Genomic DNA, 56,362 nt, shown 5'->3' with positions numbered 1-56,362 from the left:
AGCATGAGATAGACCAGCGCGCAGACGGTCGCGGTCAGCCAGCCATCGTGCAGTTCGAACGAATAGGCCTCGATCCAGACCACCACGGTTGAAACGACGACATTGGCCGCCAGCAGCCTGCCGGTGCCCTTTGTGCCCGCCTCGAACTGCCGCCCCAGAATGCCGACGGCGAAAAAGCTGAGATAGGGCGCGATGGCGAGGAATTTGAGCATGGATTGCGGCGTGATCGGCCCGCTGCCCAGGTGCGAAAACAGCGTCGACACCGCCCAGATCGGCGCCATCACCAGCGCCAGCCAGGCAAAGACCCGCGTGAACCGCACCCGGTCGTGAAAGACCCCGGCGAGCAACGCAACCAGCAGGTAAAACTTCACCTCGACCGCAATCGACCAGAACGAGCCATCGACCCATTCCCCGATCTCGCCGACGAAGAAGAGGTTCATCACCACGTCGAGCAGATTGGGCGGAATGACGTGGAATTTCGCCTCCGGCACAGAGGGGATATAGGCGACGAGGCCGAAGACGAAGAGGATCAGTACGGCGGCGACAAAGGCGGGATAGATGCGCGAAATGCGTCGCGCGAGGAAAACGCCGACCGTCGCCGAGCGCTCCAGCGTCATGAAGATGCAGTAGCCCGAGATGATGAAAAAGAAATAGACCCCGACCCAGCCGAAAAACACTGGAAGTGGGGCGCCTTCGGTGATGTTGAGCGCGTAAGCGGGCAGGCGCGCGGTAAAATGGAACAGCACGACGAGCAGGATGGCGATCCCGCGAAACATGTCGATGGTCTGGTCGCGCCCGGCACTCATTTGAGGGTTCCTGCCACGGCCGTAATGTAGCCCATCCGCGGCACATACAGACATTAATGCCATGGCAGCGGTTAATAACCTTGGTTTTGCGCGGCGCAATTTGCATTCCGGGGGCAGCGTGATAAACGTGCCCCGGATTTGCTTGAGACCCAGAGACCGAGATGGCCGAGGACAATATTTTCCGTGAAGTTGACGAGGAGCTGCGCTCCGACCGCATGCGCGCGCTTTGGCGCCGTATTGCGCCTTTCGTCATCGGCGCGGCCGTGGCCATCGTTGCCGTCGTGGCAGTGAATGAAGGCTGGTCCTGGTACACCAACAGCCAGTCGGCCCGCTCGTCCGAGGAGCTCTATGCGGCCCTCGATAGCGCCAGCAAGGACGACCTTGCCGCCGCCCAGGCCGAGCTCGATGCGCTCGCCGCCAATGGTTCGGGCGGCTATCCGGTCCTCGCCGAATTCGCCAAGGCTTCGCTGCTCGCAAAATCGGGCGATACCGCCGGTGCCGTGGCCGCCTATGATGCCCTCGCCAATGCCCAGTCGAACGTGCGCCTGCGCGAACTGGCCTTGCTGCAGGCCGCAACGCTGCTCGTCGATACCGGCACCCTGGCCGATGTCGAAGCCCGCGTCGGCACCATTGCCACGGACGACAATCCGATGCGCCGCGTCGCCCGCGAACTGATCGGCCTCGCCCAGTTCAAGGCCGGTGATGCCGCAGCCGCCAAGACGACCTTCGAAGCCGTGCTCAACGATCCCCTGGCCCAGGAAGGCATTCGCAATCGCGTCGCCTATTACATCGCGCAGATGACCTCGGCCGGCCTCATCGCCGAAGAAACCGCTTCGGATGCCGAAGTCGCCGCCGATGCCATCGAAACCATCGTCGATGGTGACGAGGCTGCGCCCGCGCCTGCGGCTCAGTAAGATAGAACCAGCTCGGGAGCGGCCAATGACGGTCACAGTAGCCATTGTCGGTCGCCCCAATGTCGGCAAGTCGACCCTGTTCAACCGCCTCGTCGGCCGCAAGATCGCGCTGGTCGACGATACGCCGGGCGTGACCCGCGATCGCCGCGAGGCTGAGGGGCACATTGCCGACCTCACCTTCCGCGTGCTCGACACGGCCGGCTATGAGGACGTCAAGGACGGCTCCCTCGAAGACCGCATGCGCCAGCAGACCGAGCTCGCCATCCGCGAAGCGGACGTCATCCTCTTCATGATCGACGCCCGCGCCGGTGTCGTGCCGCTCGATCAGCGCTTTGCCCAGGTCTTGCGAAAAGCCGGCAAGGACGTGCACCTCGTCGGCAACAAGGCCGAAAGCAAGTCCGCCGAGCATGGCCTCGTGGAAGCCTTCAAGCTCGGCTTCGGCGAGCCCATCGCGCTCTCGGCCGAACATGGCTTGGGCCTTTCCGAACTCTATTCCATCGTTTCCGCCGCCATCGACACAGCAGCCGAAAAGAAGGCCGCCGAAGAGGCAGCCGGCACGGTTGATGATCTCGATCATCTCCCCGAAGTCGACGTCGATATCACCCCTGACATGCTCGAAGGCGAAGGCGACGACGCGACCCTGCGCTGGAACCCGCGCCGCTATCTCAACGTCGCCATTGTCGGCCGCCCTAATGCCGGCAAGTCGACCCTAGTCAATCGCATGGTCGGCGAAGACCGCGTGCTTGTCGGCCCCGAGGCCGGCATCACCCGCGATTCCATTCTCGTGCCCTGGGAATGGGAAGGCCGCACCATCAATCTCGTCGACACGGCCGGCATTCGCCGCCGCTCCCGCGTCACCGAAAAGCTCGAAAAGCTGGCCGTGGGCGATAGCCTGCGCTCCATCCAATATGCCGAAGTCGTGGTGTTGCTGCTCGATGCCACCATCCCCTTCGAAAAGCAGGATCTTGCCCTCGCCGATCTCGTCGAGCGCGAAGGCCGCGCCATGGTCATCGCCCTCAACAAGTGGGACCTGATCGAGGACAAGAACGCCAAGCTTGCCGAGCTGCGCGAAGAGTGCGAGCGCCTGTTGCCGCAGCTTCGCGGCATTCCGCTCGTCACCCTGTCGGGCCTGACCGGCCGCAATATCGACAAGCTGATGCAGGCTATCTTCGAGATCGAGCGCACCTGGAATTCTCACGTCTCGACGTCCCGCCTCAATCGCTGGCTGGCCGCCATGACCGAGAGCCATCCGCCTCCGGCCGTCTCCGGGCGCCGCCTCAAGATGCGTTACATGACGCAGGCCAAGACCCGGCCGCCGAGCTTCATCATCTTCGCGTCCCGCCCCGAAGTCGTGCCCATGTCCTACCAGCGCTACCTGATCAACGGGCTGCGCGAGAGTTTTGACATGCCCGGCACGCCGATCCGCCTCTGGCTGCGCGGCGGCAAAAATCCGTACGCCGACAAGAAATAGGCCGGAAAGCCTGCTTTTCCGGCTTTTTCGATCGTGACAATGGGTTGGGGACAATTCCGTCCCCACCAATTCAGCCCATTGGCCTATTCACATCGGCCGGCCTTGCCCTATAGTGCTGATGTCGTAGCACCCCGCCATTGGTAGCGGCGTGTCAACTTTGCACTTTGTTGCTTCAAGAAATCATCATCGTCGTCGTTCTGATTCTCGTGAACGGCGCCTTGGCAATGTCCGAACTGGCCGTTGTTTCGTCCCGCTCCGCTCGCCTCAAGGTCATGGCAGACCAAGGAAATAAAGGCGCAGCCACGGCCATGAGACTGGCCGACGATCCCGGCAAGTTCCTCTCCTCCGTTCAGATCGGTATCACCCTCGTCGGTATTCTGTCGGGTGCGTTTTCCGGCGCCACGCTCGGCTCGCGCCTGAGCATCTTTCTCGCCGAAGTCGGCGTGCCCGCCAATATCGCCGATGTCGGCGGCGTAGGCCTCGTCGTGGTCCTGATCACCTATGGCTCGCTCATTCTCGGCGAGCTCGTGCCCAAGCAGATTGCCCTGCGCAATCCCGAAATGGTGGCCTCCTATGTGGCCCAGCCCATGGCTATCATTGCGCTTGTCGGCTCGCCCATCGTCTGGCTGCTCGACGTCTCGGGCAAGCTGGTGCTGCGCCTCCTCGGCCAGAGCGGCCAGAGCGAAGAGCAGGTGACCGAAGAAGAGGTTCGCACCATCATCGCCGAGGCCACCTCGGCCGGTGTCTTCGAAACCGAAGAACACTCGATGATCTCGGGCGTCATGCGCCTCGCCGATCGTTCGGCGCGCGGCCTCATGACCCCGCGCCTCGACGTCATCTCGGTCGATCTCGAAGACAGTTTTGAGGACAATCTCAAGATCATCCTCGGCACCTCGCATTCGCAGGTGCTGGTGCAGGAAGGCAATGCCGATTCCATTCTCGGCGTGCTGATCCTCGCCGATCTCCTGCCGGCCCTTGCCACCGGCCAACAGCCGGACCTCAGAAAACTGGCAAAACCGCTCCCGGTGGTCATGGAACATGTCGACGCTCTCGATGTGGTGGAAGCCATCCGCCAGTCGAGCGTGAAAATGGTGTTGGTGGTCGACGAATACGGCCACTTCGAAGGCATCGTCACCTTTGGCGACGTTCTCGAGGTCATCACCGGCGTCTACAACGAAGAGCCGGGCGACGATCCGGCCATTGTCGAGCGTCAGGACGGCTCATGGCTCGTCGCCGGCTGGATGCCGGTCGACGATTTTGCCGAGCGTTTCAAGATCTCGGTGCCCAAGGATGCCCGCTACGAAACCGTGGCCGGCTATATCCTCTCGATCCTCAATCGCCTCCCGGCGACGGGCGAAAGTTTTGAGCGCGAAGGCTGGCACTTTGAAGTCGTCGACCTCGACGGCCGCCGCATCGACAAGGTGCTGGTCTCCCCGCTTCAACCGAGCGAAGGCGCATAACAAATGAAAACGCCCCGGAGCGATCCGGGGCCTTTTTCTTGGTACTGACGATCATCATCTGACCCATCCCAACCACCGTCACCGCCGGGCTTGTCCCGGTGGTCCATGCGGAGGCGAGATGGATTGCCGGGACAAGCCCGGCAATGACGATCATTCGGAGCTTAGTGGGTGAGGCTAAGCTGAAGCCTCAAAGGTCCTCAAACGCACTCTTGGTAATGTCGAACAGTCGACCATTCTCGGTCACGCTCGGGCTCAAGAGGTCCACCAGCTTCGGCGCAATGTCCGACGGCTGGGGCAGGGTATTCGGGTCTTCGCCCGGCATCGCCTTGGCCCGCATCGCCGTGCGCACAGCGCCGGGATAGAAGACATTGGTCTTCACATTGGTGGTGTTCATTTCGCCGGCATAGGATTTGACCAGCGCATCGAGCGCCGCCTTGCTGGCAGCATAAAGACCCCAGAACGGCTTCGCCGAACGGGCAGCACCCGAGGAGACAAAGACCGCGCGTCCTGCCTCGGACTGGCGCAGCAGCAGGTCGAGCGAACGCAGCAGCCGATAATTGGACGTGACGTTGAGCGCAAAGACCTTGTCGAATTCGTCGGGCTTCAAATGCGGCACCGGGCTCAGCGTGCCGAGCATGCCGGCATTGGCCACGAGGCCATCGAGATGCCCCCAGCGCTCAAAGATCGCCGCGCCCAGCCGGTCGATGGCATCGCCATCGCGCAGGTCGAACGGAACCAGCGTCGAAGAGCCGCCCACTTCCTGAATGGCGTCGTCGAGTTCCTCAAGGCCGCCCACGGTACGCGCCACGGCGATCACATGCGCACCACGGCGAGCCGCCTCGACGGCCGCCGCATAGCCGATGCCACGCGACGCGCCGGTGACCAGCACAACCTTGCCGGCCAGTTCGGTATTGTCAGTCATTAACCCGCTTCCTTGAGCAGCGAAACCTGCTTGGGATCGTTGTTGGAGCGACCGTTGAGGTCGGTGAGATGGGTGGGGTATTCACCCGTGAAATAATGGTCGGTGAATTGCGGCGCCGCATTGTTGCGCTTCTCGCCACCGACAGCCTCATAGAGCCCGTCGATGCTCAAGAACGCCAGCGAGTCCGCCCCAATGAACCGGCACATGGATTCGATGTCGTGATACTGGTTCGCCAGCAGCTTGTCCGGATCGGGCGTGTCGATGCCATAATAGTCCGAGTGATAGATCATAGGGCTCGCGACGCGGATATGTACTTCCGTCGCCCCGGCATCGCGGATCATCTGCACGATCTTCACCGAGGTCGTGCCGCGGACGATGGAATCGTCGATCAGCACCACGCGCTTGCCGGCAATCTCCGCCCGATTGGCCGAATGTTTTAGGCGCACGCCAAAGGCGCGGATCTGCTGCGTCGGCTCGATGAAGGTCCGGCCCACATAGTGGTTGCGGATAATGCCCAATTCGAACGGAATGCCACTCTGCTGCGCAAAGCCGATTGCCGCCGGCGTACCGCCATCGGGCACGGGGACGACAACGTCGGCCTCAACCGGCGCTTCCTTGGCCAAATTCATGCCGGCGTGCTTGCGCGCCTTGTAGACGCTGCGGCCGGAAACCATCGAGTCGGGGCGGGCAAAATAGACATATTCGAAAAGGCACGGCCGCTCCGGCGCCTTGCGGGCCATCTTGCGCTCTTCAATCGAGATCGAGCCATCCGGCTGGATTTCGCAGATGATGACTTCGCCGTTCTCGACGTCGCGAATGTATTTTGCACCAATAATGTCGAGCGCACAGGTTTCCGAGCAGAAGATCGGCTTGCCATCGAGTTCGCCCATCACCAGCGGGCGGATACCCACGGGATCGCGCGCCGCGATCAGCTTGGTGCGGGTCAGCGCCAGCATGGCATAGCCGCCTTCCATCTGCCGGATCGCATCGATGAAGCGGTCAGTGGTGGACGAATGCCGCGAACGGGCGATTAGGTGCAGCACGACTTCGGTGTCCGAAGTCGATTGGCAGATAGCACCGGTGGCGATGATCTGCTTGCGCAACGTCAGGCCATTGGTGAAATTGCCGTTGTGCGCGATGGCGATTCCGCCGGCTTCGAGTTCAGCAAACAGCGGCTGCACATTGCGGAGCGCCACTTCGCCTGTCGTCGAATAGCGCGTGTGGCCGATCGACATGGTGCCGGGCAATTTGGCGAGGAGGGCAGGGTCCGTATAGTGGTCACCCACCAGGCCCATGCGCTTTTCCTGGTAGAATTGGCGCCCGTCAAAGCTGACGATCCCCGCGGCTTCCTGGCCGCGATGCTGCAGGGCATGCAGCCCCAGCGCCGTCAGCGTCGAAGCATCGCTATGCCCCAAAATGCCAAACACGCCGCACTCTTCATGCAGCGTGTCGCCTTCAAGATCGAAATCGTCGTCGCTCGGGTGGGTCACCGAACTTCTCCATATCGTTCTGCTCACCGATCGCCAAAGCGGTCAGCGCCGGCCGAGCCGGTCTCTTGGTTCACGCCAATAGCGCATTTTGTGGCCGGCGACCAATGACAGAATTGGGCGGCAGGCCTGAGGCGGGCGCTGGGCGCCCGTCCCGGATCAGGTCTGCGTTTCGCCTTCGATCGGCGCTTCGGTCGGGTCCACGGTGCCGTCGACGGTCGGGTCGACCGGCGGCACGGTTTCCTGCGGCGTAGCCGGGGTTTCCGGATCCGAAGTCAGGTCGGCGCCGCCGCCCCGCAGAATGTCATTGACCTGCTGCTCGAGCCCTTCGGGCAGCATGGAGATCAGCGTCTTGCCCATATTGTCGAGATAGGGCAGCGATTGCGAATTGCGCGCCCATTCCGGCAGGTTGGTGCCAAGCAGCCAGACGCCGAAAATGGTGATGACGATGGCAATCAGAATGCCGCGCAGCACGCCGAAGATGAAGCCCAGCGTGCGGTCGATCGGCCCGATGCGGCTGTCAACGACAAAGTCGGCGATGCGCATGGTCAAGAGGTGCAGCACGATCAGCGAAACGATGAAGCTGACGACCACGGTGGCAATATTAGCCACGATTTCTTCAGCGATATACTGCTGCGCGATATCGGGATGGTAGAGGTACATATAGATGGCGATGGCGGCGGAGCCGGCCCAGGTCGCCAGCGACAGGACTTCGCGCGTCAGGCCCCTGGCGGTCGCCAGAATGGCCGAGATCAACACCAGTACGCCCACACCAACGTCAAACGCTGTCAGCATATGTTTTCGCTAGCTCCACTTGCCGTCGGCCTGTTGCCGCGACCATTAGCGACTTTGCGCGCCCCTGCCAAGGCCACGAGCGCGCGAGGAAGGCGAACATTCAGAGATTCTTAACTTACCAGCCTTCCGGCTCGGCCACCGGCTTCTTGCCGTTGGCCGCAATTCGCCCAACCATTTCCGACAATTGCGAAAACTCCGTGACCTCGAAGCCTGCTGTCTTGTCGACATTGTTGACGCGTCCGGTCACCACCGACTGGAAGCCCAGCTTCTGCGCTTCGCGCAGCCGCAATCCGGCATGCGACACCGGCCGCACCCCGCCCGCGAGCGAGATTTCCCCGAAATAGACCGCCTCCTTGGGCAACGGCGAGCCGGTCAGCGATGAAATCAGCGCTGCCGCCACGGCAAGGTCTGCCGCCGGTTCGTTGATCTTCAGCCCGCCCGCCACATTGAGATAGATGTCATTGGCGCCGATCCGAACCCCACAGCGCGTTTCCAGCACCGCCAGCACCATGGAAAGTCGCTGGGAATCCCAGCCCACCACAGCGCGCCGCGGCGTGCCAAGCGGGGAGGGCGCCACCAGCGCTTGGATTTCAATCAGGATCGGCCGCGTCCCTTCCATGCCGGCAAAGACGGCCGAGCCTGCCGCATCCTGATCGCGCTGGTCGAGAAACAGCGCCGACGGGTTCGCCACCTGCTCAAGCCCGCGCTCGGTCATGGCGAAAACGCCGATTTCGTCGGTTGCCCCGTAGCGGTTCTTCACCCCGCGCAGAATGCGGAACGTGTGGCTGGCATCGCCCTCGAAATAGAGCACCGCATCGACCATGTGCTCCACCACACGCGGCCCTGCGATCTGCCCGTCTTTCGTAACGTGCCCCACCAGCACCACAGCCGCGCCCGACTTCTTCGCCAGCCGCGTCAGCGCCTGCGCCGAAGTCCGCACCTGCGTCACCGTTCCCGGCGCGCTTTCCACCCGATCCGTCCACAGCGTCTGGATGGAGTCGATGATGACGAGATCCGGCGGCGGCCCATTCTCCAATGTCGCCAGAATGATCTCGACATTGGTTTCCGCGGCCAGCAGCACATCGGCCTCGCCGAGCCCCAGCCGCTGCGCGCGCAGCCGCACCTGTGCCACGGCTTCTTCGCCCGACACATAGATGACGCGCTTGCCTTTATTGGCCAGCGCCGCCGCCGATTGCAGCAGCAGCGTCGATTTGCCGATGCCGGGATCGCCACCTACCAACAGCGCCGAGCCCTTCACAAAACCCCCGCCGGTCACGCGATCCAACTCTGCGATGCCGGTCACGACGCGCGCAGCGCTCTCCGTCTCGCCCGAGAGCGGCAGCAGATTGGCCGGGCGTCCTCCTGACTTCGCCGCCTTCGGCCCCGCGCCGATGCCGCTATCCACCAGTTCTTCGACAATGGTGTTCCACTCGCCGCAGGCATCGCACCTCCCCTGCCAGCGGGTCGTCACCGCGCCGCAGGACTGGCAGACGAAGTTGGATTTGTTCTTGGCCACTATGCTTTCTCTCGCGCTGCGCACCGGTCGGCGATGCGCCGCACGCTGTTCCAGTTCCGGGACGTGTTGGTCCCGCAATTCTTGTCGATCAGCCGGATGAGCTTTCCGGACTGCGCTACGTCCTGAGTGAAATCGACGATGAGATGGTCATGCACCACATGCACCGTCTCCGGCCCGTCATGGCGCTTCAGCCACTCGAAATCCGGCTTCTTGCTGGCGAAGAAATAGACGCCCGTCTGGTTCGGTCGCTCCGCCGCCGCCTCGGCAATCGGATCGGCCTGCATCAGCTTATGCAGCAGCGCCGGCTTGCGCACCACCGGCACCACATTTTCGCCCAGCCCAAAGCTACGCAACACGCCAACCATCGTCTTGACGACAGCGGCCTCCGTCCCATCAAACCCGGCAATCATATTGCCCGTATTGACCAGCGTTTCCGGCGCCACGAAGCCGGCCGCCTCCGAGGCCTCGCGCCACTGCGCCATGGTCATGAGCTTGTGCGTCACCGGTCCGATGGCGCGCAGCAGGATCACATATGTGCTTGGGTTTGGCGCCAATCCGGTCGATTCCCTCTTGGCACCAACGCTAGCAATTTTGCTCGGCCCGTTCAAGAACGAATAGGGAACAAAAATCTATTCCGGCAGATAGCCATTGCCGACATAGTTGCGGGTATAGCGGCCCTTGAGCGCGGTAAGCAGTTCATAGCCGATCGTGCCCGCCACATCGGCCTGCTCGTCGAGGCTCACATTGGGCCCGAAGATTTCGACGCCTTCGCCGGGCTTGGGCACGTTGGGGCCGAGTTCGGTGATGTCGACGATGGACTGGTCCATCGAAATCTTGCCGATCACCGGACAAAGTCGGCCGCGCACGAACACTTTTGCGCCCGGCCGCGCATTGCTGCCGGAGAGAGCCCGCAGAAAACCGTCGGCATAGCCGTGCCCGATCACCGCCAGGCGGCTGTCGCGCGACAGCGAGTAGGAGGCGCCATAGCCCACGGTCTCGCCGGTCCGCGCTTCGCGCACCTGCAACACCGGCGCATGCAGCGTCACCACCGTCGCCATCGGGTTCTTGCGCCCGACAACGGCGCGACCGCCATAAAGCGCAATACCAGGCCGCACCATCTGGAAATGATAGTCGCGCCCCGTCATCAATCCCGCCGAATTGGCGAGCGAAGCGGGAATGCCGGGGAACTGGTTCAGCACCGAGCCGAACAGCGCCAATTGCGTGCGGTTCTTTTCGTGGCTCGGAATATCGGCACAAGCAAGATGGCTCATCACCATCTGCGGCGCATAGCTTAGCCGCGCAATGCGCTCGCGCACCGTAACAGCCTCATTGAGCCTGAAACCGAGCCGGTTCATGCCGGTATCGAAATGGAAGGCGCTGGGATAGGCCTCGTTGCGCTCGACGCATTTGTTGAGCCACTCTTCGAGCATATCCATCGACGAAATAACCGGCATCAGGTTCTGCCGGATATAGAGATTGGCCGCGCCCGGATAGAGCCCGTTGAGCACGAAGATATGGGCGCTGGGCAGAGCCGTGCGCACGGCAATGCCTTCATCGGGCGTCGCGACGAAAAAGAAACGCGCGCCGGCCGCATAAAGCGCCGTCGCCGCCATTTCGATTCCCGTGCCATAGGCGTCCGCTTTGACGACCGCAGCCGTCAGCGCGCCCTGGCTCACCTTGTCGAGGGCGTTCCAGTTTCGGGCAAGTGCCCCGAGATCGACAGTCAGTTGGCTCCCGAGGCCCGAGGTCAGCTTCATACCTATTCCATGCGTTCGGGCAGATAATCTGCCCTAGCGAGGTTACCGAAGCGTGTGAACTGAGCCTCGAAGCTCAACTGCACGGTTCCGGTAGGGCCATGGCGCTGCTTGGCAATGATGACTTCCGCCTTGCCGTGCACCTGCTCCATTTCCCCTTGCCAGGTGATGTGCTCTGGCGTGCCCTCTTTGGGTTCCTTGTTCTTGAGATAGTACTCTTCGCGATAAACGAAAAGCACCACGTCAGCGTCCTGCTCGATAGAACCCGATTCGCGCAAATCCGCTAGCTGGGGATGCTTGTCGTCGCGCGCTTCCACCTGACGGGAGAGCTGGGAGAGCGCAATGACCGGCACCTCCAGCTCCTTGGCCAGCGCCTTCAGCGTCGTGGTGATTTCGGTCAGTTCCTGCACGCGGTTCTGGCTCGACGCCTTCGACGAACCCGAGAGCAGTTGCAGGTAGTCGACGATGAGAAGGTCGAGCCCCTTCTGCCGCTTCAGGCGCCGCGCACGCGCTGCAAGCTGCGCCACGCTGAGACCGCCCGTGTCGTCGATATAGAGCGGCACCTTGCTCATCATGTTCGACACGTCGACCAGTTTTGAAAACTGGCTGTCGTGAATACGGCCACGGCGAATGTCTGATGACGACACTTCGGCCTGCTCGGCGAGAATACGCGTCGCGAGCTGTTCCGAACTCATTTCGAGGCTGAAGAAGCCGACGACGCCACCATTGACGGTCTTGTTGTGCCCGTCCGGCGTCACTTCGCCGCGCCAGTTCTTGGCAACATTGTAGGCGATATTGGTCACGAGCGAGGTCTTGCCCATGGCGGGACGCCCGGCGAGCACGATCAAGTCCGAGCGCTGCAAACCGCCCATCTGCCGATCGAGATCGTGGAGATCCGTCGCCACGCCCGAAAGACCACCGTCGCGCTGAAACGCTTCGCCCGCCATGCGGATGGAGGCGCTGAGCGCGGTGCCGAAGCTGAGGAAGCCGCCATCGTAGCGGCCCTTTTCGGCAAGTTGAAAAAGCTCGCCTTCCACCTTTTCGATCTGCCGGTTCGGGGTCATTTCGACCTCCGACTCATAGGCGACCGAAACCATTTCCTCGCCCACCATGATCAAGCTGCGGCGAATGGAGAGGTCATAGATGGCCTGCCCATAGTCGGCCGCGTTGATAACCGTGGTCGCTTCCGCGGCCAGGCGCGCCAGATATTGCGCCATGGTCAATTCGGGCAGGAACTGGTCGGGCAGGTGGGTCTTGATCGTCGTCGGATCGGCCGACTTGCCGGCCCGGATCACCTTGCTGGTGATGTCATAAATGTCCCGGTGCACGGGCTCATAAAAATGTTCCGGCTCAAGGAAATCCGAGACCCGGTAAAAGGCTTCATTGTTGATCAGGATAGCGCCCAGAAGCGCCTGTTCCGCCTCCACATTGTGGGGGGCGACACGAAACGACTTGTCTTCGGCCGGGTGAAGCCGTGCGATCTCAGCCATCTTGATCCTCGGGGGTGTTAACCTTTCTAACCACGTCGGGGCGGCCAGAGTCCCACCGACTAAACGCGCGGTCTTAATTAAAGTTTGCGCGCTGTGAACTCTGTGGACAACGGGGATAGTGACCAACGTGAGTTGCACCACACGAAGGCATCAGCATGGCGGCACGAGTCGCAGCGGTAGGGACTACTTGAACCCCCAGGGCCGCGCCTCGGGGTCCGACGTCGCCCAGACCACGCGTTCGACACGCCAGCTTCCATCGCTGAGCCTAATGGTCGAAATCAGAATCACTGCCGGCCGGCCCTTGGCCTCGACCATATATCTGCCCTGGTCCTCATGCTCGAATGTCGCGCTCGAAAAGGCGCCCGGCTCAAGATCGAACGGCAGCAGCCCTTCCGACCTGGCGTGAACCATCGTCCGGTCGAAGATCAGCGCACCCTCGAGATAGATTTCCTTGGCGATATCGTCGGCCAGCTCCGCACCGGGCCCCCTCACGCCCGTGCTCGCCTCCATGCCGGGAAAGAGCTGCGCTTCGTTGAACTCGTAGAGCCGTGTCGTGAAATCGGTTTTGGCCTCAGGGCTGAGCAGGAGCCAGGCCCTGTAATAGTCTCCGGCCGCGTAAGCCTCCACAAAGCCGCGCAGCGCCGCCTCGCTGGTGCTCCTGTCGATGCTGTCGACATAGGTTCGGGGTTGCGGTGGCGTCTTGGTCTTGGCCTCCTGCGCCGCCACGGGCAGGGCGAGCGCAGCCAGCGCCACCGTCAAGGCAAGGAAGATACGCATAAAAGCCATCCCCGACATGTTATGCCCGGCACAATGGCGCAAAAAGAAAGGCCGGACAATCTGTCCGGCCTTTCTCAAACTTTGGCAGTCCGAAGAGACTACTCTTCGAAGCGGTCTTCCGCAGCCGCATCCTTCTGGCCGGCGGCGAAATCGCCGTCTTCGTCGGCTTCGAAGGTGTGGACGGTGACGTCTTCACCAGCAGCCTGACGGGTCGCTTCGTCGGCCGAACGGGCGACGTTGACGGTGATCGAAACGGCGACTTCAGCGTGCAGGATCAGCGGCACGGTGTGCACGCCAACCGACTTGATCGGGTCGGCGAGGTCGACCTGGTTGCGCTGGACGATGAAACCATCGTTGGCCAGGGCTTCCACGACGTCGCGGGCAGCAACCGAACCGTAGAGCTGACCGGTTTCACCAGCCTGACGGATGATGACAACGGTGCGGCCGTTGAGGCCTTCGGCGATACCGGCAGCGGCGTTACGACGCTCTTCGTTGCGCTGTTCGATGTGGGCGCGTTCGTTTTCGAAACGCTTGCGGTTGGCTTCGGTGGCGCGAAGAGCCTTGCCCTGGGGCAGGAGGAAGTTACGGGCAAAGCCGTCCTTCACGTTGACTTCGTCGCCGATGGTGCCGGTGCGACCGATACGCTCGAGCAGAATGACTTTCATTCTTTTATTCCTTTGGCTGTCCCGCCTTAGGGGCGGTTAGGAGTTGCAGACCATCCGCAACCCCAGCGGGTATTTGGTTTGGCACTGGTATGCCAAAAGGAAGCCGTTGGGCCGGCAAGCCGGCCCAAAAACTTACTTCACTGCATACGGCATGATGCCGATGAAGCGAGCACGCTTGATCGCGCGAGCCAGTTCGCGCTGCTTCTTGGCCGAAACGGCCGTGATACGGCTCGGGACGATCTTGCCGCGCTCGGAAACGTAGCGCGAGAGCAGACGGACGTCCTTGTAGTCGATCTTCGGTGCGCCTTCGCCCGAGAACGGGCAGGTCTTGCGACGGCGCTGGAACGGACGACGGGCCTGGGAAGTGGTGAGGTCTTTAATAGCCATGGCTATGCGTTCCTTATCTTAGAAGCGGCGGGGACGACGGTCGCCCGAGGGGGCACCACGTTCGCCACGGCCACCACCATCACGGTCATCGCGATCGCGCTTTTGCATCATCGCGGACGGGCCTTCTTCCAGCTCGTCGACGCGCACGGTCATGAAGCGCAGGATGTCTTCATTGATGCGCATCTGGCGTTCCATTTCGGCAATTGCCGGAGCGGAAGCGTCGATGTTGAGCAGGGTGTAGTGAGCCTTGCGGTTCTTGCGGATGCGGTAGGAGAGACCCTTGAGGCCCCAGTATTCGTTCTTGGTAACCTTGCCGCCACCCTGAGAGAGGATTTCGGTCAGAGCAGAGGTCAGTTCTTCGACCTGCTGCTGCGAAACGTCCTGGCGAGCCAGGAAGATGTGTTCGTAAAGGGCCATTGAATGCGCCTTCCTTTCAGTTTCCATAAGCAATGCTTGGCGCGGAGCCCCTTCGAAGCCGGAAAGGCGTCAAAGCAGTCTTGCAAAGAGCGGGAACACGGGAGGCCGGACGTGTTACGGTCCTATTTTGCCAAACGGCAAAACCCTCCGTTCAGCCCCCGGCCAAACGAATTGCTGGGCGCGCTATAGAATAGAAGGTGCGCCAATGCAACCCTCAGGCGCCGGCAGCCTGCAGCAGGACCGCACTTTTATGCGCGACGACACGATTGCGGCCGGCATTCTTCGCCTCATAGAGCGCTTCGTCGGCAAGGCTGAGCATACGCGGCAGATTGGCCGGTGCATGGAATTCGACCAGCCCGATACTGACGCTCGTGGCAATGGCCACCTCGCCATGCTGCAGCGTTTCCGCTGCAATCGCCTCGCGCAGCCGCTCGGCCACCCGCGTGCCTTCCTCTAACCCCGCGCCGGGGAGCACGATGGCAAATTCCTCGCCACCCAACCGCCCCAGAATGTCGCCCCGCCGCAGCCCTGCCGTCAGCAGTTCGGCGACAGTCTGCAAGACCTGATCGCCCAGCGGATGCCCATGCGTATCGTTGATCGACTTGAACCGGTCGATATCGACCGCCAGGGCCACATTGGGCGTGCCGGCCTTTTGCCGCAACAGAACGGTTTCGGCCGTTTTGTTGAATTGCCGGCGATTAAGCAGGCCCGTCAGGAAGTCGTGATTGGCGCGGTGTTCGAGTTCGTCATGCGCGTCCAGCCAGAAGGCGTTGATCATCGCCATGGCGAGGGCCCCCAGCGCCAGGAAGCCAATCCCGAGCCGGAATGAGGCGATGTCCCAATGCGAGGCGAGGGCTGTGTGGTCGATATAGAGCGGAATGATGCCGGCGGGCACGGCAAAGAGGATCCACATGGCGGCAAGGCCGGCCAGCGCAATGCTGGTGCGGGGCTTGAACTGTGTCGAGCACCAGATAAAGGCCGGCACATGCAGGACGAGCGAACCCGCTCCACCCACGAGGGGCATGAGCGCGCAGGAACCCGCCAGCGCGATGAGCGCCGCGCATTTTTCCGCCGTGCCGCCGCTCGCCTCGCCATCGAGCGATGGCTTGCGCGGCTTGATCATGCGCGCCGCCATGACCAGCGGCAGGAAGATGCCGAAATTGACGAATTCGGTAGCCGTCCACAGGAAGAAGCCGTCGAGCCGCTCCATGCCGAGCAGCGGTCCCGCCACCAGGCCGCCTGCAATGCCGCTCGAGACCGAAGCGGCAGTAATAACGAGAAAGAGGCGAACGACGTCCGCCGGACGGCTCAACGGAAAGAAGCGCTGCGACCAGATATGCACCACCGCCAGCCCGACCGCTGCACCGACAAGGTTCGTGCCATTGAGCAGCGCCGCCTGGCCCAACGGGGCTCCGGTCAAGAGATCAGCCGCCATATAGGCCACCGCACTCAATATCCAGGTGAGCGGTGAATTTGCCTTTGGATACGTTGCGAGAATGCCGAGCAGAACGGCATTGGCCGGCCAAAGGCTCGCAAGATTGAAGGCCGCCCGCGTATAGATACCGAGCAAGGCCAGCACAAAGACCACCGCCGCCGTCAAAGCGGCAGCAATAAGCGTCGTGGCGAGACGCGCTTTTTTGGAAGCCGCCGGGGCTAAACTGTCCATGGTGCCTCCAAAAAATCGCACTGGCCCGCAATTCTCCCGCAAATTTCCTTAAGAGAGATTGCTTGACTCCGCCAAATACACTCGGCAAACGCCTCGCAATGTCCGCAACCCCGGAGACGTCGTCATGACCAGCAGAGCTTTCACCTTTCCCGGCCAAGGCAGCCAGGCCGTCGGCATGGGCAAGGAACTGGCCGATGCCTTCCCCGAAGCGCGCGCCGTTTTCGACGAGGTCGATGATGCACTGGGCGAAAAGCTCTCCCAGACTATGTTCGAAGGCCCGGAAGACGTTCTGCGTCTCACCGAGAACGCCCAACCCGCCCTGATGGCCTCCAGCATTGCCGTGCTCCGCGTTGTCGAAAGCCGAGGCGTCAGCCTTGCCCAGCACGCAAAATTCGTCGCCGGCCACTCGCTCGGCGAATATTCCGCCCTCTGCGCCGCCGGCACGTTCTCCCTCTCGGATACGGCCCGTCTCCTCCGCACCCGCGGCCAGGCGATGCAGAAGGCTGTTCCGGTCGGCCATGGCGCCATGGCTGCGCTTCTCGGTCTCGATCTCGACACCGCTCGCGCCGTCGCTGAAGAAGCCGCCCAGGGCGAAGTCTGCCAGGTCGCCAATGACAATGCGCCCGGCCAGGTCGTCATCTCCGGCGCCCTCGCTGCCATCGAGCGCGCTGTGGAAATCGCCAAGGCCAACGGCTCCAAGCGCGCCCTGCTGCTGCCGGTCAGCGCGCCCTTCCACTGCTCGCTGATGCAGCCCGCCGCCGAAGCCATGGCATCGGCTCTCGCTGAAGTGCAGATGAACGCCCCGGTCGTGCCCGTCGTCTCCAACGTGCTGGCCGCCCCGATCACCGATCCCGCCGAAATCCGCCAGCGTCTCGTCGAACAGGTCACCGGCGTCGTCCGCTGGACCGAAAGCGTCACCTGGCTTGCAGGGCAGGGCGGTGTCACCGAACTCGTCGAGCTCGGCACCGGCCGCGTCCTCACCGGCCTTGCCAAGCGCATTACCCCCGATCTCGCCACGCAGGCCGTCGGCGGTCCGGCAGACATCGACGCCTTCGTCGCCTCTGTCACGGCCTGAAACAAAACAATAAAGTCATCTCCAAAGGGAGAGAGAAGAAATGTTCGATTTGACCGGTAAGCGCGCCTTGGTCACTGGCGCCAGCGGCGGCATTGGCCGCGAGATCGCCAAGGCGCTGGCAGCCGCCGGCGCCACCGTCGCCCTCTCGGGCACCCGCGTCGGCGCTCTCGAAGAAACCGCCCAGCAGATCGGCAAGGAATGCCCGATCCTGCCGTGCAATCTCTCCAAGCTCGACGATGTCGACACCCTCGTGCCCGACGCCGAAGCCGTTATGGGCGGCGTGGATATCCTCATCAACAATGCCGGCATGACCCGCGACAATCTCTTCATGCGCATGAAGAATGAAGAGTGGGACGAGGTCATCGCCGTCAACCTCACCGCAGCCTTCCATCTTAACCGCGCCGTGCTGCGTGGCATGATGAAGCAGCGCTGGGGCCGCATCATCGGCATCTCTTCCGTTGTCGGCGTCATGGGCAATCCTGGCCAGGGCAACTATGCTGCCTCCAAGGCTGGCCTCATCGGCATGAACAAGGCTCTGGCCTATGAAGTGGCGAGCCGCAACATCACGGTCAATTCCATTGCTCCGGGCTTCATCGCCTCGGCCATGACCGACGAGCTCAATGACAAGCAGCGCGAATCCATCCTCTCGACCATTCCGGCCAACCGCCTCGGCACCCCCCAGGAAGTCGCCGCCTGCGCCGTCTTCCTCTCGAGCGACGCCGCCGCCTACGTCACCGGCCATACGCTCAACGTCAACGGCGGCATGGCAATGATCTGACCGGGTGGGCGGGAGTAGCAAACTCCGGCCGCCCGTTGTAATTGGCGCGTTAATAAAGCCTTAAACCCTTGGAAACCACGCCTCTCGCTGCTGGCAAACCCCAAGGAAACATGCTACTCGCGCCGCGTTAACGCTTGCCAGTCCGCCTTGCGAGCGCCGAAAAGGCCGCTTACATTGCCTCTGTGCAAGTCAAAACCGAGCTTGATGAATTGGCTTCGCGCCAATAAGAAGCGAAACGAAACGTCGATTTCTAAAAAGGGAAGTCAAATATGAGCGATGTCGCTGATCGGGTCCGCAAGATCGTTGTGGAACACCTCAATGTGGACGCCGAGAAGGTCGTTGAAAAGGCCAGCTTCATCGACGATCTGGGCGCTGACTCGCTCGATCAGGTCGAGCTGGTTATGGCTTTCGAGGAAGAATTTTCGGTCGAAATCCCGGACGATGCTGCCGAGTCGATCCAGACCTTCGGAGACGCTGTCTCCTTCCTGACCAAGGCCACCAGCTAAGCTGGACGGGCAGGTTTAGACATGGAACTTCGCCGAGTCGTCGTCACCGGAGTGGGGCTTGTCACGCCCCTTGGTTGCGGAGTGGAAGCCACTTGGGCCAATATTCTTGCAGGCAAGAGTGGAGCCAAGCGTATCGACGAATTCCAGGTCGACGATATTGCCTGCCAGATCGCCCATCGCATTCCGCTGGGTGATTATGCCGATGGGAAGTACAATCCCGACGAGTGGATGGAATCCAAGGAACAGCGCAAGGTCGACGATTTCATCGTCTACGCCATGGCCGCTGCCACCCAGGCCATCCAGGATGCAGGGGTCGAACCCAAGACGCAGGAAGAGCAGGAACGCACCGGCGTTCTGATCGGCTCGGGTATCGGCGGGATTGGCGGCATCTACGATGCCTCCATCACCCTCCATGAAAAAGGCCCGCGCCGTATCAGCCCCTTCTTCATTCCGGGTCGTCTGATCAACCTGGCCTCCGGCCACGTTTCCATCCGTTTTGGTCTCAAGGGGCCGAACCACTCCGTCGTCACCGCCTGCTCGACGGGTGCCCATGCCATTGGCGATGCGGCCCGCTTGATCGCTCTTGGCGATGCCGATGTGATGGTTGCGGGTGGTGCTGAAAGCTGCGTCAACCGCATCTCGCTCGCCGGCTTTGCCGCAGCGCGTGCGCTCTCGACCGGCTTCAACGACAACCCGACCGCCGCTTCCCGTCCCTATGATCGGGATCGCGATGGTTTCGTCATGGGCGAGGGCGCCGGCATTGTCGTGCTCGAAGACTATGAGCGCGCCAAGGCTCGCGGCGCCAAGATTTATGGCGAAGTGATCGGTTATGGCCTTTCGGGCGATGCCTATCACATCACCGCACCCGCGCCCGACGGCGATGGTGGCTTCCGTGCCATGAGCGCGGCGGTCAAGCGTGCGGGCATTTCGCCCTCTGATATCGACTACATCAACGCCCACGGCACTTCGACGCCGCTTGGCGACGAAATCGAACTGGGTGCGGTTTCCCGCGTTCTCGGCGCTGCCGCCGAAGGCCGCGTGATGAGCTCGACCAAGTCGGCCATCGGTCACCTCCTCGGTGCCGCTGGTTCGGTCGAAGCGATCTTCTGCCTTCTCGCCATGCGCGATGGCATCGCTCCGCCGACGCTCAATCTCGACAATCCTTCCGTCGAGACGCCGATCAATCTGGTGCCCAAGGTGGCACTGAAGAAGGAAATCAACGTGGCCCTGTCCAACAGCTTCGGCTTTGGCGGCACCAATGCCACGCTGGTCATGCGCAAGGTCGCCTGACTTTTTCGCTTTGCAAGAGGGGCACGTCGCTCGACCAGGCGACGTGCCCCTTGTTTTTATTCAAATCCATTGCAAACAATGCCGGCGCCCCGCCACGCTGTGGCTGCAAAGAACAACAAGATCGGCACATCGCTGACTGGCCATGAGGTGATTCCTTAAGATGAACGACCGCCGTAAACGCCGCCGCCGCTCGTCCAATGGCCTTGTCGATGTGCTCAACGCCCTTCTCACCCTCTTGGTCATCGGCCTCGTCGTCGTCGGTGGCGGTTTTCTCTATGTCGCCCAGCAATATTACGGCGATGGCCCCTTGCCTGAAGAGCGCGTTTTCCGCGTCGAAAGCGGCAATACGCTGAGCACGACCGCGAGCCGCCTCGAAGAGCAGGGCTTTATCAGCAATGCGCTGATCTTCCGGCAGTTTGGCGGGCGCGTCGAAGAGAACACCACCGTCAAGGCCGGCGATTTCACCATCCCCGCCAATGCCAGTATGTCCGAAATTCTGCGCGAGCTGACGACCGGCACGCCGATCCGCTATGCCGTCACCATTCCGGAAGGCTGGACCTCCTGGCAGGTCGTGCAGCGCGTCAATGCCGACGATCGCCTCAGCGGCACCATCGATACCCTGCCGCCCGAAGGTTCCATCCTGCCGGGTAGCTACGATTACCTGCCGGGCGATACCCGCCAGTCGGTCATCGACCGCATGCAGGCCGCCATGACCACGGCCCTGGCCGAAACCTGGGAAGGCCGCCAGGCCGACCTGCCGCTGACCTCGCCGGCCGAGCTCCTGATCCTCGCCTCCATCGTCGAGCGCGAAACCGGCGTCGCCGAGGAGCGCCCGCAGGTTGCTGCCGTCTTCGTCAATCGCCTCAAGGAAGGCATGCGCCTCCAGTCCGATCCGACGATCATCTATGGCATCACGCTCGGTCAATCGACGCTCGAACGCGGCCTCCGCCGCTCCGAGATCGAGGAAAAGACCGCGTACAATACCTACCAGATCGACGGCCTCCCCCCGACGCCTATCGCCAATCCCGGCATCGAAGCCCTGCGCGCCGTCGCCAATCCCGATAGTCACAACTATCTCTACTTCGTCGCCAAGGGGGCCTCGCCGCGCGACGGTCACGTCTTTGCCGAGACCTATGCCGAGCATCAGCAGAACGTCGCCCGCTATCGCGAAATCGAGCGCGAAGCCGCCGAGCAGGCAGCAACGGACGCCGAAGCCGCGCGTCAGGCCCTAGAAGCCGAACAGGCCGGCGAAGCGGAAGGCGAGAGCCAGTGACCGCCCTTGCCAGCATGACCGGCTATGCCCGGGCCGACGCCATGTTCGGCCCGGCTCGCCTCCGGGTCGAACTGAAATCGGTCAATGGCCGCGGCCTCGACATCCGCACGCGCCTCGCCCCCGGCCTCGACGCCTTCGACATTCCGATCCGTCAGGCGCTCGGCCAGGCATTGTCTCGCGGCTCGGTGAACGCTGCCGTGTCCCTCGATCGCCAGAGTGCCTCCGGCGCCGTCTCGGTCAATCCGGCCGCGCTTGAAACCATCCTCGCCGCCCTCTTGACACTCTCCGAGCGTGTCGACGCCCGCCGCCCCAGCCTCGACGGCATCCTGGCTCTGCCGGGCGTTCTCGTCGTCGAAGAAGGCCGAGACATCGACGAAGAGGGCCTCGAACCCATCCTCATGTCTGCCGTCCGGCAAGCCATCGCTGCCCTGCAGCAGTCACGGCTGGAGGAGGGCGCCCGGATCACCGAAATCCTCTCCCGCCAGCTCGACACCATTGCCGATCTGGTAAACCGCGCCGACGCCCATCCCGGCCGCTCGCGCGAGGCCATTTCCGCGCGCCTCGCCCTTCAGGTCCAGTCCCTCCGCCAGGAAGCCGATATCTCGCCCGATCGCCTTGCCCAGGAAGCGCTTGTCCTCGCCACCAAGGCCGACATCCAGGAAGAGATCGACCGTCTTCGCGCCCACATTGCCGGCGCCCGCGCCCTGCTCTCCGGTTCCGGTGCCGTCGGCCGCCGCCTCGATTTCCTCGCCCAGGAATTCAACCGCGAGGCCAATACGCTCTGCTCCAAATCGAACGCCGTGGAACTGACCGCCATCGGCCTTGACCTCAAGGCGGTGATCGATCAACTACGCGAGCAGGTCCAGAACATCGAATAGAGTGCCTCAAAGATGGATTTTCAGCGCCGCGGCGTCATGCTCGTCCTCGCCTCCCCCTCGGGCGCCGGCAAATCCTCCATTTCACGTGCGCTCTTTGGTGCCGATCCCAATATCAAGCTGTCGGTTTCGGTGACCACCCGCGGCCGCCGCACCGACGAGATCGACGGCAAGCACTATCACTTCATCGACGTGCCGACCTTCGAGCAGATGCGCCGCGATGGGGGCCTGCTCGAATCCGCCGAAGTGCACGGCAATTTCTACGGCACCCCGCGCGCCCTCGTCGAAGAGCAACTCTCCAACGGCAACGACATCCTTTTCGACATCGACTATCAGGGCACCTTGCAGCTCTATGAAAAGTGCCGGGCCGATATGGTCACGGTCTTCATCCTGCCGCCCTCGATCAAGGAACTGCGCGCCCGCCTCGAACGCCGCGCCCAGGACAGCGTCGGCACCATCGAAAAGCGCCTCAAGAACGCGCGCAACGAGATGGATCACTACGACGAATACGACTACGTCCTCGTCAACGAAGACCTGGAACTGTCTGTCGCCCGCGTCCGCGCCATCCTCGCCTCGGCCCGCCTCGATCGCAAGCGCCAGCGCGATCTCGATAGTTTCGTCCGCGACCTGCAAAACCAGATCGGCCCCGCCTGACCATGGCCGACTTGCCCGGCATTCGTCGCGGCACTCGTGAATTCAGGCGCGCCAATGCCGCCTTTTTCCTCGCGGCCTTTTCGGTCTTCGCCTCGCTCTATTCCGTGCAGCCCCTGCTGCCCATGTTCGCCCAATATTGGGTGCGCGACGCCGGTGAAGCGTCCCTGGCGCTCTCCGTCACCACGGCCACCATGGCCCTTGCGCTCATCCCGGCCAGCATGCTCGCCGATCGTCTCGGCCGCCGCCGTCTCATCGTCGGTGCGCTGCTGACCACAGCCATTCTCGGCGCCGCTCTGCCCTTCGCCCAGGTCTGGTGGCAACTCATCGTGCTCCGCACGCTGATGGGCATCACCCTCGCCGGCATTCCCGCCGTCGCCATGGTCTATCTCTCCGAAGAAATGGCGCCAGATGCCCTCGGCCATTCCATGGGCCTCTATATCGGCGGCACCGCCATTGGCGGCATGGCCGGCCGCGTCATCTCCGGCGTCCTCTCCGATTTCCTCGGCTGGCGCCTCGGCACCGGCATTCTTGCCGCCCTGATCCTCCTCGCGGCCCTTGCCGTCGCAGTGCTCCTCCCCCAACCGCGCCAATCGACCCGCGATCCCATTTCGCTCCCCGACCTCTGGCGCCGCTGCCGCGCCAGTTTCGATGATGCGGCGCTGCCCTGGCTCTTTGCCAGTTCCTTCCTCATCATGGGCAGCTTCGTCACGCTCTACAATTATGCCGGCTTCCGCCTGGCCCTGCCGCCCTTCCTCCTGAGCCACTCGGCCATCGCGGCAATCTTCCTCGTTTATCTCCTCGGCAGCATCAGCTCCACCTGGGCCGGCGGCCTCTCCCAGCGCCTGGGGCGTCGCAAAGTCTTCTGGGTTCTTGTGGCGATCATGGGCATTGGCATGGCGCTCACTGCCATCCCCGAAACCTCAGTCATCATCCTGGGTCTCGCCATCGCGACCATAGGCTTCTTCGCCGCCCATGGCGTCGCCAGCGCCTGGGTCACCCGCCGCGCCCGCGTCGGCAAAGCCCAGGCCTCCGCCCTCTATCTCGTGGCCTACTATCTCGGCGCCTCAGCCCTCGGCACCATCGGCGGCTACGCCTGGACGGCCTGGGCCTGGCCCGGCGTCCTCTCCGTCTGCGGTGGTGCCATCGTTCTGGCCCTACTGATAGCCATAAAGCTGGCCTTCATCCCGCCGCTTGCCGCTCCAGAACAACCGGTCACACCACCAACGGCGCAATAGCTCTCCCACCTCTCCCTCTGGGGGAGAGGTCGGCGCGTAGCGCCGGGTGAGGGGGCCTTACTTTACCTCAACCCCGGCAGCGCCCGCGCCATGGCCAGAAACGCCTCAATAGGAAGATCCTCGGCCCGCTCGTCGCCCTTGAGCCCGGCAGCCGCCAGCAATCCCTCGACCGGCACACCCAGCGATTTCAGCGATTGCCGCACCATCTTGCGCCGCTGCCCGAAGGCCGCCTTGGTCACCTGCTCGACATGTTTTACGGGCAGGCCTTCTTCCACCGGCTTGGGCACCAGATGCACCACGGCCGAAGTCACATTGGGTGGCGGCACAAAGGCCTGCTTGCCCACATTGAACGCAATCCGCGCCTCGGTCCGCCAGCCCGCCAGCACCCCGAGCCGCCCATAGGCATCCTCGCCCGGCCTGGCACAAATCCGCTCCGCCACTTCCCGCTGAAACATCAGCGTCAGGCTCTCGAAAAACGGCGGCCATGGCTCCATGGTCAGCCAGCCGGTGAGAAGCTGCGTGCCGATATTATAGGGCAGGTTGGCAACGATCCGCGTCGGCCCGTCCGCCAGCGTGCGATAGTCAATTTCCATCGCATCGCCCGCGATCACCGTCAGCCGCCCGGGATAGGCGTCGGAAATCTCCGCCAGCGCGGGCAGCGCCCGCGCATCGCGTTCGATGGCGATCACTTCCTTGGCGCCCTCGGCCAAGAGAGCCCGGGTCAAGCCGCCGGGCCCCGGACCCACCTCGATCACCCGAACGCCTTCAAGCGACCCGCCAACGCGCGCAATCCGTGCGGTTAAGTTGAGGTCGAACAGAAAGTTCTGCCCCAGTTCCTTCTTGGCCCTGAGTCCATGTGTGGCAATGACTTCGCGCAACGGAGGAAGGTTGTCGATCTGGCTCATGCGGTCCGTGTCGTCATCTTGTCTGCCATGGCTATGGCCGCCAAAAAGCTCGATGTCGAGGCTTTTCCCGTCCCCGCCAGGTCAAACGCCGTCCCATGGTCGGGCGATGTGCGCACGATCGGCAGGCCCAGCGTCACATTCACCCCGGCATCGAACGCCACCGTCTTGATCGGGATCAGCGCCTGATCGTGATACATGGCCAACACCGCATCATATTGCCGCCAGTGCTTTGGGAAAAACAGCGTGTCGCCGGGCAGGGGGCCGATAGCGGCAATTCCCTCCGCCCGCGCCTGCTCCAGCGCCGGAATGATGATCTCGATCTCTTCCCGCCCGATAGCCCCGCCTTCGCCCGCATGCGGATTGAGCCCCGCCACGGCAATCCGCGGCGCCGCAATCCCGAACCGGCTCTGCAAATCGCGCGCCATCACCCGCAACGTCTCGACGATGAGCTCTTTCGAGATCAGTCCCGGCACATCCTTGATCGGCACATGAATGGTCAGCGGTACAGTCCGCAATTCCTCATGCGCCAGCATCATCACCGGCAGCGGCTCGATACCGCCCACGGCACAAAGCGCTGCCAGAAACTCCGTATGCCCCGGATGCCCAAAACCAGCGTGATAAAGCGCGCCCTTGTGGATCGGCGCCGTCACCAGCGCCCGGCTCTCGCCCGCCTTTACGCTCGCCACAGCCTCTTCAATGGCCGCAAGCACCACCCGCGCCGAAGCAGGCTCCGGCCGCCCCGGCTGATCGGGCACCATGCCGGCAATATCGACCACAGGCAGGGCGCGCGCAAAAACCGCGCCGGCATCGGCCGGACGCACCGCCTCAACAGCGATATCGAGCCCCAGCCGCTTTGCCCGCTCCGCCAGAAACCCGGTATGCCCGAACACGACAAAGGCCGGAAGCCCAAGCTCCAGCCTTCGTGCATAAAGGGAGAGTAAAATATCCGGGCCGATCCCCGCAGGTTCGCCCATGCTGATCGCCAGCGGCTTCATTTGGCCCATTTCCACCGAGAGGTCATGTCACCCTCGGTGTCATCCCCGCGAAAGCGGGGATCTCTGTCTGGGCGCTGCAACAGGGATTCCCGCTTAGGCAGGAATGACACCGGGCGGTGTCGCCCGGCTCAAAGCTAGTTGTAGATGATCTTGGCGTTCTTGCGCAGGTTCTCAAGGTAAGCCGCAGCTTCCTTTTCCATGTTACCGCTGCCGACTTCGGCCCGCACTTCATCCTTCATGAAGGTGAGGTCCTGCGCCTGCGTCTTTTCGCAGATGGCGAGCATGGAAACGCCGGCTTCGACAACACGCGGCTTGGTGATTCCGCCCACATTCATGCCGGCCAGTTCCTTGGCCATGGCTTCGGGAAGCTGGGTAGCATGGCGGCGACCGATATCGACCACGGCAGCGTCGGTATAGGAGAGCGAAAGCTGCACCGCGCCATCGCAACCGGTGAAGTTCGAGCGATACTGGTTGGCCTGCGCCGTACGGCCGCTGGCGCCCGCACCCACAAAGACGATTTCCTTGAGGATATAGTCAAAGCCCTGGTAATCGGCGAGGCGCGCGGCGGCCTGCTGGTCGAGTTCCAGGTCCGAAATCTGCACATTGGGCACCACGGCCGCCTCGGCAATGGCATTCCAGGCGATAGCGGCGCGCAGACGATCCTTGAGCGTATCCGAGCTGACGCCACCCTGGCCGAGCATCTCGATCAGCCGGTCCTGGCTCACCTTGAGATTGCGGGCAATCTGCAGCAGCGCCTCATCGACCTGGGCATTGGAAACATTGATGCCAAGGCGCTTGGCCTCGGTCATCTGGATGGCTTCGGTAATGAGCTGATCGGTCGCGCCCTTTCGGCCGGTCTTGTTGCCTTCCATGTTGAACAGGCGCAGCCGCTGGTCGACCTGAACGTCGCTGATGGGGGTGCCGTTCACCGTTACAATGGTTGCCGCGAAGCTGGGCAGGGCCGATGCCGTCGCCAGCACGAGGCCGAGGATCATGGCGCCAGTGGTGCGCCGCACAAATGCAAAGGTCATCATCAGGTCCGCATTGTAAAGTTTGCCGCATCAATGCGGCTCGAAACATGTGCTGTCAATTGCCCAAACAATACGGCCAAAATCCGAATGCGGCCGATCAGAAGCCGGGCGTCGGCACTGCACCGCTATAGCCCAGATTGAGCCCAGCCGGCGCCTTGATGGCGAAAGTCGCCAGCACGCTCGTCGAATTGGGCGATGTATGGGTCGGGCCGTTGCGTTGCGCATTGGCGCCAAAGGTCAGGTAACCGTCGTCATAGACCACGCCGCCGCCGACCTGCAGCCAGCTATTGGCACTGAGATCCCAGGCCGCACTACCCTTGAGGCTCCAGTAATCCGCCACCGGAATGGTCAGCCCGCCCACGACCTCATGCTGGTCGAGCAACTGCCCAAGGCTCGGATTGGCCCCGATAAAGCGATAGTCGAGCGTCGCCCCATAGCCTTCGGCGCTATAGCTCGCACCGGCCCCGAACCGCGCCAGCTTCCAGGCCGATGTATCGAGTTGCGTCTTGGCGCCAAAGGTCAGGCCCGGCGTGAACGAGCCATAGGCGCCCAGCACCGCGTAGGATGCATCGTTGCCAATGCCGCCACCCGCACCCGTATTGGCATGGTCCACGGTCGAGAAGGCATTGGCACCAGCCAACTGGAAAGACTGCCCGCCGATCAGTTCGAGATAGCTGCCATTGTCGAAATTGGCTTGATAGCGCCCGCCGATATTGGCGCGCAGCCCCGTCTCCTGCCGGTCATAGCCCGAGAAGCGGTTGTAGCTGAACAGGTTGGTATCATCGAAAACGAAGCTTTGCGCATCGTCATTGGTGATCCCGAGCATGGTCCTGTCCGAGCCACGATAAACCAATTGGGCAATCGGCTCGATGATATGTACATCCGCGCCATTGCTCGCCATCAACGGATAGCGCACATCGATCGCCGCAATCGGCGTCGCGCTCAGGAGGCTCGCTTCGCCCGGCAGCAGCACGCTTTTGCCGTCATAATAGGAAAAGTCCGCGCGTGCTCCGAGATAGGGCGTGAACACAAACCCGCCATCGGCAATGATCTGCTTCTGCCAGCTCGCCTGCAGGGTCGCATGCGTCTTGGTGCCCTGGTGGCCGTAGACATAAGGCACACCATTGACGGTCGTCGCGCTGTCCGCATTGCGCACCACATTGCGCAAGTGCCCCTCAAAGGCCAGGCGCCCCATATCGTCTTCGAGATCGATGATATGCTCGAAGCGCGTCACCGGCAGGTTCGCGCCCTGCGCGTCCTGGCTGGCTTGGGTCACATTGCCGAGCTGATTGAACTGCTGCAGGCGAATGTCGAAATAGGTCTGCTCGCTGACATGGGTCGCATAGACCTGATTGGTCGAGGACTTTGCCGTCGTCAGCTCATAGTCGCCGAGATAGGCCGCATCGCTAAAGGCCGTATAGGACCAGCCGACTTCCCAGGTCTCGATCGGGGTAAAAGAACCCGAAGTCTGGATCGCCCCGCGCCACTCGCGATTCCCCACCTCGGTACCAAATGCACCAGGGTCCCACTGGTTGAGACCAGAAGCCTTCACCTGGAACGAACCATTATCGAAGCGCTGCACCCATTCGGCGCCAAGCAGGAAACCCTGCCGCGAGAAGAATTTCGGGCTCAGCCAGACATCGGTCCACTTATTGCCATAGACATTGACCGACACCCCGATGCCCGCGCCGGTCTTTTCGTTATAGCTGAATGTCGGCCGCGGCGCCCGCGACAAAGCGGATTCGCTGAGGTCCGGCAGCCAGAGATAGGGCACCCAGGCAACGGGAACGCCGAGCAGGTAAAGAGTCGAGTTTTCGAGCGTGACGGAATTATCTGCCGAATTATGCACGATCCGGCTGGCATTGACCGACCAGCCGATACGCCGGCCCTTGTCATCGATGCATTCGCCGCAAGGCGCATAGCTCGCATTGTTGTAGATGCTCTGCAACACGGAATCATAATCGGCGCTGTCCGCGGTAATCCGCGATCCGTCATAGGCCGTGATCGTCAGGGCGTTGAAGAAGGCCTGCTTGAGGCCCCCGGTGATGTCGAGATCGGTCGTCTCCATCACATTGCCCGACGGGTCGGTCACCGTCACCGCGCCGCTCATCTTCACCGAATTGGCATTGCGGTCATAGGTCAGCGTTTCGCCGGTCACGATATAGCCGCTCGACTTCAGCACCACCCCGCCTGATGCCTGGATCGTATTGCTCCTGGCGTCAAAGGTCAGCACATCGGCTTCGACCCCGGTGGGGGAGGCCGGATCGATCGGGGCAGTGAAAAAATCAGGGGGAACAAGGCCCTGCGCCGCAGCCGGCAGCGCAAAAAGGCAGAGCGACGCACCAACGAGCAGTGCGCGCAAAAAGCCTTTTCGATGTTCATGGCCTCGCGTCACGTCCGTCCGTCTTCCTTGTGCAGTAGCACTGTTACACCAATCACAATGGCTACCAATGCCGGTCCGACTGCCGCGAAAGTTGGATCGAGAACGCCAGTCGACCCCGCGCGGTCGGCCATCTCGGTAATCACGAACACGACAAATCCGAGCACGATGCCATAAAGCACCGCGGGACCTAGACTAGTGCCCCTTCGATAACCTGCGGTAAACGCAAAGGCAATGAACAGCGAACCGCTAAGCACAAGTGGAAGCGAGAGAAGTTTGTAGAGCCGCATCGTCGCCGCCGATTTGACCAGCGGGTCGGCCACGCCCTTGCTCAGAAGATCGACAATGTCGAAAAAGGTCATATCCTCGACCGAAGCCAGTTTCAGGCTGATTTCGGCGGGGGTGGAGGCGGTGGGCACCTCATAGTCATAGATCGTATAGGGCGGCTTTTCCGGCGTCCGCGCCGTCGCGGTCGGCATGCGCCACGTGCCGTTCTCGAGCAGCGCCTGCGGCGCCTCGATCCGCGGAATATCGGTTCTGCCCAGGTGGAACAGCGTCACATCGTTGAGTTCGGCGCCCCCCGGCGCCATGGAGCGCGCCATGATGACGTATTTCGTCCCATCGCCCTCCTGCTCGAGCCAGATTTCGCCCGGCGGCGTCAGCAGCGCCGCAAGGCCCGGCGGGGTAGGGTAGAGCCCGCGATTGATCTGTGTACTCACCGTTTCCGCGCCGATAGAAATGACGAAGCTGACCAGCAGCAGCACGACGGTCGGCGCGCGCACCGCCCGCCAGATGGAAATGCCGCTCGCCTTGATCACCGTCAGCTCATGCCGCGATTTGAGATCGGCAAGGCCGAGAATGGCCCCCATCAGCACGGTCACCGGCAGCGTCTTGATGGTCCAGCGCACGGCGCTCATAGCCACCATCACCAGCGCCATGAGCAGGCCATCCCGCTCCGAGACGACGTTGAAGCGCCAGGTGTCGAGCGACTCGACCAGCGCGATCAGTCCGTAGAAGATGAACACCGTCATCCCGATACGGCTCGCGAGGCGCTTCAAGACCAGCCAATCGATTCTGGTCATGCGCTCACCAGCGCCACCGGCCGTCGCGGCCAACGCCGCCAGACCAGTACCGCGCCCGAAATCAGAATGAGCAGGATCGATCCGGTGCCTATGCCGAGCGGACTATAGGTGCCCACCCCCCGTTCGGCGAAGGCCACCAGCAGCACCATGGCTTCGATCGGCATGGGCGTTCGCGCCCTTGCTCCGCTCGGAAACGCCCCGATAGCGAGGGTGAAAAGCCCGATGCCAATCACCCGCAATGCCTCCGCCGAGCGGTCGAGCAGCCGGTTGGTCGCCTCCTGCGACAGGAATCCGGTGCTTATGGCTTCGCTGATCAAGTCGAGACTATTGCGCTCGGCCATCGAGTCGCCGCCGGCAACGGCCTGCGACAGGCTGGCGACGCTGAGGTCATACCGACTGAAGCGCACTTCCGAATAGCGCCCGTCATCCTGCACATATTGCAGCATGCCATTGCGCAGCTCGAGCACGTAGTTTTCGCCGTCGCTCGAAACCCGCGCCGTCTCGGCGATATAGGTGCGGCGGGAATCGGGCATGCGCCGGTCATCGGCAAAGAAATCGGTGATTTCCCCGCCCGCCTCGCGCCCGCCGATAAGCAGGATCACCCCCGGCGTCACCTGCGTGAACCGCCCCGGCCTGAGCGTCGAGCTGACGAGATCGGCCGCCACCTCGGAAGCCAGCTCCACATATTTGCGATTGGCCCATGGCTCCAGCCAGTGCGAGAGCAGCATCACGACGACGATGCCGCCCATGATCACCGTCGCCGCGCCGCGCCAGATGCCGCTCGTCGAGCCGGTGGCGTGGATGATGTGCAGCTCGCGGCTCAATTGCAGCGCGCTCAGCGCCCGGATCATGCCGATCCCAACGCAGATATAGAAAAACGCCATGGCCAGCGGCGGCATCGTATAGAGCGCCTGCACCGCCAGGGTGCCGAATCCCTGGCCCTTGACCGAAATGAGTTCGAACTGCCTGAGGCAGTTCACCAGCCACAACAGCACGCACAGGATAGCGGTGAGGATCAACGCATCCGTGGCAAAAAGCCGGGCCAGATAGGTAGTCAGGCGTCTCATGCCGTTACGCTAGAATCCTTTTGCGGCGCCCATTTGGCCCGCTTGCAGGGGACAATGATGCAAACCCGGCTTCGATACAATTGCGCGGATTGTGCACACCGCAATTGGTGCAGGCCTGTTGCCCGCTTGCCGCGCTGGCGCTCCTCGCACCGCCCGGATAATGTGCCGCCATGGCCGAAGTCCTCTTCTATCATCTCGAAGTCCGCCCCCTGGAATCGGTCCTGCCGCAGCTTCTCGAAAAGACGCTGGAGCGGGGCTGGCGTGCTGTCATCGAATCCGGTTCGCGCGAGCGCGCCGAAGCCCTCGATTCCCTGCTCTGGACTTTTCGCGACGATTCCTTCCTGCCCCATGGCATGGCCGGCGAACCCACCGATCCGCACCAGCCGATCCTGCTGACGACCGAAGCCGACAATCCCAATGGCGCCGTGGTCCGCTTCTTCGTCGATCGCGCCGTGCCCCAATCGGCCGAGGGCTACAGGCGCATCGTCTACATGTTCTCCGGCCACGATCCCGACGCCGTCACCGAAGCCCGACAGGCCTGGCGCGCCCTCCGCGATGGCAACGAAGTCACCTATTGGCAGCAGGAAGGCGACGGCCGCTGGGTGAAAAAGGCATGACCTCCGACCTCGCGACGCCCAGCCGTCACACCCTGCCCGAAGACCTCTTCGCCATGCTCATCGGCACCATGCTGGTCTCGCTCGGCATCGCCTTTTATTCCGAAGTCCAATTGGCAACGGGCAGCACCGCGGGTCTGGCGCTGCTCCTCCAATACGCCACCGGCATTCCCTTCGGCTGGCTGTTCTTCTCGATCAACCTGCCATTCTACGCCCTGGCGTTCCTGCGCATGGGCTGGCATTTTGCCGTGAAGACGATGATCTGCGTCGGGCTCGTCTCGTATTTTTCGAGCCAGATTCCCACCTGGCTCGGCATCAGCGACATCCACCCGCTCTTTGCCTCGCTGGTCGGCGGTGGCCTTATCGGCCTCGGCATTCTCTCGCTCTTCCGCCACAAAGCGAGCGTCGGCGGTATCAATATCCTGGCGCTCTATCTGCAGGAAAATTTCGGCCTCCGCGCCGGCTATTTCCAGCTCGCCGTCGACGCCGCCATTCTCTTCGCCGCCTTCTTCATCCTGCCTCTCGACCGGGTATTCTATTCCATCCTCGGCGCACTGGTCCTCAACTTCATAGTGGCCCTGAACCACAAGCCCGGCCGCTACGTCGGCTTCAGCTAAGCGCCTGAATCGCCCCGCACCCGATTGTCACCCCGGCGCAGGCCGGGGCCCATCCTGAGATATGGAGATGGCACCCGGGTTCTGCGGTGAGTGTTCACCGTGGCTGCTTTGTGGCTCTCCTCCACCCCACCCTCATTCCCTCCCCATCAAGGGGAGGGAGGCGACAGCCTCAGTCTTCCCGGTTCCATCGTCTCCCTCCCCCTTGTGGGGAGGGATTAAGGGTGGGGGTAGGGATGCATCCTAAGTGAACAGTTCCAGCGACGGTCGGGGTTACAGAGGTTAGAAGGGAAAGCATCAGCCCCCACGCCCCTTATTCCGCAGTGTCGCTCCACCCAGCGATGTCATAGAGGTAGAGATAGAACATGTGCTCGGCGAGCTCGTAGCAATAGGTAATCTCCCGATCGCTCGGGGAGAAATAGGCATTGGCCTCGCCGCACTGAGCCGCGCGGAACGTCACATTCTCCGGCAACACATACCAGTCCATCACCAGCTTGGCCGCGTGCTCCAGAATGCCGCGCGACTTCAGTTCCTCGGCAAACTGCTCATAGTCCCCGGCATCGTCATAGACGACCTCGATCTCCGCACCATGTTCGCCATCGACCAGATACGGCTCCAGCAGCGCGTCCCATGAGGTGACCGCCTGCTCATAGGTATAGGCGCAGGCCTCCTGCTGGCCCGCATCGATGTCGTAATTGTCCGCGGTTTCGCCGAACACATCCGGCTCCGCGCCCACCATCATGCAGACCATGGCATAGGCCCGCTGGATATCGAGGCTATGGTCGTCATAATAGGAAAAATCCTCGACGCCCGAGCCGGTCGATTGCACCGCGTTGAAATACCAGCCATCGGCGGCATCGATCAGCGTGTTCCAGCTATCGTCATCGGTCTCGTCGGTCAGCAGCCAGATTGTCGCAAGAGAATCCGCCGCGTCCTCTTCCTTGCCCAGCACCGGCAGCCCAAGCTCGCCCACCAGCATGTGCCCGACCTCGTGATACATGGTGTAGAGCGCGTCATGCATGGCAAAATCCATGGAATCGGCGAGCACCTGGTCGTCCTGCGCCAGTGCCGGCGCGGCGAGAAGAGCAAGGCACACGGAAACGGCCGCCGTCTTGCGCAGCGAAATCATTGGAGAGAACTCCGAAAGGGGTCTTTGACGCTTCAGTCCGCGTCCAGCTAGCATTGCGCCGGTTAAAAACGCGACAAAATGCTAGTTCGAGCCGCCCTTGTCCTTGCCCGCACCCGAAGGCCGCGGGGCAGGGCCTACGGGGTCCGGCAGCTCGGCCGCATAAAGCTCCATGAAATCCTTCATCAGCTCGTAGCAGAAGATGATTTCGATCGTGTCGGGATCATAATAGGCATTCGCCTCGCCACAGCGCCGCGCATTGAATTTCACCGGCCGGCGCAGGTGATATTTCTCGCGCACCTCTTCGGCGACCTCGTCGAAAACCCCGCTCGAGCGGAAGGCATCGGCGGCAAATTTCAACCGTCCGCCGGCATCGTGATAGGTGACATTGACCTTCGAACCATTGGCATCGACCGTATGGTCCTCCAGCACGCCCTTGAGGCTGCGGTCGACCAGCTCATATTCCCAATAGCACGAATCCTGCCGGTCCCGGCCGATGGCATATTGATTGGCAATCGGCCGAAAGGCCGTGTCGTCGCTCCCCACCATCAGGCAGACAATCTGATAGGCCCGCTGCTTGTCGAGGCTATGCGCCGCCGCAAAATCCTCTTCATATTTGCCGCTCCCATAGGCGACGCCGGTAAGAAGCCAGCCCTCGGCCGCATCGGCCAGCGCCTTGTCAGCCTCCGGCGTGCGCTTGTTGAGCAGCGTCCAGGTCGCGACATTGTCGGCTGCATCCTCCTCGCGCCCCAAAACCGGCAGGCGGAGCTGGTCGACGAGCAGGTGCGCCATCTCATGATAGAGCACGAAAAGACTGTTATTGGCGGCGAAGCGGATGATGTCGGCGCGCTGCTGCTTGGAAAAGCCCGACATGTCCTGAGCCTGGGCCCCGCCTGCAAAAAGGACGGTGAGGGCGAGCAGGATCGGAACGAACAAGCGACGCATGAACTGCCTTTCGGCTACTGATACCGCCACAAGATGCCAATGCCGCGTTACTGTCAACGCGGCCCCGGTGCCGTGGTTACCGCCCCGGCGCCCAATCCTTGACGGCCATCTCGAAGCCCGAGAAGCGGAACCCCGGCGCCACGGTGCAGCCCACCAGCGTCCAGTCCCCAAGGGATTTGGCCGATTGCCAGACATGGCGCGGCACCACCACCTGCGGCCTCTGCCCGCCGCCGAGGTCCGACCCCAGCACCTTCCGGTCGACGGTAATCCCGTCCGACAGGTTCAATTCTATCGGCGCACCGGCGTAATAGTGCCACACCTCGACCGCATCGACCCGGTGCCAGTGCGAATGATCCCCGGCTTCGAGCAGATAATAGATCGCGGTGGAATGCGCCCGGCCGTTCTCGCCTTCGACATCGACAAAGGTCTCGGCATACCATCCCCCTTCGGGGTGGCGTTGCATGCCGAGCGTATAGACAACGTCCTTGGCGGCGAGCCTGTTCATGCGCGCTCCGCTTCCTCCAGCTCGGCGCTCAGCGCCAGCCACGTTTCTTCGGTAGTTTCCAGGTCGGCGGCAAAACGCGCCTTGTCTTTCCCGAGCGCAATCAATCGATCGGGAGCACCGTTGTAGACCTTGGGATCGGCCAATTGCGCGTCGATCTTCTCGATTTCCACCTGCAATCGGGAAATCTTGGTTTCCGCATCCTTAATGCGCCCCTTGAGCGGCGCCAGTTCCGCGCGCTTGGCCGCAGCCTCCTGCTTGGAAAGCTTGCGCTCGCCCACCTTGCCCGCGCCGCCACCCTTGCCGGTGTCCTTGCTGGAAGTAATGCTGCGCTGGTAGCTCTCGAGGTCCTCATCCAGCTCATGGATCGTGCCACCCTCGGCAATCCACAGCCGGTCACACGTCGCCTCGATGAGATAACGGTCGTGGCTGATGATCAGCACCGCGCCCTCATATTCATTAAGCGCATGCACCAGCGCATCGCGGCTATCGATATCGAGATGGTTGGTCGGCTCGTCGAGGATCATCATCCCCGGCCCGCCAAAGGTGATGAGCCCCATAAGAAGGCGCGCCCGCTCGCCACCCGAAAGGTTCTTCGCCTTGGTGTCCATGCGGCTCGTCGTCAGCCCCATCTGGTTGAGCCTGCTGCGCCGCTTGGTCTCGTTGTCGAGCGGCATCATCTCGGCAACATGCTCCAGCGGCGTCCATTCAGGCTTCAATTTGTCCATCTGGTGCTGGGCGAAATGCGCGATTTCGAGCTTCTTGCCCATGCGCAGATGCCCATCGATCGCCGGAATATCCCCCGCCAGCAATTTGGCAAAAGTCGACTTGCCATTGCCATTGACGCCCACCAGCGCAATCCGATCCTCGGGATCGATCCGCATAGTGATATTGCGCAAAATCACCTTGTCGCCATAGCCCGTGGACACCTTTTCGAGGTTCACCATCGGTGTCGGCAGGTCGACCTTGGGCTGCTGGAAATGGAACGGCGCCGCATATTCATCGAACATCGCCTCGGGCGGCTTCAGCTTTTCGATCATTTTCACGCGCGCCTGCGCCTGCTTGGCCTTGGTCGCCTTGGCCTTGAAGCGATCCACGAATTTCTGCAGATGCGCGATCTGATCCAGCGTCTTCTCGCGGCTCTTGTTGTTGAGCTCCATCTGCATGCGGCGCGTGGTTTCGAACGTGTCGTAATTGCCCTTGTAAAAGGTCAGTTTCCGATGCTCGAGATGCACGATGGACGACACGGCCTTGTTGAGGAGGTCACGGTCGTGGCTGATCATGAAGACGGTATAGGGATAATTGGCCAGGTACTTTTCCAGCCAAAGCGTGCCTTCGAGATCGAGATAGTTGGTCGGTTCGTCGAGCAGCAAGAGGTCCGGCTGGCTAAACAGCACCGCCGCCAGCGCCACGCGCATGCGCCAGCCGCCGGACAGTTCGCGCGTCGGCGCCATCTGCCTGTCCTGCTCGAACCCCAGACCCTTCAAGATCGACGAAGCCCGCGCCTCGGCCGTATGCGCATCTATATCGGCCAGCCGCGTATAGATTTCCCCGATCCGGTGCGGATCGGTCGCCGTCTCGGCCTCCGCCATCAGCGCCGTGCGTTCCTTGTCGGCCGCCAGCACCACATCGAGCACGGTTTCTTCACCGGCCGGCGCTTCCTGCGCCACAGCCCCGATCCGCGCCTTGCGCACCAGCTCCACCGTGCCCGAATCCGCCCCGAGATGGCGCTGGATAATGTGGAACAGCGTCGTCTTGCCCGTGCCGTTCTTGCCGACAAACCCGGTCTTCGACCCCGTTGGCAAAACCAGCGAGGCATCCTCGAACAATTCGCGACCCTGAATGCGGTAGGTGAGATTGGAAATGGTCAACATGGCGGGAATATAGGTTCAATCGGGAAAATTCACAGGAAGCACGGCCAGGGAGGGCAGGGCCTGTGATAAAAGTTCCCTGCTGGATAAAGTTAAGGTCTCGCCATGGCAACCGGCTTGCCCGGCGCCGTGCCAATCTGTCGCCCGAATTTACGCATCCTATGTCAGAAGCAGACATTTCTGCATCAGTCATCGAGCCAAAAGGACGCCCACATGTTTGACGCCCGCCTCGCTTTCGCCCTCGTCGCCACCCTCGGCCTCGCCGCTCCCGCTCTGGCTCAGGACAATGGACAACCGCTCAGGGATCTCGATGCCAACCGCATCAATCCCTATCAGATCCTCATCGATTTCGAATTCGACGGCGGCGCCTGCGACGCCATCGGCCGCGCCGAGGTCGGCGAGCTTGTCGATGGCACGCTCGCCGTCAATTTCCCCGTCAGCTCCACCGCCGAAGTCTGCACCATGCAGATCGTGGAACACGAGGTGAAATACGCCATCGACACTGAGGACGACACGATAACCCGCATCGACGTCACCGCAACCGCCGCCGACGGCCGCGTTGTTGGCACCGGCTCGACGGACGTCGAGCGCGACTAGACCTTGGGCGGTTAGCGTCCCGGCCTTCGCCCCTCCCACGGTGTCATTCCCGCGAAAGCGGGAACCCCTGTTTCCCTAAACGGAGGTCCCCGCTTTCGCGGGAATGACATAGTGAAATTAGCCGGATCGGGGCTCGTTTACGTCCGCCCCCGATCCAAGCGTCACTCACGGGTTCAGAAAACCAAACACCGCCTCCGCATGCCCCTGTTCATAGGCAAACCGCTGCCGATGAACCCGTTGCACCAGCACTTCGCCCTGGGGCAGGTCGCCCCCCGTCAGCAGAGCCATGGTTTCAGACACATAATCTTCGAGCGGCATGGCATTCGGATCATTGGCCTGGAAGTCGCCGGTCAACCCAGTGCGCACATAGGGCGGCACCAGTTCGATCACCTCGATACCCGTGCTCTTGAGCTGCTGGCGCAGCGAAATGGTCCAGGAATGAATGGCGGCCTTGCTGGCGCAATAGGCCGCATTGGCCGCCTTCGGCACCCAGGACAGCCCCGACGAAACGGTCAGGATCGCTGCATTCTCTGCCGCCAATAGGTGCGGCATCAACGCAGCGGTCAGGCGCATTGGCCCCAGCACATTGGTGTTGATCGTATCCTCGGCCACTGCGACCTCATTGGGATCGGTCAGGTCTTCGCCCTGCATGATGCCCGCGCTGTGGAGCACGACATTGAGCTTTGGATGCGCGGCCCGTACGGCCTCGGCAAAGCTGGCGATGCTCTTTGCGTCCGACATGTCGACGGTGAAAGCGGTCATGCCGGGATTGGCCGCCGTGACTTCGTCCAGCACGCTCTGCCGGCGCCCGGCAATGATCACCTGATTGCCTAGGCGGTGAAAACTTTCGGCCAGCGCCCGGCCAATGCCCGAGCCGCCGCCGGTAATGAGAATGGTGTTGCCTGTCATCTGCATGGCGCATCTCCTTGCCTGTTGTGATCAGGAGATAAGTCCATTACTTTCTCAGAGAAAGTAGGCGCCAAAAAGTTCGATACTAACCCCAAGGAGAGTGTATTTGGATCAAGCTGTTACGCCTCCAATTCTCTATGAATGGGCCGGTCGCAAGTCGGCACAGCCCATCGATCCAGCACTCGAAGCGCTGGTTCGCGACATCATCGGCAAGATTGCCGACAAGTGGACCATGCTGATCATCGAGACGCTGGATGCCCACGGCACGCTGCGCTTTACCGAACTGGGCCACAAGGTTGGCGACATCAGCCAGAAGATGCTGACGAAAACCTTGCGGCAGATGGAGGCCGATGGCCTCGTCACGCGCACTGTCCACCCCGTCGTGCCACCGCATGTCGATTATGCGCTGACCGACCTGGGCCGTGGCCTCGGCGCCGCCTTTTGTTCGGTCTGGACCTGGGCCGAAGCCCACTATGACGACATCGAGCAATCCCGAGCGGCCTTTGCCGCCCGGCAGGGCGCGGTCTGACGGCCGAGATCATCTGGTGCACAACAGTGATCTCGGCCGACCAGAGCCTCAGTCCACCCGCACCACCATTTCCACCTCGATAAGCAGCCCCGGCGCTGCCAGCGCAGTGACGCCAATTCCCGTCAAACTCGGCTGGGCGCCATTCAGAAATTTCCCGATCGCCGCCATCCCGATTTGCATGCTCTCCGGACCGAGTTCGACGGCATAAATCCGCATCTGCACGATATCCTCTGTCGTCGCCTTCAGCGCCGTAAGGGCCGCCGACAGGTTCTCCGTCACGATCACCATTTGCTCGGCCAGCGTCCCCGGCGCCGATCCGCCATCCCGCTTCCAGGCCACTTGCCCGGAAACGAAGGCGAGCCGTCCGGGCTCGACAATCGAAATCTGCGAATATCCCGCCTGTCCGGCATCGGGCAGGCTTTCCGGATTCATGCGCGTGATGGTCTGGGTCATGGCAAACCTCCTGTTGATGGAAGGAGCATCAACGACCCCAACGTCGAATGATGTCAGCAGTCCTACTGCCCACCCCACCCACCATGTCATTCCCGCGAAAGCGGGAACCTCCGTTTGCACCAGAGGCCCCGCATTCACTCGGGAAACCGACTAGCTATCCATCTGTGGCGACACGCGTTCGATGATCTGGCCCACATCGATCCTGTTGCCATCCGGGTCCTCGAAGACGAAGGCGCGGAGGCCATAGTCCTTGTCCTTAAGACCCTTGATAATCCTGAGCCCGGCCCCCTGGCACCGCGCGAACAGCGCCTCCGCATCATCGACCAGCAAATGCGCGACATTGAAGTCAGCCGCCTTATGCTGCGGCTGCAGCGTGAGATGCATTTCCGCCGCGTCGCGCTTGAGGATCATGAATCCGACGGGAGTGCCGTTCTCGAACACCTTCGTAAAGCCGAGAATGTCGACATAGAACGCCTCGGCCTTGGCCATGTCAGAGACGGGAAGCATGGCGGCAATTCGTCCAAAGCGGACGCCGTGGTCGGCGATATCACTCATCGCACAACCTCCTTCTTTGGAAACCTGCCGCAACGGCCCGGACGGTGCCGGAGAGGGTAGGGCGGTTTCGGATTTGAAACGAGAAGGACGGTGCCAACGAAAACCGGCTTAGGACAAAATCCATTTCCGCGCAATCTCACCGCAATTGCCGCGCTCACCCCGTCTTGCCTCCGTCAAACTCTCCCGCTAAAAGGCCCCACCTTTCCAAGCACAAGCAGGATTTCTTCCGCCATGGCGATTGAACGCACCTTCTCCATCATCAAGCCCGATGCCGTCCGTCGTAACCTCATCGGCAAGATCCTGACCAAGTTCGAAGACGCCGGTCTGCGCCCGATCGCCCTCAAGAAGATCCATATGACCCGCGCCCAGGCCGAAGGCTTCTACGCTGTTCACAAGGAACGCCCCTTCTTCGGCGAACTCGTCGAGCAGATGATCGCTTCCCCGGTTGTCGTCCAGGTCCTCGAAGGCGAAGGCGCAATCCTCAAGAACCGCGAAATCATGGGCGCCACCAACCCGGCAAACGCTGCTGATGGCACCATCCGCAAGGAATTCGCCCTCTCCGTCGGCGAAAACTCGGTCCACGGTTCCGACGCTCCGGAAACCGCTGCCCAGGAAATCAAGTTCTTCTTCACCGACGACGAACTGGTTGGGTAAGTCACGACGGTCGGCACTTGCCGACCGGCAAATCGCTCCGGTGGAGCGATTTGAGTGACTTACGCCCTGAGCCATGCGAAGGCTGGTGGCAAGTCGCTCCAGTGGAGCGATTTGAGAGCTGAACGCCACGAACTCTGGGAGGGGCCGATGCCCTACGTCAATGTCCGCATTCTCGACGACGGCGTCACCGCCGAACAAAAGGCCGAAGTGATCGCGGGCATTACGGAGATCATGGTCCGCGTGCTCAACAAGAACCCCGAGAGCACACATGTCGTCATCGACGAAGTGCCGCTCGAAAACTGGGGTTTCAAGGGCAAGCCGGTCTCTGAGCTGCGCAAGCAGCCAAAGGAGTAGGGCCGAGGCCTCAACGGGCCAACGCGGCTTCTTCATCCTCGGTTGTCACCCCGGCGAAGGCCGGGGCCCATCCTGAGATATCAAGTTGGATCCCGGCCTTCGCCGGGATGACAGCCGGTGGGTGACGTAGCAATCTGCGGCCGAGCCATGCGGAGGGGCCTTGCCCCTCATGCAGTCCCAGCCATTGCGCGGGACGGGGCCCGCCGCTAGACAGCACCCAATATTGGCCGCCCAGCCGGGCGGCCTTTTGCTTGTTTGTGCTAGAATGTACAAACAGGACCGACGACGCTCCCCGAAATGGTGGGGAATCCGGCGCCACAAAAGCCCTTCTGCCAGCGAAGATGCCGCCTCTTGGGAACGGACATCGCGCTCACCGGGGCTATTCCGCTTTATGAAAGCCCCTTTATGTCCCTGCCAGAAAACATCTTCGCCCCTATCGCCGCCGCCCTCACGGCTAAGGGCTACGAAAACCTGACCCCGGTCCAGTCCGCGGTGATCGAGGACGAGGCCGATGGCCGCGATCTCCTTGTTTCCGCCCAGACCGGCTCGGGCAAGACCGTCGCCTTCGGCATGGCCATCGCGCCGACGCTGCTCGATGGCGCCGAAATCCTGCCCCCCGCTGAAATCCCCCTCGGCCTCGTCATCGCCCCGACCCGCGAATTGGCCATGCAGGTGCAGCGCGAACTCGAATGGCTCTATGCCAAGATGGGCGCCCGTACCGTCTCCTGCGTCGGCGGCATGGACCCGCGCACCGAGCGTCGCGCCCTTGAACGAGGCGCCCATATCGTCGTCGGTACGCCGGGGCGCCTGCGCGATCACATCACCCGCGGCGCGCTCGACATGTCCTCGCTCCGCGCCGTCGTGCTCGACGAAGCCGACGAAATGCTCGACCTCGGTTTTCGCGAGGACCTCGAATTCATCCTTGCCGCCGCCCCCGAAGAGCGTCGCACGCTGCTCTTCTCGGCAACCGTCGCCAAGCCGATCGCCAAGCTCGCCGAAACCTTCCAGCGCAATGCCCTGCGCATCTCTGCAACGTCGTCCGGCGAGCAGCACGCCGATATCGAATACAAGCTGATGACCGTGCCGGCCGACGAGCGCGAAAACGCCGTCATCAACACGCTCCTCTGGTACGAAAGCACCAATACCATCGTCTTCGCCTCGACCCGTGAAGCGGTAAAGCACCTCTCGGCCCGCCTTCACAATCGCGGCTTCGACGTCGTCACCCTCTCGGGCGAACTGACCCAGGCCGAGCGCACCAATGCCCTCCAGGCCATGCGCGACGGCCGCGCCCGTATCTGCGTCGCCACCGACGTCGCCGCCCGCGGCATCGACCTGCCCAATCTCGACCTCGTCATCCATGCCGAACTGCCCATGAATGCCGAAACCCTGTTGCACCGCTCTGGCCGCACCGGCCGAGCCGGTCGCAAGGGTACCTGCGTCGTCATCTCCCCGACCCATCGCCGCCGCGTCGCCCAGTCGATCCTGCGCACCGCGAAAATCGAAGCCGAGAACATCGCGCCGCCGACCGCCGAGGCCATCGACGCGCGCTATCGCGAGTCCATTCTCACCAATTCGCTTTTGAGTGACGTAATCACCGATGACGAGCGTCCAAGTGTGGACAGTCTGCTAACCAAATGGGCACCCGAAGCCCTGGCTGCGGCCTATCTGCGCCTGCAGCTCACCGCCCGTCCGATCCCCGAGGATATCTCGGCAACGCTCGTCACCGATTTCGACAAGCGCGAGCCCCGCACCCGCGAAGCTTTCGCCGGCGGCACCTGGTTCAAGGTCACGGTTGGCCGCAAGCAAAGAGCCGAGCCGCGCTGGCTTTTGCCCATGATCTGCAAGGCCGGCAACGTCACCAAGGGCGCCATCGGCTCCATCCGCATTTTCGACACCGAAACCATCTTCGAGGTCGCGGCGGATAAGGTGGATAGTTTCCTCAAGGCCGTCGGCAAGAACGGCACCGGCGAAAAGGGCGTCTACATCTCCGCCATCGACGGTCCCACCGAGCAAAAGCCGCAATCCAAGCGCCGTCCTCCCGGCCCGCCGGTCCCCTACGACCCCAGCGCGCCGCGCCCCGAAAAGGCCGACCGCAAGCAGCGCTATGGCTCCGGCAATCTGCGTCCGGACGATTTCGCCGCTCCGGCTGCCGATGCGCCGCGTCCCGCTAAGTCCTTCAAACCAAAGGAAGGCAAGCCCTTCGACAAGAATAAGGGCAAGCCGAAATGGTCCAAGCCGGCCGAGGGCGAAGCCCCGCGCAAGCCCAAGTCCAAGGACCACAAGAAGCCGCGCGCCCAGGACTAAGCATGAAATCTATCCCCGCCCCTCGGGCGGGGATTTATTCTATGGTCAAAAACACTAGGTCGCCTCTGCCGTCCGCAATTCGCCAAGACGCGACATATTGCCGAACGCCATGATTGCCGCGCCGACAACTGCCACGCCGGCCCCGACCATCAGCGCAAAGCGATAGTTCCCGCCCGTCGTCAGCAGCCCAAAGGCCGTCGCCCCCAAGAGGTTGGCGGCAATGGCCACGACATCCATCAGCGATGTCGAAAGGCCCACCCGGCCTTTGATCGCATCCTGCACATAGGGGATGTTGACGCTCATCAGCGCCGCCGTCCCCAGCCCATTGAGCAGCAGCAGCCAGTAAAACGCCGCCATGCTGGTCAAGATGCTGGCAATCCCGATAAACGCCGCCATCACCAGACCCGCCGCCGCGAGCAGTGTTTCCTTGGTCCACCTGGTGGTGAGATAGGCGAGCAACAACATGCACGGCGCCTCGATCGCGGCGGTGATCCCGGCATAGAAACCCACATCGGTAACGGTCCCGCCGAGGTCGCCAACGATGAACAGCGGCACCGTAAAGGTCAGGATGCGCATGGCCGCCGTCATCACCACCAGTCCCGCGAGACCCGCAAGCGTCCCAAGGGGCAGGGCAAAGGTCGAAAGCAGCGACGCCCCCTCCGCCCGCACCGGCGGCGGCATCTGCACCGCGGTCGCCTTGTCCGCCATCAGCAGCGCAAAGATCGCCGCCACGGCCGCATAGCTCAGCGAGGACGCCAGATAGACATTGAAAATGTCGAATTCCGCCGCGATCCAGCCCGCCAGCGGTGGCACGACGATCCAGGCGAGCGTAAACACCATGCGCAGCGCCGTGACCATGAAATCAGCGCGCTTGGGATCGTGCGTCACATAGTAGACGCGCACATAGGCAAAGCATTGCCCATAACAGGCGCCGGCAACCGGCATGACCAGCGCCATGGCGATCATAAAGCTGAGCTGCGTCGGCCAGACATAGATCATGCCATGGGCAATGATCCCCGCAAGGGCAGTCGCCAGCACCAGCAGACGCCGGTCGGGCAGTTTGTCGGAGATATAGCCCAGCGTCAGCGATACCAGCGTGCCCAATATCGAGCCCGCCGCCATGACTGTGGCGAACCAGCCGGGCGACATGCCCAGCGTATCGACGCCCACGAGCGAGGCATAGGGCATGGTGGCGGCATAGGTGACGCCCGAAAAGAACATGTTCGTTCCGAGCAGCGCCGTCACCGGCAGGCGTGGTCTCGCAGTCATCGTCCCCTCCCAGAGAGCGGCAAGACCTAGCGCCGACCCGATAATTCGTCCATCGAAATCGATTTCATCGACTTGGAATCCGCTGTGAACGGCACTTTTGGAGGAGTAGAATAGAGGCTCCGCGTCAGGTCACGTGGGCCTGAGCGGCCAACATGGGAGGCCCTTGATGACGGCCTATAATATTGTGCGTATGCGGGTGAAACCCGGCTCGGAAGACGCGTTTATTGCCCATCACAATGCCTTGCTGAAGACAGCCGGCGAGGAACTGAAGGCTGCCGGCATGCGCCGCTTCAGCCTCGTCAAAACCGGCGAGCGCGCCTATTGCGTGCTCGGCGAGTGGGAAGGCTTTGACAGCATCGTCAAGGCACGTCCCGCCATGATCAAGTCGCTCGACGGCCTGCGGCCAATGCTGGAAGACCTCGGCGGCGATCTCGGCGTCACCGACCCGGTCTCGGGCGAAGCCGCCGCCGAATATGACATGCGAACGCATTAGAGCGGCCCAAGCGATCCGTATCGCCTGGCTATGATGCTTTTCCACCCACTAGCTGTCATCCCGGCGAAGGCCGGGACCCAGCTTGAGATATCAGGATGGGCCCCGGCCTTCGCCGGGGTGACAATCGAGAGTGCCGGGCGTCTCAGCACCAACGTGAAGCACTTAGCAGAGTGACCGGCCTATGCCGGCTCCCGCACCCCCGCCCGCGCTATGCTTTCGGCCAGCGCGGCGATTTCATCCGCATGCTTTTCCGCCGCCGGATCGATGCCGTCCATCCAGGTCCCAAAACGCTTGAGCAGCGGCACGAACACGGCCAGGTCCTCCGCGCTCCACTCGCCAAGAAAATCGCCCATGACGAGAAACTTGTAGGCGCGCACCGCTTCCACCACGGCCCGCCCGCGCGCGGTCAATTCGATAATGGTCCGTCGCGCATCCGCCTGGCTCACTGCCCTTCGAGCATAGCCCTGGTCCACCATATCGCTCACAAGACGGCTCGCGCGTGACGGGTCGATATTGATCCGCTCGGCCACCGTCGCAACCATGGTTTCGCCCGGCGCTTCGGCCGGGTCCATCGGCCCGGCTATGGCGAAGAGCACATCGAGTTGCGCCAGATCCAGCTCGATCTTGAGATGCACCAATGCCCGCTGGCCGAGCTCGCGCTTCTGCGCGCGCCGCCGCCACTTCTGCATCAGGCCATCGATCTCCACCACCGCCTCGGCGGTTTCGGCATCGAGCCCGGCCTGCATCAACACCTTGTTCATCTCGTTTTCTACACTCAGCGGCATGGCAGCCCCCGCAGTTTTGCATGCTATCCGCAATTGCATGCTATTGACATGTAATTGCTTGCAGCACATTTATGCCGTCAGAATTCATTTCGCAAGGGCCGACGCCGGGCGCCGGTCCTCTCTATTTTGAGGATTGCCCCAATGTCACAACCCATTCAACCGGCCGAAGCGCCGCAGGACCAATCGACCAAGCTGGTCATCGGCGCCGTCGCCGTCACCCTGCTTCTGGCTTCTCTCGGCCAAACCATCGTTTCCACCGCTCTTCCCACCATTGTCGGCCAACTCGGCGGGCTCGATCACCTCACCTGGGTGGTCATCGCCTATCTCCTGAGCTCGACCGTTGTAGCCCCCATCTATGGCAAGCTCGGCGACCTCTATGGCCGCAAGATCGTGCTGCAGGCCGCCATCGTCATCTTCCTCATCGGCGCCGTGCTCTCGGCCACGGCCAGCTCGATGACCTTCCTTATCTTCGCCCGCGCCATCCAGGGCCTCGGCGGTGGCGGCCTCATGGTCGTCGCCATGACCGTGGTGGCGGACATCATTCCTCCGCGCCAGCGCGGCAAGGTGCAGGGCCTTTTCGGCGCTGTCTTCGGTGTCGCCACAGTTGTTGGTCCGCTGCTCGGCGGCATCATCGTCGAGCACATTTCCTGGCAATGGATTTTCCTTATCAACCTGCCGCTCGGCATTCTGGCGCTCGCCGTTATCGCCGTGGCCCTGAAGCCGCGTGCCGATCGCGTTTCGCACAGCATCGACTATGCCGGTTTCGTCCTGCTCTCGGGCGGCCTCACCGCCTTCGTGCTTGCCACCTCGCTCGGCGGCAACACTTTCGCCTGGGCCTCGGTCGAAATCATCGGCCTGATTGTCTTCGCCATTGCCGCGCTCGGCACGTTCCTCTGGGTCGAATCCCGCGCCGCCGAACCTGTCCTGCCGCTCTCGCTCTTCCGCAACAATACCTTTGCGGTGACCAATGCCATCGGCTTCCTCGTCGGCATGGCCATGTTCGGCTCGATCACCTTCCTGCCCATGTATCTGCAGCTCGCCAAGGGCATCTCGCCCACTGAATCAGCGATGCAGCTCGTGCCCATGATGGTGGGCCTGATCGGCGCTTCGACCCTCTCGGGCTTTTTCATGACCCGCACCGGCCGCTATCGCATCCTGCCGCGCCTCTCGACCTTCGTCCTGATCGCCGGCCTTATGCTGCTCGGCTCCATGCAGCTCGACACCCCGTCCTGGCAGGTCGCGATCTACATGTTCCTCGTCGGTGTCGGTATTGGCCCGGTCAACAGCGTCAGCGTCACCGCGACGCAAAACGCCGTCCCGCGCGAAGTCGTCGGCGCAGCCACTGCCGGCACCACGCTCTTCCGCCAGATCGGTGGCTCCATCGGCGTGTCGGTCTTCGGCGCCATCTTCTCGAGCGGCCTTGCTTCGCGCCTCGGCGACGCCATGCCCGCCGGCCACTCCGGCAGCTTTAGTGCCCAGGCCGTCGCTGCCTTGCCCGAGGCAACCCGCAACCTGGTGCTCGAAGCCTTTGCCGGCGCCTTGCACCCGGTCTTCTATACGGCGGCGGCCGCCGCCGTGCTGGCTTTCGGCCTGACCTTCCTCCTCGAAGAACGGCCCCTGTCGAACACACTCCGCAAGGAGCCCGAGGCGGAAATCAAGGCTGAAGAAGAGGGCGCGGCTTCTGTGGTTGGCGCCCCCGCAACTGCAACGTCATAGGCAAGGTTACCCCCACCCTTAGTCCCTCCCCACAAGGGGGAGACAACGAAACCGTGAAGTCTCAGCCTGCGCCTCCCTCCCCCTTGTGGGGAGGGAATGAGGGTGGGGGTGCGGCAACCGCCGAATCCTACTTCCGCCCCTTCGGCTCCACCGGCGCAGCCTGCGTCACCGAGCTCGCCAGCCCATCCAGCGTCCCGCCGGAAATGCCCAACTCGCTCATCAGCGCGTCGATCAGCGGCGCCTGGCTCCGATACCGCAACGCCGCCGCCACAGCCTGATCCGCCAGCCCGCCGTTCGAACCAGCCGCCTCGCCACCTGCAACAGCGCCGCCAGCCCCATTCAGCCCATCGACATGCAGGATCTTGATCCCGTCGATATTCTGCATCGGCTTCACGCTTTCAGCGATGATCTGGGGCAGGGCCTCGATCAGCTTCACCCGCACCTGCATGGCAATCTGCTCAGCCGAAAGCGTATTGCTGGCTTCGTTGATCGTCCGCTTGCCCTCCGCCTCGACCTTGTAGGTCGCGGCCAGCGCCTCGGCGCGCAGCAGCTCGGCATCGGCCGAACCCTTGGCCCCCACGCGCTGCTTTTCTGCGTCGGCTTCCGCCGCAATACGGATCGCCTCGGCCCGGTCCGCCGCCGCAGCCTTTTCTGCCTCAGCCGCCACAGTGATGCTGATCGCCTGCTGCTCAGCCGCCTTGCGCGCTTCAATGAGCTGAATGGCCTTCTCGCGCTCGGCAACCGCAGTCTGGCGCGAGGTCGTCACTTCTTCCGCTGCCTTCGCCGCCAGCGCGCGAGCCTCGTCAGCCGCCGCATCGGCAACTGACTTTTCCTTGCTCTTGATCGACACCGCAATATCGCGAGCCTGCTCGGCCAGCGCAATCTGCTTGGCCTTCTCCACCGCCGCAGCTTCAACCGCCAGCGCCGTAGCGATCTCGCGTTCCTTGACCACCTGCTCGGAAGCAATATCCGCCTGCCGCACCTTCTGTGCCGCCAGAATGCGGGTCTCTTCCGCCTCGCGCTCGCGTTCCGATTGCTGCTGCTTGATCAGCGCCGCCTGCTCGGCCATGCGGATCTGGATTTCGCGCTCCTGCTCAAGGCGGGCAAATTCCTTGTCGCGCGAGATCTGATACTTCTGTTGTTCCGCATCGAGGTTCTTGCGCTCGATAAGAACCTGCGTTTCCTGCTCGATATCGTTGCGCGCCTTGCGCCGTTCCTCGATCGCCTGCGTCAGCTTGGTCAGACCCTCGGCGTCGAACGCATTGTCCGGGTTGAAGAATTCGCGATTGGTCTGGTCGAGCCCGGTCAGCGACACCGATTCAAGCTCGAGACCATTCTTGAGAATGTCTTCCGAAACCGCCGCCTGCACCTTCTGCACGAAATTGACGCGCTGCTCGTGCAGTTCCTCCATCGCCATTTCTGCGGCCACGGCGCGGAGGGCATCGACGAACTTGCCTTCCACCAACTCCTTCAGTGCCGCCGGCTCCATCGTCCGCCGACCCAGCGTCTGCGCCGCATTGGCAATGGATTCCACCACCGGCTGCACGCGCACATAGAATTCCGCCTGCACGTCGACGCGCATGCGATCCTTGGTGATCAACGCCTGCTCATTGGCGCGCCGCACTTCGAGGCGCAGCGTGTTCATGTTGACCGGGATCTGCTCATGCAGCACGGGAAACACCAGCGCGCCGCCATTCATGATCACCTTCTGCCCGCCAAAGCCGGTGCGCACAAAGCTGACCTCCTTGGAAGACCGGCGATAGAGCCGCGAGACGACAAGGCCAATGGCAAACAGCGCCACCAGAATGACGGCGATGATGATGAGAATATCGAGAAGGGTCTGGGACAAGGCGAAAGTCTCCTGGCTTGGCGGGGCGGGGTCTGTCGTCTGAAGGGTAATAGGGGTAGTCGGTTGTTGGATCGGCGCCTGGACGATTGGCGGATCGGATGGGTCACCTGTAGCCGGCGTCTTGACCTTGGCCATCACTGCACCGGCTTGAGCCGGACGATGGCCCGGAACACGGGGCCCTCGCGCCGCACCAGCACCACTTCCGATCCCTCGGAGAGCAATTGCTGGGCGTCATCAGGCTCAACCAGCACATAGTGCGTCTTGCCATGAATATCGGTGAGCTTGGCTTCGGCCGGTTTTCCCGAACTCGCCGTGCCGCGAAACACCGTCGCCACCCGGCCGATGAAATCCGCCGTGCTGACCGCCTCGGTCTCCTCGCGCGGCATCAGCCTCCCGAGCCAGTGGCCCAGATGGTGCGTCGCGAACAGCGAGAAAACAGCAGCCGGCGCGCTGGCAATCGCCGGCTCCAGCGCGAACCCCAGGATTCGCCGCATCGCCTCCTGCAGCACATAACCGCCGAGCCCAAAACTGGTGGTGATGAGAATGAGCACCACCAGCGCCGGCAGCCGCCCAAAACTCATCCAGTTGAGAAACTGGCTCAACGGCCCCAGTTCGATTCCGGACGCATCGGCATCCACATCGGGGATTGTGCTATCGATCGCCTCGCTCGGGCTCAGCCCTATGAGCACACCGGCCAGTTCGATCAGCGCAATGGCGAGCGTCAGCCCCAGAGCAACCGCGAAGGGTGCCGTTTCGGCCGCAAACAGATCCATCTGAGCCTCCCCCAAGCCGTGCGCACGCCGTCAATATTGGCCGGGCCGCCCACAGGGTCAAGCCGCAGCGGCCGGCACGCATGTCACCTCAAAAAATTCGTGCCGTTTCAATATGTTGTTCTCTTTCTCGGAATCGCAATGGCAAGCCGTTGAATCTGAATTTGAGGCAATTGAATCAAAGCAGAAGGTTGCGCATTCGCAACATGCGCCGCTCCTTGAAGTCACCTTCTGCCTTATGGCGGAAATGTGAATGGTCAAATCACTTTGGCTCTGTACTCTTCACGATATTCACTCGCCGAATTGCGTCACCGGCCTCGCACCACTGGAGATCAAGCGTGCCCTTGCGTTGGCAGGAAGTGGCTTTGCCACTTGTCGTGATTACCCTTCTCATTGCCCTCAAATATTTGCCCATGACGGCCCATTTGCCGCTTTCCCGCGCCGCCGGCGTGGTGGCCTTTGGCTATGCGGCGTTTCTGGCGCTTCGCCTGATCCAGCCCGAAGAGGGCATCATGGTCGAAGGCGGCTGGTCGGAACTGCGCCCGTCGCTGGTCGAATATTTTGCCTGCTACGGCTCTGCAGCACTCGCCGCGGTTCTCCTCTCCGCCGTCATTTTCATGGGCAGCGCGGCGGACACCACCCAGTTGATCGCCACCTATCTCGCCGTGCTGCTCTTGGCCGCTGGTTCCATCGGCATCGGCATGGCCGGGCTCTTCACCAATACGCGCTGGGACAACCGCCAGGTGACGCAGCGCACCGCTCGCGGCAATGAGACAACCCTCGATTGGGCCGACGTTCGCTCCGTCAATCCCAACTGGCGCGGCATCACCATCACCGGCACCTCGGGCCGCATCACCTTCTCCCAGTTCCACGGTGGCGCTTCCCAGCTTGCCAAGCACGCGGCAACCCGCGCCCAGCGCAATGCGGAAACAGCCACCAAGGCTTTTGCCACCCTGTGACGAAAAGGGGTGCATCAGCGCCCCTTATTTCACCCATAAGCACAATGCGATTGTCGTGGGCGGCGGCCTCCTTTAATTTCCGCCCATGAACGCCCCCACGCCCCACCACACCATCCGCTCCGTCTGCCCGCACGACTGCCCCTCGGTCTGTGCCCTCGACGTGGACATTCTGCCCGATGGCAAGGTGGGCCGCGTCCGCGGCGCCAAGGACGATCCCTATACGGCCGGCGTCATCTGCGAAAAAGTCGCCCGCTATGCCGAGCGCATCCATCATCCCGAGCGCCTGACCCATCCCATGCGCCGTGTCGGCCCCAAGGGGGCAGGGCAGTGGCAGCGCATCTCCTGGGATGAAGCGCTCGACGAAATCGCCACCCGCTTCCTCGAGATCGAAGCCGCGCACGGCCCCGAATCCATCTGGCCCTATTTCTATGCCGGCACCATGGGCCATGTGCATCGTGATGGCATCGAGCGCCTGCGCGCCGTCCGCGGCTATTCCCACCAATACGACACCATCTGCACCGGCCTCGCCTGGCCCGGCTACATCGCCGGCACCGGCCTTCTCGGCGGCGTAAACCCCGAACAGATGGCCGAAAGCGATTGCGTCGTCATCTGGGGCACCAACGCGGTGCACACCCAGGTCAATGTCATGACCCACGCCATGAAGGCCCGCAAAACCCGCGGCGCGAAAATCGTGGTCGTCGACATCTATCGCACCGCCACCATGGACCAGGCCGATATGGGCCTCGTCGTCCGCCCCGGCACCGATGGCGCGCTGGCAACGGCCACCATGCATGTCCTCCTGCGCGATGGTCTCGCCGATCGCGACTACATGGCCAAATACACCGATTTTTCCGCCGATTTCGAAGCGCATCTTCGGACGCGCACCCCCGAATGGGCGTCGGAAGTGACCGGTCTCTCCGTCGCCGAAATTGAAGCCTTTGCTCATCTCGTCGGCTCCACCCCGCGCACTTTCTTCCGCCTCGGCTATGGCTTCTCGCGCCAGACCAATGGCGCCACGGCCATGCACGCGGCGCTTTCCATCCCCGCCATGACAGGCGCCTGGCAGCACCGCGGCGGCGGCGCATTCCATTCCAATTCCGGCACCTGGGGTCTCGACAAGTCGCGCCTCGAAGGCACGCACCTGCAAAAGGGCACGCCGCGCCTCCTCGACATGTCCGAGGTCGGCCCCATCCTCACCGGCAATGCCGCCGCGCTGCAGAACGGCGCCCCGGTCCACGCCATGATCGTCCAAAACACCAACCCGGCCTGTGTCGCCCCCGACCAGACGCTGGTGCGCCAGGGCTTCCTGCGCGACGATCTCTTCCTCGTCGTCCACGAGCAGTTCATGACCGAAACGGCCGAACTGGCCGATATCGTCCTCCCCGCCACCATGTTCCTCGAACATAACGATTATTACACCCGCGGCGGCCACACCCGCATCCTCTTCGGCCCCGCCGTCGTCGAGGCGCCCGGAGAGGCGCGTTCCAACCACGAAGTCATCAACGCCCTGGCCCTGCGCCTCGGCAGCGACGACCCCGTCTTTTCAACCACCGACCGCGAAGTCGTCGCCGAAACCTTTGCGCGCTCGGGCCTCCCCTCCATCGAAGAAGTCCAAAAAACCGGCTTCATCGACAAGGAACGCCCCGACGACGTCGCCCGCTTCGCCAACGGCTTCGGCTGGCCCGACGGCCGCTTCCGCTTCGAGCCCGATTGGGACGCGGTCGCGAAGAAAAAGGGCTACCGCTGGGTCTGCGACCCCGCCATCATGCCGCGTTTCGCCGACCATTGGGACGTTACCGAAAAGACCGATGCCGAGCACCCGTTCAAGCTCGCCACCAGCCCCGCGCGCGCATTCCTGAACTCCTCGTTCAACCAAACCCCCGGCAGCCTGAAGCGCGAAGGCGAGCCCTCGGTCTTCATCCATCCGTCGGACGCTGCTGCCCAGAACATCGTCGATGGCGAACCCGTCACCGTTGGCAATCATCGCGGCGAGGTGCAGCTAACGGCGCGCCTCTTCGATGGCCTGCCCACCGGTACGCTCATCGCCGAGGGCCTCCACCGCAACAAGGCCCATCGCGGCGGGCAGGGCATCAACATGCTCACCAATGCCCAGCCCGCGCCCCCCTTCGGCGGCGCCCCCTTCCACGATGCGGCCGTCTGGATCCGAAAATCTAACTGATGAGCCTATAGGCCTCCACATCCAACGCCCCGCCCTCGCGGGAGAGGGACGCGAATTTCTTCGTCCAGAAGAAGTTCTAGAGCGTTTCATCTTTGAGCTGAAACGGGCGTTTGGGGAGACCTCATGGTGAGGTGCGAAGCGCAGCGAAGCCTCGAACCACGAGGTCGAGAGAGTGGAGACATCGTGCCACGCCCTCGTCCTTCGACGTGCTCAGGATGAGGTCTACTTGTGTTTCAGCTCAAAGATGAAACACTCCAGGATGAGGAGGCGGGGAGAGAGTGGATCGGTACCCAACTTATCCCTCTTATCCTCGTCTCGTAGAGCGGTGCTAATCTTCTCCCACAACTCCGCACGGACGGTCTGCAGACGACAGTAGCGGGGAGGGCCAACCGTGGTGGATCGTCTCCATCTGCGCGTTCGGGTCCGGCGTCCCCTGCGACGAGCGATCAAAGGGCGCGATTCCGGGCTGTCCGAAAAATTGGCGCCTCGGAGCGGCGACGCTTCATATTTTTACTATCCACGAAGCGCCTGCCGCTCCGAGGTTCCGTCCACCAGCCAAACCGGAGGCGAAGATCGCCGTCCGGCGCTCAGGCCTGCGCGCCCCGGCGCTCATACCTGCGCGCCGTAAGCGGTCCAGAAGAAATAGAGGGTCATGGCGATCCCATAGACGATCACGCCAATCCGGATCCATTGCGTCGGAATATATCGCGCCAGCCGCGCAGCCACATAGCCACCGGTCGTCACCCCCACCAGCGCAATCGAGCCATGATACCAATCAATCGTCCCATTGAGCACGAACCGCGCCACGGCCACGACGGCGATGGTCGACGAAATGAACAGCTTCAGCCCGTTCATCGCATGCATGTCGCTCATTCCCGCCATGGCGAGAAAGGCCAGCAGCAGAATGCCGAGCCCGGCATTGAAGAACCCGCCATAGACAGACACGGCCGCCAGCAGCGAAAGGATCAGCACCGTGCCCAGGAGCTTCATCCCGCTGCGCCCGCCACCCCGCGCCCGCAATGTCGCATTGATGCGATTGCCGAAGATGAAGGACAGCACCGCAAAAGCCATCAACCAGGGCACCACCTTGGAAAACTGCTCGTCCGAAACCACCAGCAGCAGTTCCGCCCCGACATAGCCGAAGACCGCCGCGATGAGCCCATAGACCACCAGCCGATCCTTGTAGGGCGCCACCGATTTCCAATAGCCCATCGCGCCGCTGACATAGCCGGGCAGGGCGGCATAGGTGTTCGACGCATTGGCGAGCACAGGCGGCACACCGGCAAATAGCAGCGCCGGGAAAACGATGAACGAGCCGCCACCGGCCAGAGAATTGACAGCGCCGCCAAGAAGGCCGGCAAGGAGCAGCAGAATTTCAGTCATCGAAAGGTCACCCAAGGCAGTCACATGTTCCTAGACCGCCCGACGCCGCCAGCCCAACACAATTGTCTGATCGCCGCCATCACGCCGATTGATCCGCTGATCTTGACTTCGCGGCCCATCAGGCGCATTTACGCCCACGGTTGCTGGCGCCTGCCGCTCGCGGACATCTGTCCATGGTGAAGCTCAGCTACAAACGTGACACTTCGGTTTTCTCCGAGGCGCATCATGGCAAAGCGGGCACCCATGGACCAGTCGCCTCCTTTCAGGAGATGACCCTTCATGTCTTTTTCTCTCGACACCCCTTCGGCCCAGACCCTCAAATCCGAGGCCAAGAACCTGCGCGAAGAGCGCGCCAAATCCGGCCAGCCGATCACCCACAGCGCCGCCCTCGAAGAGGTCGCCCGCACCCACGGCTATCGCGACTGGAACACGGCCCGCGCGGCCTTACCCGATCGCGTCGCCGTGCCCTTCCAGGTCGGCATGCGCGTCAAAGGCTTCTATCTCGAACAGCCCTTCCGCGGCCTGCTTATCGGCTTGCAATTGTCCACCGACATGCAGCACCACAAGGTGACCATCCAGTTCGACGAACCCGTCAACGTCACCCCGACCTTCATGTTCGCGGCGCACCGCCAGCGCGTCACCGCCACGGTCGACATCCATGGCCTATCGCCCGCCCTGCGCGGCAATGGCCAGCCGCAAATGCGACTGATGCGGGAATAAGACGCACTGAAGCGGCCCACACCCAATTGTCACCCCCGGCGAAGGCCCAGGGCCCATCCTGAGATCTCAAGATGGATCCCGGGCCTTCGCCGGGATGACAGCCGGTGTGGGCCACTGCACTCGTACAAGCGCTCGAAACCTCGATGACCGTCCCGTTGGTGAGGCAACTTATCCCCGCTCCTCCCAAAGCGACTAAACTAGGCGCTCCAAGGTTCAGGAGGGATTGTCACCAGCCGTGCTTTTTCAACCCGGGGTACGCTCCATGGTGATGGTCCGTCCCAACTAGCCCGTGTCCTCCATCCCCACCCACGGTGTCATTCCCGCGAAAGCGGGAACCTCCGTTTTGTCGCCGGCTTCCCGCTTTCTCTGGAACGAGGACGTTGAACGAAAAACCAGCCAAGGACACTCCGGCCCTATGGGACGAACCTCCCCAACGGCCTATCCTCCACGCTCCCACGCTCCCACGCTCCCAGCCCTAGACTCATAACCCTAGACTAAACAACCTCTCCCCCAGCCCCCAGCCCCCAGCCCCCAGCCCC

The 56,362-nt window shown here is 62.4% G+C and carries 54 protein-coding genes (1 of these 54 cut by a window edge); 23 read left to right on the top strand and 31 right to left on the bottom strand.

Annotated elements, in window-relative coordinates; genetic code table 11:
- Positions 1 to 806: the 5' portion of an acyltransferase family protein gene (locus JP75_RS13410; protein ID WP_035083791.1), read on the bottom strand. The gene continues 346 nt to the left of window position 1, outside the view; only the first 806 of its 1,152 coding nucleotides appear in the window; the start codon lies at positions 804 to 806; the stop codon falls past the left edge of the window.
- Between the two features lie 161 nt (positions 807 to 967).
- Here JP75_RS13410 and JP75_RS13405 point away from each other — a divergent pair, with 161 nt between their 5' ends.
- From JP75_RS13405 to JP75_RS13395, 3 genes are all read left to right on the top strand, one after another.
- Positions 968 to 1,720, top strand: a complete 753-nt coding sequence (locus JP75_RS13405) for a tetratricopeptide repeat protein (protein WP_051960683.1) — start codon at positions 968 to 970, stop codon at positions 1,718 to 1,720.
- Between the two features lie 25 nt (positions 1,721 to 1,745).
- Positions 1,746 to 3,191 (top strand): ribosome biogenesis GTPase Der, encoded by a 1,446-nt coding sequence (der, locus tag JP75_RS13400; RefSeq protein ID WP_035083789.1) that lies wholly within the window; start codon positions 1,746 to 1,748, stop codon positions 3,189 to 3,191.
- A 182-nt stretch (positions 3,192 to 3,373) separates the two neighbouring features.
- Positions 3,374 to 4,651: a hemolysin family protein gene (locus tag JP75_RS13395; RefSeq protein WP_035083948.1), complete on the top strand. Its 1,278-nt coding sequence runs from the start codon at positions 3,374 to 3,376 to the stop codon at positions 4,649 to 4,651.
- Positions 4,652 to 4,838: 187 nt separating this feature from the next.
- Here JP75_RS13395 and JP75_RS13390 read toward each other — a convergent pair whose 3' ends face one another.
- The 12 genes from JP75_RS13390 to JP75_RS13335 form a co-directional block, all read right to left on the bottom strand.
- Positions 4,839 to 5,573: an SDR family NAD(P)-dependent oxidoreductase gene (locus JP75_RS13390; protein WP_035083787.1), complete on the bottom strand. Its 735-nt coding sequence runs from the start codon at positions 5,571 to 5,573 to the stop codon at positions 4,839 to 4,841.
- Positions 5,573 to 7,078, bottom strand: coding sequence for an amidophosphoribosyltransferase (purF, locus tag JP75_RS13385; protein WP_051960708.1), 1,506 nt, complete (start codon positions 7,076 to 7,078; stop codon positions 5,573 to 5,575). The genes JP75_RS13390 and purF overlap by 1 nt, the downstream gene beginning before the upstream one ends.
- A gap of 141 nt (positions 7,079 to 7,219) precedes the next feature.
- Positions 7,220 to 7,855, bottom strand: coding sequence for a CvpA family protein (locus tag JP75_RS13380; RefSeq protein WP_035083784.1), 636 nt, complete (start codon positions 7,853 to 7,855; stop codon positions 7,220 to 7,222).
- A gap of 115 nt (positions 7,856 to 7,970) precedes the next feature.
- Positions 7,971 to 9,371, bottom strand: coding sequence for a DNA repair protein RadA (gene radA / locus JP75_RS13375; RefSeq protein WP_035083783.1), 1,401 nt, complete (start codon positions 9,369 to 9,371; stop codon positions 7,971 to 7,973).
- Complete coding sequence (locus JP75_RS13370; RefSeq protein WP_160194691.1) at positions 9,371 to 9,925, bottom strand: DUF1697 domain-containing protein; 555 nt, start codon at positions 9,923 to 9,925, stop codon at positions 9,371 to 9,373. Before JP75_RS13370 ends, radA begins: the two co-directional genes overlap by 1 nt.
- Before the next feature lie 75 nt (positions 9,926 to 10,000).
- Entirely contained in the window at positions 10,001 to 11,128 is a 1,128-nt protein-coding gene (alr, locus tag JP75_RS13365) for an alanine racemase (RefSeq protein ID WP_035083781.1), read from the bottom strand.
- Between the two features lie 2 nt (positions 11,129 to 11,130).
- On the bottom strand, positions 11,131 to 12,615 hold the full coding sequence (locus JP75_RS13360; RefSeq protein ID WP_035083780.1) for a replicative DNA helicase: 1,485 nt from the start codon (positions 12,613 to 12,615) through the stop codon (positions 11,131 to 11,133).
- A 183-nt stretch (positions 12,616 to 12,798) separates the two neighbouring features.
- Entirely contained in the window at positions 12,799 to 13,392 is a 594-nt protein-coding gene (locus JP75_RS13355) for a hypothetical protein (RefSeq protein ID WP_035083779.1), read from the bottom strand.
- Positions 13,393 to 13,490: 98 nt separating this feature from the next.
- Positions 13,491 to 14,057, bottom strand: a complete 567-nt coding sequence (rplI, locus tag JP75_RS13350; RefSeq protein ID WP_035083778.1) for a 50S ribosomal protein L9 — start codon at positions 14,055 to 14,057, stop codon at positions 13,491 to 13,493.
- A gap of 132 nt (positions 14,058 to 14,189) precedes the next feature.
- On the bottom strand, positions 14,190 to 14,444 hold the full coding sequence (gene rpsR, locus JP75_RS13345; RefSeq protein ID WP_035083777.1) for a 30S ribosomal protein S18: 255 nt from the start codon (positions 14,442 to 14,444) through the stop codon (positions 14,190 to 14,192).
- A gap of 18 nt (positions 14,445 to 14,462) precedes the next feature.
- Positions 14,463 to 14,861, bottom strand: coding sequence for a 30S ribosomal protein S6 (rpsF, locus tag JP75_RS13340; RefSeq protein ID WP_035083776.1), 399 nt, complete (start codon positions 14,859 to 14,861; stop codon positions 14,463 to 14,465).
- A gap of 214 nt (positions 14,862 to 15,075) precedes the next feature.
- A complete protein-coding gene (locus JP75_RS13335; protein WP_035083774.1) occupies positions 15,076 to 16,527 on the bottom strand; it encodes a GGDEF domain-containing protein in 1,452 nt (483 codons plus the stop codon).
- Between the two features lie 124 nt (positions 16,528 to 16,651).
- On the opposite strand from JP75_RS13335, the gene fabD reads away from it, so the two are divergent.
- The 8 genes from fabD to JP75_RS13295 all read left to right on the top strand — a co-directional run bounded on the left by fabD (position 16,652) and on the right by JP75_RS13295 (position 24,213).
- Complete coding sequence (gene fabD / locus JP75_RS13330; RefSeq protein WP_035083772.1) at positions 16,652 to 17,602, top strand: ACP S-malonyltransferase; 951 nt, start codon at positions 16,652 to 16,654, stop codon at positions 17,600 to 17,602.
- A 40-nt stretch (positions 17,603 to 17,642) separates the two neighbouring features.
- The gene (gene fabG / locus JP75_RS13325; protein WP_035083770.1) at positions 17,643 to 18,380 is read left to right on the top strand and encodes a 3-oxoacyl-[acyl-carrier-protein] reductase; all 738 of its coding nucleotides are present in this window, start codon (positions 17,643 to 17,645) and stop codon (positions 18,378 to 18,380) included.
- A gap of 269 nt (positions 18,381 to 18,649) precedes the next feature.
- Complete coding sequence (locus JP75_RS13320) at positions 18,650 to 18,886, top strand: acyl carrier protein (protein WP_035083768.1); 237 nt, start codon at positions 18,650 to 18,652, stop codon at positions 18,884 to 18,886.
- Positions 18,887 to 18,907: 21 nt separating this feature from the next.
- Positions 18,908 to 20,176: a beta-ketoacyl-ACP synthase II gene (gene fabF, locus JP75_RS13315; RefSeq protein WP_035083767.1), complete on the top strand. Its 1,269-nt coding sequence runs from the start codon at positions 18,908 to 18,910 to the stop codon at positions 20,174 to 20,176.
- 160 nt (positions 20,177 to 20,336) lie between these two features.
- Positions 20,337 to 21,449 carry an endolytic transglycosylase MltG gene (mltG, locus tag JP75_RS13310; protein WP_051960682.1) on the top strand — a complete coding sequence of 371 codons (1,113 nt, stop codon included), beginning with the start codon at positions 20,337 to 20,339 and terminating at the stop codon, positions 21,447 to 21,449.
- Positions 21,446 to 22,327, top strand: coding sequence for a YicC/YloC family endoribonuclease (locus tag JP75_RS13305; protein ID WP_244446313.1), 882 nt, complete (start codon positions 21,446 to 21,448; stop codon positions 22,325 to 22,327). Before mltG ends, JP75_RS13305 begins: the two co-directional genes overlap by 4 nt.
- 12 nt (positions 22,328 to 22,339) lie before the next feature.
- Entirely contained in the window at positions 22,340 to 22,978 is a 639-nt protein-coding gene (gene gmk, locus JP75_RS13300; protein WP_035083765.1) for a guanylate kinase, read from the top strand.
- Positions 22,979 to 22,980: 2 nt separating this feature from the next.
- Positions 22,981 to 24,213 carry an MFS transporter gene (locus JP75_RS13295; RefSeq protein WP_035083764.1) on the top strand — a complete coding sequence of 411 codons (1,233 nt, stop codon included), beginning with the start codon at positions 22,981 to 22,983 and terminating at the stop codon, positions 24,211 to 24,213.
- Positions 24,214 to 24,275: 62 nt separating this feature from the next.
- Here the strand turns inward: JP75_RS13295 and rsmA are convergent, their stop codons facing one another.
- From rsmA to JP75_RS13265, 6 genes are all read right to left on the bottom strand, one after another.
- Positions 24,276 to 25,118, bottom strand: coding sequence for a 16S rRNA (adenine(1518)-N(6)/adenine(1519)-N(6))-dimethyltransferase RsmA (gene rsmA / locus JP75_RS13290; protein WP_035083762.1), 843 nt, complete (start codon positions 25,116 to 25,118; stop codon positions 24,276 to 24,278).
- Complete coding sequence (gene pdxA, locus JP75_RS13285; RefSeq protein WP_035083761.1) at positions 25,115 to 26,113, bottom strand: 4-hydroxythreonine-4-phosphate dehydrogenase PdxA; 999 nt, start codon at positions 26,111 to 26,113, stop codon at positions 25,115 to 25,117. Before pdxA ends, rsmA begins: the two co-directional genes overlap by 4 nt.
- A gap of 134 nt (positions 26,114 to 26,247) precedes the next feature.
- Complete coding sequence (locus JP75_RS13280) at positions 26,248 to 27,144, bottom strand: peptidylprolyl isomerase (protein ID WP_160194690.1); 897 nt, start codon at positions 27,142 to 27,144, stop codon at positions 26,248 to 26,250.
- A 97-nt stretch (positions 27,145 to 27,241) separates the two neighbouring features.
- Complete coding sequence (locus JP75_RS13275; protein ID WP_152565839.1) at positions 27,242 to 29,506, bottom strand: LPS-assembly protein LptD; 2,265 nt, start codon at positions 29,504 to 29,506, stop codon at positions 27,242 to 27,244.
- A gap of 29 nt (positions 29,507 to 29,535) precedes the next feature.
- Positions 29,536 to 30,606, bottom strand: a complete 1,071-nt coding sequence (locus JP75_RS13270) for an LptF/LptG family permease (RefSeq protein ID WP_152565838.1) — start codon at positions 30,604 to 30,606, stop codon at positions 29,536 to 29,538.
- Positions 30,603 to 31,673: an LptF/LptG family permease gene (locus tag JP75_RS13265; protein WP_035083754.1), complete on the bottom strand. Its 1,071-nt coding sequence runs from the start codon at positions 31,671 to 31,673 to the stop codon at positions 30,603 to 30,605. The genes JP75_RS13270 and JP75_RS13265 overlap by 4 nt, the downstream gene beginning before the upstream one ends.
- Positions 31,674 to 31,843: 170 nt before the next feature.
- On the opposite strand from JP75_RS13265, the gene JP75_RS13260 reads away from it, so the two are divergent.
- Positions 31,844 to 32,290 carry a DNA polymerase III subunit chi gene (locus tag JP75_RS13260; protein ID WP_035083753.1) on the top strand — a complete coding sequence of 149 codons (447 nt, stop codon included), beginning with the start codon at positions 31,844 to 31,846 and terminating at the stop codon, positions 32,288 to 32,290.
- Entirely contained in the window at positions 32,287 to 32,904 is a 618-nt protein-coding gene (locus JP75_RS13255; protein WP_035083751.1) for a DUF6198 family protein, read from the top strand. The genes JP75_RS13260 and JP75_RS13255 overlap by 4 nt, the downstream gene beginning before the upstream one ends.
- Positions 32,905 to 33,214: 310 nt before the next feature.
- Here JP75_RS13255 and JP75_RS13250 read toward each other — a convergent pair whose 3' ends face one another.
- From JP75_RS13250 to JP75_RS13235, 4 genes are all read right to left on the bottom strand, one after another.
- On the bottom strand, positions 33,215 to 34,030 hold the full coding sequence (locus tag JP75_RS13250) for a DUF4344 domain-containing metallopeptidase (protein WP_035083749.1): 816 nt from the start codon (positions 34,028 to 34,030) through the stop codon (positions 33,215 to 33,217).
- Positions 34,031 to 34,111: 81 nt separating this feature from the next.
- On the bottom strand, positions 34,112 to 34,972 hold the full coding sequence (locus tag JP75_RS13245; protein WP_051960681.1) for a DUF4344 domain-containing metallopeptidase: 861 nt from the start codon (positions 34,970 to 34,972) through the stop codon (positions 34,112 to 34,114).
- Between the two features lie 76 nt (positions 34,973 to 35,048).
- Positions 35,049 to 35,477, bottom strand: a complete 429-nt coding sequence (locus JP75_RS13240) for a cupin domain-containing protein (protein ID WP_035083748.1) — start codon at positions 35,475 to 35,477, stop codon at positions 35,049 to 35,051.
- Complete coding sequence (locus tag JP75_RS13235) at positions 35,474 to 37,348, bottom strand: ABC-F family ATP-binding cassette domain-containing protein (RefSeq protein ID WP_035083746.1); 1,875 nt, start codon at positions 37,346 to 37,348, stop codon at positions 35,474 to 35,476. Before JP75_RS13235 ends, JP75_RS13240 begins: the two co-directional genes overlap by 4 nt.
- A 210-nt stretch (positions 37,349 to 37,558) precedes the next feature.
- Between JP75_RS13235 and JP75_RS13230 the strand changes: the two genes are divergently transcribed.
- Positions 37,559 to 37,942, top strand: coding sequence for a hypothetical protein (locus JP75_RS13230; RefSeq protein WP_035083744.1), 384 nt, complete (start codon positions 37,559 to 37,561; stop codon positions 37,940 to 37,942).
- A 165-nt stretch (positions 37,943 to 38,107) separates the two neighbouring features.
- Here the strand turns inward: JP75_RS13230 and JP75_RS13225 are convergent, their stop codons facing one another.
- Positions 38,108 to 38,857, bottom strand: coding sequence for an SDR family oxidoreductase (locus tag JP75_RS13225; protein ID WP_035083741.1), 750 nt, complete (start codon positions 38,855 to 38,857; stop codon positions 38,108 to 38,110).
- A gap of 124 nt (positions 38,858 to 38,981) precedes the next feature.
- Here JP75_RS13225 and JP75_RS13220 point away from each other — a divergent pair, with 124 nt between their 5' ends.
- Positions 38,982 to 39,380 (top strand): winged helix-turn-helix transcriptional regulator, encoded by a 399-nt coding sequence (locus JP75_RS13220; RefSeq protein ID WP_035083942.1) that lies wholly within the window; start codon positions 38,982 to 38,984, stop codon positions 39,378 to 39,380.
- Positions 39,381 to 39,428: 48 nt separating this feature from the next.
- On the opposite strand, the gene JP75_RS13215 is transcribed toward JP75_RS13220, so the two are convergent.
- Together JP75_RS13215 and JP75_RS13210 are read right to left on the bottom strand one after the other, a co-directional pair.
- Positions 39,429 to 39,833 (bottom strand): RidA family protein, encoded by a 405-nt coding sequence (locus JP75_RS13215; protein WP_035083739.1) that lies wholly within the window; start codon positions 39,831 to 39,833, stop codon positions 39,429 to 39,431.
- 150 nt (positions 39,834 to 39,983) lie between these two features.
- Positions 39,984 to 40,388 (bottom strand): glyoxalase superfamily protein, encoded by a 405-nt coding sequence (locus JP75_RS13210; protein ID WP_035083736.1) that lies wholly within the window; start codon positions 40,386 to 40,388, stop codon positions 39,984 to 39,986.
- A gap of 231 nt (positions 40,389 to 40,619) precedes the next feature.
- On the opposite strand from JP75_RS13210, the gene ndk reads away from it, so the two are divergent.
- The 3 genes from ndk (at position 40,620) to JP75_RS13195 (ending at position 43,700) form a co-directional block, all read left to right on the top strand.
- Positions 40,620 to 41,042, top strand: a complete 423-nt coding sequence (ndk, locus tag JP75_RS13205; protein ID WP_035083733.1) for a nucleoside-diphosphate kinase — start codon at positions 40,620 to 40,622, stop codon at positions 41,040 to 41,042.
- Between the two features lie 54 nt (positions 41,043 to 41,096).
- Positions 41,097 to 41,396 carry a tautomerase family protein gene (locus tag JP75_RS13200; protein WP_341872282.1) on the top strand — a complete coding sequence of 100 codons (300 nt, stop codon included), beginning with the start codon at positions 41,097 to 41,099 and terminating at the stop codon, positions 41,394 to 41,396.
- 405 nt (positions 41,397 to 41,801) lie between these two features.
- Entirely contained in the window at positions 41,802 to 43,700 is a 1,899-nt protein-coding gene (locus JP75_RS13195; RefSeq protein WP_035083727.1) for a DEAD/DEAH box helicase, read from the top strand.
- Between the two features lie 54 nt (positions 43,701 to 43,754).
- On the opposite strand, the gene JP75_RS13190 is transcribed toward JP75_RS13195, so the two are convergent.
- A complete protein-coding gene (locus JP75_RS13190) occupies positions 43,755 to 44,969 on the bottom strand; it encodes an MFS transporter (RefSeq protein ID WP_152565836.1) in 1,215 nt (404 codons plus the stop codon).
- Between the two features lie 166 nt (positions 44,970 to 45,135).
- Between JP75_RS13190 and JP75_RS13185 the strand changes: the two genes are divergently transcribed.
- Entirely contained in the window at positions 45,136 to 45,462 is a 327-nt protein-coding gene (locus tag JP75_RS13185) for an antibiotic biosynthesis monooxygenase family protein (RefSeq protein ID WP_035083723.1), read from the top strand.
- 179 nt (positions 45,463 to 45,641) lie between these two features.
- Here JP75_RS13185 and JP75_RS13180 read toward each other — a convergent pair whose 3' ends face one another.
- Positions 45,642 to 46,247 (bottom strand): MarR family winged helix-turn-helix transcriptional regulator, encoded by a 606-nt coding sequence (locus tag JP75_RS13180; RefSeq protein WP_160194689.1) that lies wholly within the window; start codon positions 46,245 to 46,247, stop codon positions 45,642 to 45,644.
- 141 nt (positions 46,248 to 46,388) lie between these two features.
- On the opposite strand from JP75_RS13180, the gene JP75_RS13175 reads away from it, so the two are divergent.
- Positions 46,389 to 47,963, top strand: coding sequence for an MDR family MFS transporter (locus JP75_RS13175; RefSeq protein WP_035083719.1), 1,575 nt, complete (start codon positions 46,389 to 46,391; stop codon positions 47,961 to 47,963).
- A 127-nt stretch (positions 47,964 to 48,090) separates the two neighbouring features.
- On the opposite strand, the gene JP75_RS13170 is transcribed toward JP75_RS13175, so the two are convergent.
- Positions 48,091 to 49,812, bottom strand: coding sequence for a flotillin family protein (locus JP75_RS13170; protein ID WP_035083717.1), 1,722 nt, complete (start codon positions 49,810 to 49,812; stop codon positions 48,091 to 48,093).
- Positions 49,813 to 49,946: 134 nt separating this feature from the next.
- The gene (locus JP75_RS13165; protein WP_035083716.1) at positions 49,947 to 50,585 is read right to left on the bottom strand and encodes a YqiJ family protein; all 639 of its coding nucleotides are present in this window, start codon (positions 50,583 to 50,585) and stop codon (positions 49,947 to 49,949) included.
- 335 nt (positions 50,586 to 50,920) lie between these two features.
- On the opposite strand from JP75_RS13165, the gene JP75_RS27060 reads away from it, so the two are divergent.
- Complete coding sequence (locus tag JP75_RS27060) at positions 50,921 to 51,541, top strand: hypothetical protein (RefSeq protein WP_035083714.1); 621 nt, start codon at positions 50,921 to 50,923, stop codon at positions 51,539 to 51,541.
- A gap of 85 nt (positions 51,542 to 51,626) precedes the next feature.
- Positions 51,627 to 53,720, top strand: coding sequence for a molybdopterin-containing oxidoreductase family protein (locus JP75_RS13155; protein WP_035083713.1), 2,094 nt, complete (start codon positions 51,627 to 51,629; stop codon positions 53,718 to 53,720).
- Between the two features lie 609 nt (positions 53,721 to 54,329).
- On the opposite strand, the gene JP75_RS13150 is transcribed toward JP75_RS13155, so the two are convergent.
- On the bottom strand, positions 54,330 to 55,103 hold the full coding sequence (locus JP75_RS13150) for a sulfite exporter TauE/SafE family protein (protein ID WP_035083711.1): 774 nt from the start codon (positions 55,101 to 55,103) through the stop codon (positions 54,330 to 54,332).
- A gap of 279 nt (positions 55,104 to 55,382) precedes the next feature.
- Here JP75_RS13150 and JP75_RS13145 point away from each other — a divergent pair, with 279 nt between their 5' ends.
- Complete coding sequence (locus JP75_RS13145) at positions 55,383 to 55,823, top strand: glyoxalase superfamily protein (protein ID WP_035083708.1); 441 nt, start codon at positions 55,383 to 55,385, stop codon at positions 55,821 to 55,823.
- The last annotated feature ends 539 nt before the right edge of the window (positions 55,824 to 56,362 follow it).

Source organism: Devosia riboflavina (assembly GCF_000743575.1).
Classification (GTDB): Bacteria; Pseudomonadota; Alphaproteobacteria; order Rhizobiales; family Devosiaceae; genus Devosia; species Devosia riboflavina.
This window is presented reverse-complemented; position numbering and strand designations above follow the sequence as displayed.

What these genes read in the sequence shown, in the direction of transcription:
- JP75_RS13405 (WP_051960683.1), top strand. Translation starts at nt 968, where the DNA reads ATGGCCGAGGACAATATTTTCCGTGAAGTTGACGAGGAGCTGCGCTCC.
- der (WP_035083789.1), top strand. Translation starts at nt 1,746, where the DNA reads ATGACGGTCACAGTAGCCATTGTCGGTCGCCCCAATGTCGGCAAGTCG.
- JP75_RS13390 (WP_035083787.1), bottom strand. Translation starts at nt 5,573, where the DNA reads ATGACTGACAATACCGAACTGGCCGGCAAGGTTGTGCTGGTCACCGGC.
- JP75_RS13380 (WP_035083784.1), bottom strand. Translation starts at nt 7,855, where the DNA reads ATGCTGACAGCGTTTGACGTTGGTGTGGGCGTACTGGTGTTGATCTCG.
- alr (WP_035083781.1), bottom strand. Translation starts at nt 11,128, where the DNA reads ATGAAGCTGACCTCGGGCCTCGGGAGCCAACTGACTGTCGATCTCGGG.
- JP75_RS13360 (WP_035083780.1), bottom strand. Translation starts at nt 12,615, where the DNA reads ATGGCTGAGATCGCACGGCTTCACCCGGCCGAAGACAAGTCGTTTCGT.
- JP75_RS13355 (WP_035083779.1), bottom strand. Translation starts at nt 13,392, where the DNA reads ATGCGTATCTTCCTTGCCTTGACGGTGGCGCTGGCTGCGCTCGCCCTG.
- rplI (WP_035083778.1), bottom strand. Translation starts at nt 14,057, where the DNA reads ATGAAAGTCATTCTGCTCGAGCGTATCGGTCGCACCGGCACCATCGGC.
- rpsR (WP_035083777.1), bottom strand. Translation starts at nt 14,444, where the DNA reads ATGGCTATTAAAGACCTCACCACTTCCCAGGCCCGTCGTCCGTTCCAG.
- rpsF (WP_035083776.1), bottom strand. Translation starts at nt 14,861, where the DNA reads ATGGCCCTTTACGAACACATCTTCCTGGCTCGCCAGGACGTTTCGCAG.
- JP75_RS13335 (WP_035083774.1), bottom strand. Translation starts at nt 16,527, where the DNA reads ATGGACAGTTTAGCCCCGGCGGCTTCCAAAAAAGCGCGTCTCGCCACG.
- fabD (WP_035083772.1), top strand. Translation starts at nt 16,652, where the DNA reads ATGACCAGCAGAGCTTTCACCTTTCCCGGCCAAGGCAGCCAGGCCGTC.
- fabG (WP_035083770.1), top strand. Translation starts at nt 17,643, where the DNA reads ATGTTCGATTTGACCGGTAAGCGCGCCTTGGTCACTGGCGCCAGCGGC.
- JP75_RS13320 (WP_035083768.1), top strand. Translation starts at nt 18,650, where the DNA reads ATGAGCGATGTCGCTGATCGGGTCCGCAAGATCGTTGTGGAACACCTC.
- fabF (WP_035083767.1), top strand. Translation starts at nt 18,908, where the DNA reads ATGGAACTTCGCCGAGTCGTCGTCACCGGAGTGGGGCTTGTCACGCCC.
- mltG (WP_051960682.1), top strand. Translation starts at nt 20,337, where the DNA reads ATGAACGACCGCCGTAAACGCCGCCGCCGCTCGTCCAATGGCCTTGTC.
- gmk (WP_035083765.1), top strand. Translation starts at nt 22,340, where the DNA reads ATGGATTTTCAGCGCCGCGGCGTCATGCTCGTCCTCGCCTCCCCCTCG.
- JP75_RS13295 (WP_035083764.1), top strand. Translation starts at nt 22,981, where the DNA reads ATGGCCGACTTGCCCGGCATTCGTCGCGGCACTCGTGAATTCAGGCGC.
- rsmA (WP_035083762.1), bottom strand. Translation starts at nt 25,118, where the DNA reads ATGAGCCAGATCGACAACCTTCCTCCGTTGCGCGAAGTCATTGCCACA.
- pdxA (WP_035083761.1), bottom strand. Translation starts at nt 26,113, where the DNA reads ATGAAGCCGCTGGCGATCAGCATGGGCGAACCTGCGGGGATCGGCCCG.
- JP75_RS13280 (WP_160194690.1), bottom strand. Translation starts at nt 27,144, where the DNA reads ATGACCTTTGCATTTGTGCGGCGCACCACTGGCGCCATGATCCTCGGC.
- JP75_RS13270 (WP_152565838.1), bottom strand. Translation starts at nt 30,606, where the DNA reads ATGACCAGAATCGATTGGCTGGTCTTGAAGCGCCTCGCGAGCCGTATC.
- JP75_RS13265 (WP_035083754.1), bottom strand. Translation starts at nt 31,673, where the DNA reads ATGAGACGCCTGACTACCTATCTGGCCCGGCTTTTTGCCACGGATGCG.
- JP75_RS13260 (WP_035083753.1), top strand. Translation starts at nt 31,844, where the DNA reads ATGGCCGAAGTCCTCTTCTATCATCTCGAAGTCCGCCCCCTGGAATCG.
- JP75_RS13255 (WP_035083751.1), top strand. Translation starts at nt 32,287, where the DNA reads ATGACCTCCGACCTCGCGACGCCCAGCCGTCACACCCTGCCCGAAGAC.
- JP75_RS13250 (WP_035083749.1), bottom strand. Translation starts at nt 34,030, where the DNA reads ATGATTTCGCTGCGCAAGACGGCGGCCGTTTCCGTGTGCCTTGCTCTT.
- JP75_RS13245 (WP_051960681.1), bottom strand. Translation starts at nt 34,972, where the DNA reads ATGCGTCGCTTGTTCGTTCCGATCCTGCTCGCCCTCACCGTCCTTTTT.
- JP75_RS13240 (WP_035083748.1), bottom strand. Translation starts at nt 35,477, where the DNA reads ATGAACAGGCTCGCCGCCAAGGACGTTGTCTATACGCTCGGCATGCAA.
- JP75_RS13235 (WP_035083746.1), bottom strand. Translation starts at nt 37,348, where the DNA reads ATGTTGACCATTTCCAATCTCACCTACCGCATTCAGGGTCGCGAATTG.
- JP75_RS13230 (WP_035083744.1), top strand. Translation starts at nt 37,559, where the DNA reads ATGTTTGACGCCCGCCTCGCTTTCGCCCTCGTCGCCACCCTCGGCCTC.
- JP75_RS13225 (WP_035083741.1), bottom strand. Translation starts at nt 38,857, where the DNA reads ATGCAGATGACAGGCAACACCATTCTCATTACCGGCGGCGGCTCGGGC.
- JP75_RS13215 (WP_035083739.1), bottom strand. Translation starts at nt 39,833, where the DNA reads ATGACCCAGACCATCACGCGCATGAATCCGGAAAGCCTGCCCGATGCC.
- JP75_RS13210 (WP_035083736.1), bottom strand. Translation starts at nt 40,388, where the DNA reads ATGAGTGATATCGCCGACCACGGCGTCCGCTTTGGACGAATTGCCGCC.
- ndk (WP_035083733.1), top strand. Translation starts at nt 40,620, where the DNA reads ATGGCGATTGAACGCACCTTCTCCATCATCAAGCCCGATGCCGTCCGT.
- JP75_RS13195 (WP_035083727.1), top strand. Translation starts at nt 41,802, where the DNA reads ATGTCCCTGCCAGAAAACATCTTCGCCCCTATCGCCGCCGCCCTCACG.
- JP75_RS13190 (WP_152565836.1), bottom strand. Translation starts at nt 44,969, where the DNA reads ATGACTGCGAGACCACGCCTGCCGGTGACGGCGCTGCTCGGAACGAAC.
- JP75_RS13185 (WP_035083723.1), top strand. Translation starts at nt 45,136, where the DNA reads ATGACGGCCTATAATATTGTGCGTATGCGGGTGAAACCCGGCTCGGAA.
- JP75_RS13180 (WP_160194689.1), bottom strand. Translation starts at nt 46,247, where the DNA reads ATGCCGCTGAGTGTAGAAAACGAGATGAACAAGGTGTTGATGCAGGCC.
- JP75_RS13175 (WP_035083719.1), top strand. Translation starts at nt 46,389, where the DNA reads ATGTCACAACCCATTCAACCGGCCGAAGCGCCGCAGGACCAATCGACC.
- JP75_RS13165 (WP_035083716.1), bottom strand. Translation starts at nt 50,585, where the DNA reads ATGGATCTGTTTGCGGCCGAAACGGCACCCTTCGCGGTTGCTCTGGGG.
- JP75_RS13155 (WP_035083713.1), top strand. Translation starts at nt 51,627, where the DNA reads ATGAACGCCCCCACGCCCCACCACACCATCCGCTCCGTCTGCCCGCAC.
- JP75_RS13150 (WP_035083711.1), bottom strand. Translation starts at nt 55,103, where the DNA reads ATGACTGAAATTCTGCTGCTCCTTGCCGGCCTTCTTGGCGGCGCTGTC.
- JP75_RS13145 (WP_035083708.1), top strand. Translation starts at nt 55,383, where the DNA reads ATGTCTTTTTCTCTCGACACCCCTTCGGCCCAGACCCTCAAATCCGAG.